This window comes from Pseudomonas sp. PARCl1 (assembly GCF_947311875.1).
Classification (GTDB): domain Bacteria; phylum Pseudomonadota; class Gammaproteobacteria; order Pseudomonadales; family Pseudomonadaceae; genus Aquipseudomonas; species Aquipseudomonas juntendi.
The window spans coordinates 1-57,671 of record NZ_CAMZMX010000009.1; the positions used below are offsets into that span (position 1 = coordinate 1).

The following is a 57,671-nucleotide window of genomic DNA, read 5'->3' on the forward strand; positions in this document are numbered from 1 at the left end:
CTTTATCGGCGCTTGGGTGAAAAGGGAGGAGGGGCGAGGTCTCCCACGGTCTGTACTGCGCTAACAGTCAGAAGCTGGCTTTGTCCCTCCTCCTCCCTTCAAGTCTAACCATACAAGCTGGCTTGCCGGCGATTGGGCTGCAAAGCAGCCCCGGCTATCTCAAGTTGGAATGAGTTCGATCAGGCAGCACCGCCCCTGCACATCCAGCTCCAGCAACGCTTCGTTGCCCTCCAGCCGCAGGCAGTCATACAACCCCAGCCGTTGCGCCTCACGCCCAGCCAAGGCCACCTCGACCTGATTACAGGCCGCAAACAGCAACACCGTCGACGCCGAGGTGTACATTCGCTGGGTACCGTCCAGCCACTGCAACCGCGCCCGGTAACGCTGCGGCGCATAGATCAGGTTGAAATCCCGAATCGCACCGCCCAGCAACCTGCAACTGACCTGGCTCTCGCCACTGAAGGCAAATGCATCGCAGGCCAGCAATGGCCGGCTGGCCTGGCCGTCCACCACCAGGCGCATGCCGTCGCCCTGCAGCACAGTGATGATCCGCTGGTAACCGGCAAACGTGGAAAAGCCGCCCGAGTCCTCGATATCGGCGATCGACAGGCGCCAGCCGAAGCCGTCCAGGCCTTCGCCGCTGTCGCGGGTGATTTCTTCAGTGAAACCGCCACCGTTCTTCCATGGCATGCGCGGGTAATCCTGCGCGCGCAACACCTGCAATTGGCTCATTTGCTGAAACGCCCCTCCAGGCGATGACGGGATCCGGGGTGGATCAACCGCGCGGCAGTCACCGGCTGGCGACCCGACCAGGTGCGGCGCCGAATCAGCAGGCAAGGCTCGCCCCGCTCGATCTGCAACAGCCGGCATTCCTCCGGCTCGGCGAGGATCGCCTCGACCACGTGCTCGCCTTCGGTCAAGGGCGCGACCTGGGACAGGTAGGCGTAGGGCGTCTGCCGGGTGAAATCCTGCTTGAGGTAGTCGGGGGCGATCGCCGCATTGACGTAACGGTCCTCGATCTGCACCGGCACGCCGTTCTCGAAATGCACGATCAGCGAATGAAACACCCGCTGGCCCTCGCGCATGTCCAGGGCCAGGGCGCGCTCGGAGCCGGCCGCTTCCTCGGTGAGCGTGATGACCTGACACGTATGCTTGTGGCCACGGGCGGCAATTTCGTCGGCGATGTTGTTGACCTCGAACAGCGCCGACCGGCCTTTGGGCTCAGCCACGAAAGTGCCCACCCCTTGCATGCGCACCAGCAGGCCTTCGGCCGTGAGTTCACGCAGGGCGCGGTTGATGGTCATGCGACTGAAGCCGAGCTCGTTGACCAGCTCGCTCTCCGAGGGGACCCGGTGATGCGGCGGCCAGCTGCCGTTGTCGATCTGCTGGACGATCATCTGTTTGACCCGCGCATACAGCGGCGCCGGGCCCTCGCCCATCTGGGCAACCAGCGCGGAGACAGGAGGTGTCGGCACGGCGTTGGATCCTTGTGCAAATGTAATGGGCGGTAGCTTGCCGCAGTTTACCCGGCAGGCAAACGCCTGTATATGTATATACAAGCTAACAATAACAGGATTCGCATTATGCCCGCCTACTTCGCCGAACGTGCCCTGCTGCCCAGCGGCTGGGCCCGCCATGTCCGCATCGAGGTCGCCGGCGATGGCTACGTGGCCAGTATCGAGCCAGGGGCTGCGCCCGAGGGTGCCGAACGGCTCGCCGGGCCCTTGCTGCCCGGCATGCCCAACCTGCACTCGCATGCCTTTCAGCGCGCCATGGCAGGGCTGGCCGAGGTTGCTGGCAACCCCAACGACAGCTTCTGGACCTGGCGCGACCTGATGTACCGGCTGGTCGGCCAGATCAGCCCAGAACAACTGCAGGTCATTGCCCGCCAGCTGTACATCGAGATGCTCAAGGCCGGCTACACCGCGGTCGCCGAGTTTCACTATGTGCACCATGACCAGGCCGGCAAGCCCTACGCCGACCCCGCCGAGTTATCCCGCCGCATCAGTGCGGCCGCCGCTGACAGTGGTATCGGCCTGACCTTGTTGCCGGTGCTGTACAGCCATGCCGGGTTCGGCGGCCTGGCACCGAACCACGGCCAGCGGCGCTTTATCAACACTACCGACCAATACCTGCAACTGCAGGCGCAACTGGCCCCCGCGCTGGCCACACAGCCCGCGCAGCGCCTGGGCCTGTGCTTCCACTCGCTACGGGCGGTGGCGCCGGCGCAGCTCGCCGAAGTGCTGGCGGCCAGTGACACGCAAGCACCGGTGCATATCCATATCGCCGAGCAGCAGAAGGAAGTCGACGACTGCCTGGCCTGGAGCGGCCTGCGGCCCCTGCAGTGGCTGTATGAGCATGTCGACGTCGACCGGCGCTGGTGCCTGGTACACGCCACCCACGCAGCACCCGACGAAGTGGCAGCCATGGCCCGCAGCGGCGCGGTGGCAGGCCTGTGCCTGACCACTGAAGCCAACCTGGGCGACGGGATTTTCCCGGCCGTGGAGTTCCTGGCCCAGGGCGGGCGCATGGGCATTGGTTCAGACAGCCATGTATCGCTGAGCGTGGTCGAGGAATTACGCTGGCTGGAATATGGCCAGCGGCTGCGTGACCAGCGCCGCAACCGCCTGTATCGGGGTGATCAGCCAATGGTCGGGCGCACCCTGTATGACGCCGCGCTGGCGGGCGGCGCCCAGGCGCTGGGGCAGCCAATCGGCGCGCTGGCCGTGGGCAAACGTGCCGACTGGCTGGTGCTCGACGGGCAGGACCCTTACCTGGCGATTGCCGAGGATGATGCCATCCTCAACCGCTGGCTGTTTGCCGGCGGCGATCGCCAGGTGCGCGATGTGATGGTGAATGGGCAGTGGGTAGTGCGCCAGGGGCGGCACGCCCAGGAGGAACAAAGCCGGGTGGCCTTTGCCGAGGTGCTGCGGCAGTTGCTGGGGTAATGCAGGGCCGTCACCAAGCTTGAGAACTGTGTAGTAGCCGCCGCATTTTCAGCGCCTGTGAGATTGAACGCCGCCCGCGCGGCGCATCGCGAGCTGCGCTCGCTCCTACGTTTTTTTCGGGCCAATTATGCCTGGGGGATTTGCGCGCGAACCCTTTGGCGCATGCCTCAATGTCGCGTCGTATGAACCAGGCGGTCGCGCGCGCATCTCAGAGGCCTCACTGGCCCGAAACAAACGTAGGAGCGAGCGCAGCTCGCGATGCGCCGCGCGGGCGGCGCTCGCTCTAACAGCCGCTGTATATCTTGTGACAAACACCTGTCGGCCCTGATGCAATCCCTGTGTGGCTTGCCGGCGATAAGGCCGGCAATGCTGCCATCAATGCATCTTGACGATCTGCTGGTCGGAAGCGCGCCAGATCAAGCGGCTGGTGTCATAGCCCTGCTGACGGGCCTTGGCCAGCAGGTTCTCGCGCTGCCAGGCCGGCAGGGTCGGCGTGCGTGACAGGATCCACAGGTACTTGCGGTCCGGGCTGCCGACGATGGCGGTGCGATAGTGTTCGTCAACGTACAGAATCCAGTATTCACCCCGCGCCACGCCCGGCACCAGCCTGGTGAACCAGTTATCGAACTCGACCCATAATTTATCGGTATGGCCCGGCTCCTGGATATTGGCATGCCCTTCGGCGCGCAGCCATTCGTCACCCATGGTGCGGCAACGGTTGAGCACTCCGTAGCTGCCATCGGGCTTGAGGTTGTAATGGGCCTCGGACTGTTCGCAGCCCTCCTGGAAGCGCATGGGCAGGCGTGCCAGCTCGTACCATTTGCCCTGGTAACGCTTGAGGTCTACATTGCCGGCGGTTTTCGGCGCCAGCGGGTCATGCACAGAGCCTGCGCAACCGCCCAGCAGCACCGCCAGGCATACCGCCATCAGCAGGTACACACGCCTCATTTGAGGCCCTGCCCTGAGTACATCAATACTTTGTCAGCCGCATACTGCACGCTGATGAAGCTCTTCTCGTCCCCCCAGGTGCAGCTGCTCATGCCCAACGCGCCGGAACATTCGGTCGGCGTGCCGAGCAGCTGCTCGACCTCGGCCTTGCTCATACCGGCCTTGATCTTGGAATAGTTTTCCTGGTTGATCTTGCTGCAGGCAGTCAGCACGACGCACAGCGACAACAGGGCGAGGGAACGCAACGACATTGAAGGACACTCCTGGGAAGATGAGACAGGCGAGTGGCCTGCAGTGACCTTCGACGTGAAAATCCCTCCTTTGTTCCCTTCCCTCCCCCCTATACCCCTACACCATTGGTCGGGTGGCCACTACTGTGCGATTAATCACAAAGCATTAGTTAACGGCCAATAAAAAAGCCGCCCCTTGTAGGGGCGGCCTTGTGTGGCGATGGCCTGCGCAGCAGGGCCCTGCAATCTCAGAACCTGGACCCGGGCTCCAGCAGGAAGTCCATCTCTTCGCTGGTGCTCGGGCGATCCAGCACCAGGTTGCGGTGCGGGAAGCGACCGAACCGGGCGATCACCCGCTGGTGCTGCTCGGCGTAGTCGAGGAAGCCTTCGAACAACCGGCGGCTGGCCTCGGGCTGTTCGCCCAGCAGCACCTGAAAGCGCTCGACGCACAGGTTTTGCCAGTCCAGCACCTCGGCGTGCTCCAGCACCACCAGCACGAATACCCGCTGGATCGGTAGCAGCTGGTAGTCCCAGCCCTTCTGCAGGCCCTGCATGGCCACCACCTGGGCACGCCGGTCACCCTCGAAGGCGCGCGGCGTGTCGCGGTAGATCATGCGTGGCAGCTGGTCGAGCAGCAGCAACAGGCCCAACCAGCCCTGCGGGCTTTGCTGCCACTCGTCGAGCCCGCCGGCCAGGGCCTGCTCCACCAGTTCACCGAACTGCGCATGGGCCTCGGCATCGTGGTGCTTGCCGAACCACAGCGTGCTCTTCTCGTCAGCCACGGCCTGGGCACTGGTGCCCCAACCGAACCACCATTCCAGCAACGGCTGCCAAGGTGCGAGCATGACTTACTCCTTGTGGTAGGCGGTAACGCGCTCGACCTCTTCTTTCGAGCCAAGAATGACCGACACACGCTGGTGCAGGCTCTCTGGCTTGATGTCGAGGATGCGATCGTAACCATTGGTAGAGGCGCCACCGGCCTGTTCGATGATGAACGACATCGGGTTGGCTTCGTACATCAGGCGCAGCTTGCCCGGCTTGCTTGGCTCGCGGGCGTCACGTGGGTACATGAACAGGCCGCCACGGGTCAGGATACGGTGCACGTCGGCCACCATCGAGGCGATCCAGCGCATGTTGTAGTTCTTTTTCAGCGGGCCGGTCTCGCCTGCCAGCAACTCGCCGACGTAGCGCTGCACCGGGGCTTCCCAGTGGCGCTGGTTGGACATGTTGATGGCGAACTCGGCGGTGGTTTCCGGCACGCGGATGTTCTCGTGGGTAAGCACGAAGCTGCCCAGCTCGCGGTCCAGGGTGAAACCCTTCACGCCGTTGCCCAGAGTGAGGATGAGCATGGTCTGCGGGCCGTAGATGGCGTAGCCGGCAGCCACCTGCTGGGTGCCTGGCTGCAGGAAGGCGTTTTCGTTCAGGGTTTCGTTCTGGCTCAGGTACTCGTTAGGGCAACGCAGTACCGAGAAGATGGTGCCGACCGACACGTTGACGTCGATGTTCGACGAACCGTCCAGCGGGTCGAAGACCAGCAGGTAGGCGCCTTTGGGGTACTTGCCCGGAATCTGGTAGGCGTTGTCCATTTCTTCCGAGGCCATGCCGGCCAGGTGGCCGCCCCACTCGTTGGCCTCCAGCAGGATATCGTTGGAAATCACGTCCAGTTTCTTCTGGACTTCGCCCTGCACGTTTTCCGTGCCCATGCTGCCCAGCACACCGCCGAGGGCGCCCTTGGACACGTGATGGCTGATTTCCTTGCACGCACGCGCCACCACTTCGATCAGGAAGCGCAGATCGGCAGGGGTATTGTTGCTGCGGGTCTGCTCAATCAGATAGCGACTCAGGGTAACGCGGGACATGTATGGCTCCGAAAGGATGGGGGAGATGAAAAACCCCCGCAGTTTACAGGGAGAGTTGCAGGCTAGCGAGTGATGAGACTCGCCACGGCACTCTGACGGCACAATAGGTCGGTAGTTCAGCGTGTGCCAGGCCGGTGGTCGGCGCCCGCCTTCTTCACGAGCGAGCCCGTGAAGAAGGCGGTGCAGGCACCTTCAATCCAGCGCCTTCCAGATCTGCGTAGCATATTCGCGAATGGTCCGGTCCGACGAGAACCAGCCCATCCGCGCCGTGTTCAGCACCGCCATGCGCCACCATTGCTCCGGCGTGTGCCACAAGTCCTCGACGCGCTGCTGGGCATCCCAGTAGGCATCGAAATCGGCACATACCAAGAAGCGGTCATAGGCCACCAGCCCATCGATCAAGCCGGTGTAGCGCGAAGGGTCGTCCGGCGAGAACACACCGCTGCGAATCGCCTGCAGTACGTCGTTGAGGCGGTTGGACGCAGCAATCGCCGCCGTGGCGCCAAAATCACCCGCCCGCTTGCGCGCCTCGACCTGCTGGGCGGTCAGGCCGAATATGAACATGTTGTCGGCACCGACCTGCTCGCACATTTCCACGTTGGCCCCATCCAGGGTACCGATGGTCAGTGCGCCGTTCAGGCCGAACTTCATGTTGCTGGTACCCGACGCTTCGTAACCGGCCGTGGAAATCTGTTCGGAGAGGTCCGCAGCCGGAATGATGCTCTCCGCCAGGCTGACGTTGTAGTTGGGCAGGAACACCACCTTCAACTGGCCACGCACGGTCGGGTCGTTGTTCACCACCCGGGCGATGTCGTTGGTCAGCTTGATGATCAGCTTGGCCTGGTGGTAGCTGGCCGCCGCCTTGCCGGCGAAAATCTTCACCCGCGGCACCCAATTGGTGCCAGGGTCGTTGCGCATGGCCTGGTACAGGGCCACGGTATGCAGCAGGTTGAGCAACTGGCGCTTGTACTCGTGAATACGCTTGACCTGCACGTCGAACAGCGCTTCGGGGTTGACCGTGACGCCAACGCGGTCCTGGATGATGCTGGCCAGGGCACGCTTGCTGTGCAGGCGCTGAGCCGCGAACTGCTTGCGGAAACCCGCCTTGTCGGCGAACGGCACCAAACCGGCCAGGCGCCCCTCCGGGTCGTCCTTGAGCTCCGGCCCCAGCGCCTCCACCAGCATGTCGGTGAGTTGCGGGTTGGACTGGTACAACCAGCGGCGGAAGGTAATGCCGTTGGTCTTGTTGTTGATACGCTGCGGATACAACTTGTGCAGCTCGGCGAACACCGTGCTCTTCATCAGCTGGCTGTGCAACGCCGAAACGCCGTTGACGCTGTGCGAGCCGAGGAATGCCAGGTTGCCCATGCGAACTCGGCGGCCGTTGTCTTCCTCGATCAGCGACACCGCCCGCAGCACGTCGAAGTCGTGCAGGCCTTTGGCACGCAGGCTGTCGATATGGTACGCGTTGATCAGGTAGATGATCTGCATGTGCCGCGGCAGCATGCGCTCCATCAACGCCACCGGCCAGGTTTCCAGCGCTTCGGGCAACAGGGTGTGGTTGGTGTAGGCCAAGGTGCCGACGGTCAGCTCCCAGGCCTTGTCCCATGGGATTTCGTGCTGGTCCACCAGCAAGCGCATCAGCTCCGCCACGGCAATGGACGGGTGCGTGTCGTTGAGCTGGATGGCGGCCGCATCGGGCAGGTTGAGCAGCGAGTCATGCTGGTTCAGGTGGCGGCGCAGCAAGTCCTGCAGTGACGCCGATACGAAGAAATACTCCTGGCGCAGGCGCAGCTCCTGCCCGGCCTCGGTACTGTCCGCCGGGTACAGGACCCGCGAAATGCTCTCGGCACGTGCCACCTCGGCCACTGCGCCCAGGTGGTCACCGGCGTTGAAGCGCTCCAGGTGCAGCTCTTCCAGCGCCCGTGCCCGCCACAGGCGCAGGGTGTTGACGCTCGAACCCCGCCAGCCGACCACCGGCGTGTCGTACGCTACCGCACGCACGGTCTCGCCAGGTGACCACACCTGGCGTTGATTGCCATGGTTGTCGTGCACCGTTTCGACGCTACCGCCAAAGCTGATCGGGTAAATCACTTCGGCACGCTCGAACTCCCACGGGTTGCCGAAGTCCAGCCAGTTCTCGGTCTGCTCCTGCTGCCAACCATCGACCAGTGCCTGGCGGAACAAGCCATGCTCGTAGCGGATACCGTAGCCATGGGCGGCAATGCCCAGGGTCGACATGCTTTCCATGAAGCAGGCGGCCAGACGCCCCAGGCCACCGTTGCCCAGTGCGGCATCGGGCTCCAGCAGGCGGATGCGCTCCAGGTCCACGTTCAGGTCTTGCAGGGCCTCTCGGGCGATGTCCAGCAAGCCCAGGTTGCTCAGGCTGTCGTAGAGCAGGCGGCCAATCAGAAACTCCAGGGAAAGGTAGTAGACCCGTTTCTGGCTACGCCGGTAGGCCTGTCGGGTGTGGTCCATCCAGTGGTCGACCATGTGATCGCGCGCGGCCAGGGCGATGGCTTCGAACCAGTCATGGTCGAAGGCGTGCTCCGGGTCCTTGCCAACCGCATAGGTCAGCTTGTTCAGTACGGCAGCGCGAAAATCCGCGACTTCGGCGTCACGAGCTTCAGGTTCCTGGGACATGGGGCATCCTCGGGCAAGTTGACGAAAGCGGAGGGAGAGTGTTCAGACTAGACCCTTCGACAGGGAGAGACAGTTACGGTTCGCAGTTTTCATGCCGACTTGGTGATTCCGGCAAAAGGTTGTTCATAAATTGAACAATTCCGGTATCATCGCGCGCCCCAAGACCGTGATCCGCCCCTTATAAAGATGAAAACGACCCTGATCGCCGCAGCCGAAGTCGACCGCCTGGAGACCTGGCAGCGCTACACCAGCAACATGTGCCATGGCTGCCATTCGACCTGCTGCACCCTGCCGGTGGAGGTGAAGATCAAGGATCTGATCCGCATCGGCGTAGTCGATGAATTCGAGAAAGACGAACCGCCGAAGAACGTGGCCAAGCGTTTGCAGAAAGAAGGCATCATCGAGCGCTTCAACCAGAAGTCAGGCATCTTCACCCTGACCCGGATGAGCAACGACGACTGCATGTATCTGGATCGCAAAAGCCGCCTGTGCACCATTTATGACAAGCGCCCGGACACCTGCCGCAACCACCCCAAGGTTGGGCCGCGGCCGGGTTATTGTGCGTACAAGCCCAAGGTGGTCGGGCGCTAAGCGTTAGCCATCAAGGGCCTCTTCGCGGGCTTGCCCGCTCCCACAGGATCTGCGCGATCCTCAAGGCCTGTGCAGTACCTGTGGGAGCGGGCAAGCCCGCGAAAAGGGCCAACGCAAATTCTGCAAGCATAAAAAAACGCCCCCGGCCTTTCGACCGGGGGCGCTTTCATTCAGCCTGAGCTAACTCAGTTCTTGGCTTTCTTGGCGGCGCGGGTACGCTCGCCTTCGTCCAGGATCTTCTTGCGCAGACGGATCGACTTAGGCGTGACTTCGCACAGCTCGTCGTCCTGGATGAATTCCAGGGCCTGTTCCAGGGTGTGGCGAACTGGCGGTACCAGGGCGATGACTTCGTCTTTGCCCGAAGCACGCATGTTGTCCAGCTTCTTGCCCTTGGTCGGGTTCACGCCCAGGTCGTTGTCACGGCTGTTCAGGCCGATGATCTGACCGTTGTAGATCTCCTGGCCGTGCTCAACGAACAGCTTGCCGCGAGCCTGCAGGGTTTCCAGCGAGTAGGTCAGTGCCTTGCCGGTTTCGACCGACACCAGAACACCGTTCAGGCGGCCAGACATCTGGCCCGACTTCATGGTGTCGTAGCGGTCGAAGATCGAGGTCAAGATGCCTGCACCGTTGGTCAGGGTCAGGAACTGGTTACGGAAGCCGATCAGACCACGGGCTGGAATGTTGTATTCCAGGCGAACACGGCCCTTGCCATCCGGCACCATGTTGGTCAGGTCACCCTTACGCAGGCCCATCTCTTCCATGACCTTGCCCTGGGATTCTTCAGGGATGTCGATGGTGACGTTCTCGAACGGTTCCTGCTTCACGCCGTCGACTTCGCGGATGATCACTTCAGGGCGGCCAACAGCCATCTCGAAGCCTTCACGACGCATGGTTTCGATCAGTACCGACAGGTGCAGCTCGCCACGGCCCGATACCTTGAACTTGTCAGGGGAATCGGTTTCCTGAACGCGCAGGGCCACGTTGTACAGCAGCTCCTTGTCCAGACGGTCCTTGATGTTGCGGCTGGTAACGAACTTGCCTTCTTTACCGCAGAATGGCGAGTCGTTGACCTGGAAGGTCATCGAAACGGTTGGCTCGTCAACGGTCAGCGGCTTCATCGCCTCTACCGCGTCCGGGGCGCACAGGGTGTCGGAGATGAACAGCTCGTCGAAACCGCTGATGCAAACGATGTCGCCAGCCTGGGCTTCTTCGACGTCGACGCGGTGCAGGCCGTGGTGGCCCATCAGTTTCAGGATACGGCCGTTACGCTTCTTGCCGTTGGTGTCGATGGCGACAACCGGGGTGTTCGGCTTGACGCGACCACGGGCGATACGGCCAACGCCGATAACACCGAGGAAGCTGTTGTAGTCCAGTGCGGAGATCTGCATCTGGAACGGGCCGTCACGGTCAACAGACGGTGCTGGTACGTTGTCGACGATCGACTGGTACAGCGCAGTCATGTCTTCGCCCATGGCGGTGTGGTCCAGACCGGCAATGCCGTTCAGGGCCGAGGCGTAGACGACTTTGAAGTCCAGCTGTTCATCGGTGGCACCGAGGTTGTCGAACAGGTCGAAGATCTGGTCCAGAACCCAGTCCGGACGCGCGCCCGGGCGGTCGACCTTGTTGATCACGACGATTGGCTTCAGGCCGGCTTCGAAGGCTTTCTTGGTCACGAAGCGGGTTTGCGGCATCGGGCCGTCCTGGGCGTCGACCAGCAGCAGCACCGAGTCGACCATCGACATTACACGCTCGACCTCGCCACCGAAGTCGGCGTGGCCGGGGGTGTCGACGATGTTGATGTGGTAGCCGTTCCAGTTGATGGCGGTGTTCTTCGCCAGAATGGTAATACCGCGCTCTTTTTCCTGGTCGTTGGAGTCCATGACGCGCTCGTCGTTGAGCTCGTTACGCTCCAGGGTGCCGGACTGACGCAGGAGTTTGTCGACCAGGGTGGTTTTACCATGGTCAACGTGGGCGATGATGGCGATGTTACGCAGATTTTCGATCACAAGTGTATCTCGATCAGAGGATTCGGTTGCCGCCCAGTGTAGGCGGCGAATATGTACTGTTTAAGGCTCAGCGGGCCCGGCGGTCGGGAGGGCGATGGCGGATACTGCCGCCATACAGCCCCGGCGTCTTATGTCGGACGATAAACACGCACATTGGCATGTCCCTCACTGAGCAGGTGGTGTGCGTGCAAACGGCTCATCACACCCTTATCGCAATACAGCAAGTACTGGCGCGTGGGGTCCAGGTGCTTGAACTTGCTGTTGATGGCATAGAACGGCATGGCCTGCACCTCGATACCTTCCAGTACCAGAGGCTGATCTTCCTGGGCGTCGGGGTGACGAATGTCGATGACGATCTGGCCTGGCAGCGCCTCGGCCACTTCCTCGATTTCGATGTCCTTGCCCAATTCATCGATCACGTGGTCGATGGAAATGAACTTGGCGCGCTCCAGGGCGCGCTCCAGCACGGCCATGTCGAACTGCTTTTCTTCGTGCTCCATGCGGTGGCGCTTGGCATGGGTGGTCGGGTTCACCGAGATCACGCCACAGTATTCCGGCATGTGCTTGGCGAAGTCGGCGGTGCCGATTTCGGTGGCCTGGTCGATGATGTCCTGCTTGTGCGTGGCCAGCAGCGGGCGCAGCACCAGCTTGTCGGTGGCCGAGTCGATGATCGACAGGTTCGGCAAGGTCTGGCTCGATACCTGGGAAATCGCCTCGCCGGTCACCAATGCGTCGATCTGCAGGCGGTCGGCCATATGCGCGGCGCCGCGCAGCATCATGCGCTTGAGGGTCACGCCCATGTAGCTGTTGTCGACCTTGTTGAGGATTTCGCCAACCACTTCCTCGAACGGCACGCTGATGAACAGCACGCGCTGGCTGCTGCCGTACTTCTTCCACAGGTAGTGGGCCACTTCCATCACGCCCAGCTCGTGGGCACGGCCGCCGAGGTTGAAGAAGCAGAAGTGGGTCATCAGACCACGGCGCATCATCTGGTAGGCCGCCACGGTAGAGTCGAAGCCACCGGACATCAGCACCAGGGTCTGCTCCAGCGCACCGAGCGGGTAACCGCCAATGCCATTGTGCTGGTTGTGGATCACGTACAGGCGCTGGTTGCGGATCTCGATGCGCACCATCACCTCGGGGTTCTTCAGTGCGATACCGGCAGCGCCGCACTGCTGGCGCAGCTGGCTGCCGACGTAACGGTCGACGTCCATCGAGGTGAAATCATGGTGACCACCGCGCTTGCAGCGCACGGCGAAGTGCTTGCCGGCCAGCAGGTGGCCAAAATGGTGCTTGCACTTGGCGACGATATCGTCGAAGTCACCCAGCGGGTATTCCTCTACCTGCAGGAAATGGGTAATACCCGGGGTGCAGGTGAGGCGCTCGATCATCTCGCGCTGGACTTTCTCGTCTTCGACGCGGGTAACCACTTCGAGGTTATCCCACACACCATCCACCGCAAGCTCAGGGTCGAGGTCCTTGAGCACGTTGCGGATATTCTTGCCGAGCTGGCGGATGAAGCGCTTGCGCACCGGCCGGCTCTTGATGGTGATTTCTGGGAAGACTTTGACGATGAGTTTCATTGGTTAACAGCGCGCGCAGGGCCTGCCGAAAATGAGGGGCGCGAATTATATCGGAAATTGCTCAGGATTTGACCAACTTTTGATCAGAAGCTTTGAGATAAATGTCAGCGCAGGATTTTTTGGTGCCCGTGAGACCGAGCGCCGCCCGCGCGGCGCATCGCGAGCTGCGCTCGCTCCTACGTTTGTTTCGGGCCAGTAACCCCTGTGCCAGGTGCGCGCGACCGCCTTGTTTGTACCGCGCGATAATGAGGCATGCGCCAAGGCGTTCGCGCACAAATCCCACAGGCATAATTGGCCCGAAACAAACGTAGGAGCGAGCGCAGCTCGCGATGCGCCGCGCGGGCGGCGCTCGATCTCACAGGCGATGAAGCCCTCAAAGAAAGCACACCCTCCAGGTCGTGCACCATACCGGTGCACCAATACCAAAATCCGCATCTAAAAAGTGCACATTCCAAGCCCAGCCCCCCGCAAAATGCCTGCAAACGCCCCCTTTTATCCCGCCCTCGCCATTTTCGGGCACTGGCATGCAATTTGCTCCCTTGTGAGGCAGGTAAGCTTGGCCGACTATCCGCGCCCGGCAACACCCTTTTTCCAGGGCAGCGGCCCACCGCGCTCTAGACCATCCGGAGGACAACATGTCGAAGTCGGTTCAACTCATCAAAGATCATGACGTCAAGTGGATTGATCTGCGTTTCACGGACACCAAAGGTACTCAGCACCACGTGACCATGCCGGCGCGCGATGCGCTGGACGAAGACTTCTTCGAAGTCGGCAAGATGTTCGACGGTTCCTCCATCGCTGGCTGGAAAGGCATCGAAGCTTCCGACATGATCCTGATGCCGGTTGACGAAACCGCCGTGCTGGACCCGTTCACCGAAGAACCAACCCTGATCATCACCTGCGACATCGTCGACCCGTCGAGCATGCAGGGCTACGACCGCGACCCACGTGCCATCGCCAAGCGTGCCGAAGAGTACCTGAAGAGCACCGGCATCGGTGACACTGTCTTCGCCGGCCCGGAGCCAGAGTTCTTCATCTTCGACGAAGTCAAGTTCCAGTCGGACATCTCCGGCTCGATGTTCAAGATCTTCTCCGAGCAAGGCTCGTGGATGACCGGCGCTGACGTGGAAGGCGGCAACAAAGGCCACCGCCCAGGCGTGAAAGGCGGCTACTTCCCGGTTCCGCCGTTCGACCACGACCACGAAATCCGTACTGCCATGTGCAACGCACTGGAAGAAATGGGCCAGACCGTCGAAGTTCACCACCACGAAGTGGCAACTGCCGGCCAGAACGAAATCGGCGTCAAGTTCAACACCCTGGTGAAGAAGGCTGACGAAGTCCAGGCGCTGAAATACGTTGTGCACAACGTTGCCGACGCCTACGGCCGTACCGCTACCTTCATGCCGAAGCCACTGTACGGCGACAACGGTTCGGGCATGCACGTGCACATGTCGATCTGGAAAGACGGCAAGAACACCTTCTCCGGCGAAGGCTATGCCGGCCTGTCCGACACCGCCCTGTACTTCATCGGCGGTATCATCAAGCACGGTAAGGCCCTGAACGGCTTCACCAACCCGTCGACCAACTCGTACAAGCGCCTGGTTCCAGGTTTCGAAGCCCCGGTGATGCTGGCCTACTCGGCGCGCAACCGTTCCGCTTCGATCCGCATTCCTTACGTCGGCAGCCCTAAAGCCCGCCGTATCGAAGCCCGCTTCCCGGACCCATCGGCCAACCCGTACCTGGCCTTCGCAGCGCTGCTGATGGCTGGCCTGGACGGTATCCAGAACAAGATCCACCCAGGCGACGCGGCCGACAAGAACCTGTACGACCTGCCGCCAGAAGAAGCCAAGAACATCCCGCAAGTGTGCGGCAGCCTGAAAGAAGCTCTGGAAGAGCTGGATAAAGGCCGTGCGTTCCTGACCAAGGGCGGCGTGTTCTCCGACGACTTCATCGACGCCTTCATCGAGCTCAAGAGCGAAGAAGAAATCAAGGTCCGCACCTTCGTGCACCCGCTGGAATACGAGCTGTACTACAGCTGCTGATCTGATCGGCGCCCGGCGCCGGTGAGCTGATCAAACGGCCTCCCTCGGGAGGCCGTTTTCGTTTCTGCCGTCACTATTTTCGGAAGCGTCCTACCCCCGAGGATCAGCCAACACCGCCACACTCGGGCCTTCACCCTATGCTCTGGAGGTCTGTCATGCGTCATTTCCCCTTCGCCGCAGTGGCTGTATTGGCCCTGACCGGTTGCACTGCAGAAGCCCCGCCGGATACGGCGCTGTCCGCCCTGCTCGACAACATCGAACGGCGCCTGGCCCTGGCTGAAGCCGTGGCGCTGCACAAGTGGGACACTGGCCAGCCCGTGCAGGCAACGCTGCGCGAGCAACAAGTGCTGGCCAATGTCCGTGCTGCCGCACCTGGCCACGGCCTGGCACCACAACGCGCCGAGGCGTTTTTCGCCGACCAGATGGAAGCCAACAAGTTGCTGCAATACACCCTGCTGTCCGACTGGCACCGCGAGGGCGCGGCGCCGCACACGCAACGCCGCGACTTGCAGACTGACATCCGCCCGCAACTGGATGACCTGCAGGGCACACTCCTGCAAAGGCTGGCAGCCTTCGACCGTGAGCCCGGGGCAGGCTGCAGCACACGGCTGGCCAAGGAACTGGCCGGCCGGTCCGCGCCCCAACCACTGCACCAGGCCTTGGTTCGCGCCACCGGTCAATTGTGCGATAAATCCTGAAAGCTCTATGCTCCTTATTGGTGCATTCTTGCGGGCGACGCCCTTGAATGCACCCCAAAAAAGGTCACAAGAAACGTTAAACCAGAACATTCTGGTGCGAATCTGCGCGATTTCGGGTGCTGATCGGACAATTCCGCTTCTTTTCGGAGCTTTGGTTTGTTTCTTGCATTTTATGCACTGAAACTGGAATCAGCGGATTCACTGCGCTCCGGGTTCTGGCTGTACCCTGCCAGACAAGCGCCAAAAGAGGTCAACGACGCCTTATGACCATCAGCGATGCACAGCACCGTCTGCTTCTGGACAACCTGACCACCGCCACGCTATTGCTCAACGGTGAGCTGCGCCTGGAGTACATGAACCCAGCTGCAGAAATGTTGCTGGCGGTCAGTGGCCAGCGCAGTCACGGGCAGTTCATCAGCGAACTGTTCACTGAATCGACCGAGGCGCTCAGCTCATTGCGCCAGGCGGTGGAACAGGCGCACCCGTTTACCAAACGCGAAGCACAACTGACGTCCCTGACCGGGCAGACGATCACGGTCGACTACGCGGTAACGCCAATCCTGCACCAGGGCCAGACCCTGCTGCTGCTGGAGGTGCACCCGCGCGACCGGCTGCTGCGCATCACCAAGGAAGAGGCGCAACTGAGCAAACAGGAAACCACCAAGATGCTGGTGCGGGGCCTGGCTCACGAAATCAAGAACCCCCTCGGGGGCATCCGCGGCGCCGCCCAGCTGCTGGCCCGCGAGCTGCCCGAGGACGGCCTGCGCGACTACACCAATGTGATCATCGAAGAGGCCGACCGCCTGCGCAACCTGGTCGACCGCATGCTCGGCTCGAACAAGCTGCCCTCGCTGGCCATGACCAACATCCATGAAGTACTGGAGCGGGTCTGCAGCCTGGTCGAAGCCGAAAGCCAGGGTTGCATCACATTGGTGCGCGACTACGACCCAAGCCTGCCGGATGTCCTGATCGACCGCGAACAGATGATCCAGGCCCTGCTCAATATCGTGCGCAACGCCATGCAGGCGATCAGTTCGCAGAACGAACTGCGCCTGGGCCGCATCACCTTGCGCAGCCGCGCCTTGCGCCAGTTCACCATCGGCCACGTGCGCCATCGCCTGGTGGCCCGGGTGGAGATCATCGACAACGGCCCGGGCATCCCGCTGGAACTGCAAGACACCCTCTTCTATCCCATGGTCAGCGGTCGCCCGGACGGTACCGGGCTCGGCCTGGCCATTACCCAGAACATCATCAGCCAGCACCAGGGCCTGATCGAGTGTGAAAGCCACGCAGGCCATACCGCCTTCTCGATCTACCTGCCTCTGGAACAAGGAGCCACCGCCTCATGAGCCGAAGTGAAACCGTATGGATCGTCGACGATGATCGCTCCATCCGCTGGGTCCTGGAAAAAGCCCTGCAACAGGAAGGCATGACCACCCAGAGCTTCGATAGCGCAGACGGTGTCATGGGCCGCCTGGCCCGCCAGCAGCCGGACGTGATCATTTCCGACATCCGCATGCCGGGGGCCAGCGGCCTCGACCTGCTGGCGCAGATTCGCGAGCAGCACCCACGCCTGCCGGTCATCATCATGACCGCCCATTCCGACCTGGACAGCGCCGTGGCATCGTACCAAGGCGGCGCTTTCGAGTATCTGCCCAAGCCGTTCGACGTGGACGAGGCGGTTTCGCTGGTCAAGCGGGCCAACCAGCACGCCCAGGAGCAGCAAGGGCTGGACGTGCCACAAAGCCTGGCGCGCACGCCGGAGATCATCGGTGAAGCCCCGGCGATGCAGGAGGTGTTCCGCGCCATTGGCCGCCTCAGCCACTCCAACATCACCGTGCTGATCAATGGCGAGTCCGGTACCGGCAAAGAACTGGTAGCCCACGCCCTGCACCGCCACAGCCCGCGCGCAGCGGCACCGTTCATTGCCCTGAACATGGCCGCCATCCCCAAGGACCTGATGGAGTCCGAGCTGTTCGGCCACGAAAAAGGCGCTTTCACTGGCGCCGCCAACCTGCGCAGGGGACGCTTCGAGCAGGCCGATGGCGGCACCCTGTTCCTCGACGAGATCGGCGACATGCCCGCCGAAACCCAGACCCGCCTGCTGCGGGTGCTGGCAGATGGCGAGTTCTACCGGGTCGGCGGCCACGTGCCGGTCAAGGTAGACGTGCGTATCATCGCCGCTACTCACCAGAACCTTGAGTCACTGGTGCAGGCTGGCAAGTTCCGCGAAGACTTGTTCCACCGCCTGAACGTGATTCGCATCCATATCCCGAGGTTGGCTGACCGGCGCGAAGACATCCCCGCACTCGCCCGCCATTTCCTTGCCCGTGCCGCCCAAGAGCTGGCGGTCGAGCCGAAGGTGCTCAAGCCGGAAACCGAGGAGTTCATCCGCAACCTGCCATGGCCGGGCAACGTGCGGCAGATGGAGAACACCTGCCGCTGGATCACCGTCATGGCCTCCAGCCGCGAGGTACTTATTGGTGACTTGCCGCCGGAGCTGCTGAACCTGCCCCAGGACGCTGCCCCCGTGACCAACTGGGAGCAGGCGCTGCGCCAGTGGGCTGACCAGGCATTGGCGCGTGGGCAATCCAACCTGCTGGACAGCGCGGTGCCAAGCTTTGAGCGGATCATGATCGAGACCGCCCTCAAGCACACCGCCGGCCGGCGCCGCGATGCGGCGCTGTTGCTAGGCTGGGGCCGCAACACCCTGACCCGCAAGATCAAGGAACTGGGGATGAATGTGGCGGGTGGCGATGATGAGGAAGGTGACGAGCACTGAGCGCTAGGTTAACCCTCGAGATCTTTGGGGCTGCTGCGCAGCCCTTTCGCGACACAAGGCCGCTCCTACACGGACCATCTGTGCCTCCGGGCTGATGGGTTACCTGTAGGAGCGGGTTCACCCGCGAAAGGGCCGGGCCTGCGGGCCAGTTTCTGCCAGGCAATGTGCATTGCCGGTACTACCGTATTCGCGGGTGAACCCGCTCCTACATCGATTGATGATGCCGGCCCGGCTCCGCAGGACTGCCGGCCACCCCCGCCCATTGTAAGCGGCCTTGTGCCGCGACAGGGCCGCAAAGTGGCCCCAGCTGTTTCAGCCTTCCGATGCACCGTTCCTGTGCCCGCTGCACCTCGCCAAGGCACAAACCCCCTCAAAAACCGGCCGAATCCCCCTCAAAGCCCAGTATTTCCGGGTTTTGCAAAACTGGCACGCCCCCTGCAATAGCTAATACATACCCAGTTTCGGGGGCCCTGGTACAGGCAGGCCGGGTGAACCCCTCTTTTATTAGCAACACCGCCGTTTTTTGGGGACCTCGGTACAGGCAGGCCGGGCCATCCCCCCTTTACACGCAGTACGCCGTAGCCCTTTTGGGGACCCTGGTACAGGCAGGCCGGGATATCCCCTCTTTTATTCCTGCAGGCTCACCTGCAGCCGCCAGCGCCCAGCGTCTTCTGCACCGGCCCATTGGCCGTGCAGGGGGCGCGCGGCCACCACCGTCAGCAACAACCCCTCCTGGCTGTTCTGCAGCCGCCAGCTTACCGGTTTGCCGTTCAGGCTCAACTGGCCCTGCCGGGCCGTGCCCTGGGCCTGGAACAGCACAGCCACTGTGCCTTGGACGTTCTCGGCATGCAGCTTGGGTTCTTCGTTGAACCACAGCGCCAGCCCATCCGGCAACACCTCTACCTGCTGCAACTGACGCTCTACAGGGGCGGTCAGGCGGCCGATCATCAGCCCCACCATCACCCCGACGATCGCCAGCGACAGCAGCATGCGCGGCAACGCCTTCGAACGCACATCCGGTTCGGGGGTAGAATGCCCGTCATCCTCTTGCTTGGAGCCGTGCATGTTTCACGTCATCCTTTTTCAACCAGAAATTCCGCCGAATACCGGCAATATCATTCGCCTGTGCGCCAACAGCGGCTGCCACCTGCACCTGATCGAACCCATCAGCTTCGAACTGGATGACAAGCGCCTGCGCCGCGCGGGGCTGGATTACCACGAGTATGCCACGCTCAAGCGCCACCAGAGCCTGGCCGAATGCCTGGAAAGCCTGGGCAACCCACGGCTGTTCGCCTTTACCACCAAGGGCTCGCACCCGTTCCACGAGGTCGCGTACCAGCCGGGTGACGCGTTCCTGTTCGGGCCGGAGAGCCGCGGGCTGCCGGCAGAAGTCCTCGACAGCCTGCCCGCCGAGCAACGCCTGCGCCTGCCCATGCGCCCAGGCTGTCGCAGCCTGAACCTGTCCAATACAGTGGCGGTGACGGTGTATGAGGCCTGGCGGCAGAACGGGTTTGCCGGGAGCTGATGTGTAAGCCTGCACTGGCCCTATCGCCGGCAAGCCGGCTCCCACAGGGACCACGTGCGGCTTCCCACACAGCCAACAAAAAAGCGCCCCTAGAGGCGCTTTTCCGATACCGGCAGCAGTTACTGAACGGTTGGCGCTTCGCCGGCTTCCTGCATGCGCTGCATTTCCTGCGCGTACAGGGCGTCGAAGTTGACCGGCGACAGCATCAGCGCCGGGAACGAACCACGGGTCACCAGGCTGTCCAGGGTCTCGCGGGCATACGGGAACAGAATGTTCGGGCAGAACGCACCCAGCGTGTGGCTCATCGAAGCCGCATCGAGGTTGGCGATGAGGAAGATACCCGCCTGCTGCACTTCAGCGATGAACGCGACTTCGTCGCCGTTCTTCACGGTGACCGACAGGGTCAGCACCACCTCATGGAAGTCGCCTTCCAGGGCCTTTTGCTTGGTGTTCAGGTCCAGGGCAACGCTTGGCTCCCAGGTCTGACGGAAGATCTGCGGGCTTTTCGGGGCCTCGAACGACAGGTCGCGCACATAGATGCGCTGCAGGGAGAACTGAGGGCTGTTGTCTTCAGCAGCAGCGCCGTTGGTCTGTTGGTCAGTCATGGCAGATCCTTATCCTAATGTTTTCGAATGCAGTGCAAATCAGGCCGCCAGCAACGCGTCGAGCTTGCCGGCGCGTTCCAGGGCATAGAGGTCATCGCATCCACCGACATGGGTACTGCCGATCCAGATCTGCGGCACCGACGTGCGGCCGGCTTTCTGGGCCATCTCGGCGCGCAGTTGCGGTTTGCCGTCGACCTTGATTTCCTCGAATGCCACGCCCTTGCTCTCGAGCAGGTACTTGGCACGCATGCAGTAGGGGCAGTAGTCGCTGGAATAAACGATGACGGGCTTCATATCACTTCACCAGGGGCAGGTTATCGGCTTTCCAGCTGGAAACGCCACCGCTCAGCTTGGCGGCGTTGTAACCGGCCTTGAGCAGATCGCGGCAAATGCTGCCGGACTGCTGGCCCATCGCGTCGACGACGATCAGGGTCTTCTCTTTGTGCTTGTCCAGCTCGGCCATGCGGTTGGCCAGCTTGTCCTGCGGAATGTTCACCGCACCCACGATGTGACCGGCGGAATACTCCTTGGCCGGGCGGATATCGATCACCAGCGCCTTGTCGGCATTGACCAGGGCAGTCAGCTGACCGTTGCTCAGGCTCTGCCCGCCACGGCGGATTTCATTGATGAGCAGCAGGACCAGCAGAATGAAGAAGATCGCAACCAGGATGTAGTGATCTGTCGCGAATTGAATCAGGTGAGCAACCATCAGCGGTGTTCCAGGCGATTGAAAATGCCGGCCAGTATACACAGCCCCTTGGTACCACCAAAGCCCGACGGGCCGGCCATCAGACCAGTTTCATGGTGCCATTGCGCGCGCGCCGGTCGGGGGATGGGACGATTATTCGCCGCACGTGGCGTATTTGCCCTAAAATGCGTTTCTTTATCATCTTTGAACAACCGTGAGTTTGATTGATGACGAGTACGCCCAAACCCCTGGTCCTGATCATCCTGGATGGCTTCGGCCACAGCGAAAGCCCTGAATACAACGCCATCTACGCCGCTAACACGCCGGTCTACGACCGCCTGCGCGCCAGCCAGCCGCATGGCCTCATTTCCGGCTCGGGCATGGATGTCGGCCTGCCGGACGGGCAGATGGGCAACTCCGAAGTCGGTCACATGAACCTGGGCGCGGGCCGCGTCGTCTATCAGGACTTCACCCGGGTGACCAAGGCCATCCGCGACGGTGAGTTCTTCCAAAACCCGGTGCTCACCGGTGCGGTGGACAAGGCTGCCGGTGCCGGCAAGGCCGTGCACATCCTTGGCCTGCTGTCCGATGGTGGCGTGCACAGCCACCAGGACCACATCGTTGCCATGGCCGAACTGGCCGCGCAGCGCGGCGCGGAAAAAATCTATCTGCACGCCTTCCTCGATGGCCGTGACACCCCGCCACGTAGCGCGCAGTCGTCCATCGAGCTGCTCGACGCCACCTTCGCCAAGCTGGGCAAGGGCCGCATCGCCAGCCTGATCGGCCGCTACTACGCCATGGACCGCGACAACCGCTGGGACCGCGTCAGCGCCGCCTATAACCTGATCGTCGACAGCAGCGCCGAATACACCGCTGACACCGCCGTGGCAGGCCTGCAAGCGGCCTACGCCCGTGACGAGAGCGACGAGTTCGTCAAGGCCACGCGCATTGGCGCAGCAGTCAAGGTCGAAGACGGCGATGCCGTGATCTTCATGAACTTCCGCGCCGACCGCGCTCGCGAGTTGTCGCGCGCCTTCGTCGAGCCCGATTTCACCGAATTCGCCCGTGCACGCCTGCCAAAAATGGCGGCCTACATCGGCCTGACCCAGTATTCGGCGAAAATCCCGGCACCCGCTGCCTTTGCCCCGTCCAGCCTGAACAATGTACTGGGCGAGTACCTGGCAAAGCACGGCAAGACCCAACTGCGTATCGCCGAAACCGAAAAATACGCCCACGTCACCTTCTTCTTCTCCGGTGGCCGCGAAGAGCCATTCGAAGGCGAAGAGCGCATCCTGATCCCATCGCCGAAGGTCGCCACCTACGACCTGCAGCCGGAAATGAGCGCACCGCAAGTGACCGACCGCATTGTCGAAGCCATCGAGCAACAGCGCTTCGACGTGATCGTGGTCAACTACGCCAACGGTGACATGGTCGGCCACACCGGCGTGTTCGAAGCGGCAGTCAAGGCTGTCGAAGCGCTGGACAACTGCGTTGGCCGCATTGTCGAGGCGCTGGACAAGGTCGGTGGCGAAGCGCTGATCACCGCCGACCACGGGAACGTCGAGCAGATGGAAGACGAGTCCACCGGCCAGGCCCACACCGCACACACCACCGAGCCGGTGCCGTTCATCTATGTCGGCAAGCGCAACGTGAAAGTGCGTGATGGCGGCGTGCTGGCCGATGTTGCGCCGACCATGTTGAAGCTGCTGGGGCTGGAAAAGCCTGCCGAAATGACCGGCACTTCGATTCTGGTAGACGCCTGACGGCTGCAAGCTGCAAGCTGCAAGCTGCAAGCGAGAGGTGGCGCGCTTTTTCTTGCCGCTTGTAGCTTCACGCTTGCAGCTGATTCAATTTGCCCGCCCAGGCGGGCATACTAGGCCAGTCTCCATCCTTGGTACGCCAAACCCCATGCTTCGCGCCCTGATCCTCCTAGCCTTGTCATGCCTGCTCAGCCCGGCCTTCGCCGATGAGCGCGCACAGACCCAGCAGCAACTGGACGCCACCCGCCAGGACATTGCCGAGCTCAAGAAAACACTGGGCAAGCTCCAGGAAGAAAAAGCCGGTGTGCAAAAGGACCTGAAAGCCACCGAGACCGATATCGGCAACCTCGAAAAGCAGGTGGAGGCACTGCAGCAAGCGCTAAAAAAGACCGAGGGCGAGCTGGAGCGCCTTGAAACCGAGAAAAAAAAACTCCAGACCGCCCGCGTTGAACAGCAACGGCTGATCGCCATTCAGGCCCGCTCGGCCTACCAGAACAACGGTCGCGAGGAATACCTCAAGCTGCTGCTCAACCAGCAGAACCCAGAGAAATTCGCCCGCACCCTGACCTACTACGACTACATGAGCAAGGCGCGCCTGGAGCAGCTGCGCACCTTCAACGAAACCCTCCGCCAGCTGGCCAGTGTCGAGCAGCAAATGTCTGCCCAGCAGCAGCAGTTGCTGGCCCAGCGTGCCGACCTCGACAGCCGCCGCCAGGCCCTGGAGAGCGAACGCGGCAAGCGCCAGCAGGTATTGGCCAAGCTCAACAGCGACATGAAAGACCGCGACCAGAAGCTCCAGGCCCGTCAGCAGGACCAGGCCGACCTGGCCAAAGTCCTCAAGACCATCGAGGAAACCCTGGCACGCCAGGCCCGCGAGGCTGAAGAGGCACGCAAGAAAGCCTTGCTGGCGCAGCAGGAAGCGGAAAAACGCCGGCAGCAAGAGGCCCTGGCCGCCGCTGCGCGCAACCAGGCGCGCGAGCCTGAAGCGCCGGCAGAGCCGCCGAAAAAGGCCCGTACCACCCTCGGGCCGATGGTTTCCAGCGACGGCGCCAACTACGGCGGTGCATTTTCTGCAGCACGGGGCAAACTTCCTTGGCCAGTCAATGGTCGATTGCTGGCACGCTTCGGCGATGCACGCGGCAACGATGCCCGGGCCAAATGGGACGGCGTGATGATCAGCGCCAACCCCGGCACACAAGTGCGCGCCGTGCACGGCGGGCGTGTGGTGTTCGCCGACTGGTTGCGCGGCGCCGGGCTTCTGGTCATTCTCGATCATGGCAACGGTTACCTGAGCCTGTACGGCCATAACCAGAGCCTGCTGAAAAGTGCCGGTGACATCGTCAAGGCCGGTGAAGCCATATCCACCGTCGGCGACAGCGGTGGCCAGGACGCGGCAGGCTTGTACTTCGCCATCCGCCAGCAGGGCCGGCCTACCGACCCTTCGCAGTGGTGCCGGGGTTAGTCAACTTTCTACGGCGCGGCCCAAACGCTGCACCGATGCTCCGCAGGGAGCGCTTACAGGATCAGGAGTCCGTTCGACATGCTGCACTCGCCTCGTCTCACCCAGTTGGCCCTGTCCATCGCCCTGGCGGTCGGCGCGCCCCTGGCCACTGCCGCGGAGCCGGCCAAGGCGGCAGCTGTGCCGGCCACCGAGGTCACTGCCAAGGCGCCACTGCCACTGGAAGAGCTGCGCACCTTCGCCGAAGTCATGGACCGCATCAAGGCGGCCTATGTCGAGCCGGTAGACGACAAGACCCTGCTGGAGAATGCCATCAAGGGCATGCTCAGCAACCTCGACCCACACTCGGCCTACCTGGGCCCCGAGGACTTCCAGGAACTGCAGGAAAGCACCAGCGGCGAGTTCGGTGGGCTGGGTATCGAAGTGGGCCAGGAAGACGGCTTCATCAAGGTGGTCTCGCCGATCGATGACACCCCGGCCTCGCGTGCAGGCGTCCAGGCCGGCGACCTGATCGTCAAGATCAACGGCGCCCCGACCCGCGGCCAGACCATGACCGAAGCGGTGGACAAGATGCGCGGCAAGGTCGGCGACAAAATCACCCTGACCCTGGTCCGCGACGGCGGTAACCCCTTCGACGTGACCCTGGCCCGCGCGGTGATCCAGGTCAAGAGCGTGAAGAGCCAGCTGCTGGAAAACGACTACGGCTATATCCGCATCACCCAGTTCCAGGTCAAGACCGGCGACGAGGTGGGCAAAGCCCTGGCCAAGCTGCGCAAGGACAACGGCAAGAAACTGCGCGGGGTGGTGCTCGACCTGCGCAACAACCCGGGTGGCGTGCTGCAATCGGCCGTGGAAGTGGCCGACCACTTCCTCACCAAGGGCCTGATCGTCTACACCAAGGGCCGCATCGCCAATTCCGAGCTGCGCTTCTCGGCCGACCCGGCCGACGCCAGCGAAGGGGTGCCACTGGTGGTGCTGATCAACGGCGGCAGCGCATCGGCTTCGGAAATTGTGGCGGGCGCACTGCAAGACCAGAAGCGCGCCGTGCTGATGGGCACCGACAGTTTCGGCAAAGGCTCGGTACAAACCGTGCTGCCATTGGCCAATGACCGCGCCCTGAAGCTGACCACCGCACTGTACTTCACCCCCAATGGCCGTTCGATCCAGGCCCAGGGTATCGTCCCCGACATCGAAGTACGTCAGGCCAAGCTCACTGCCGAGGTCGACACCGACAACTTCAAGGAAGCCGACCTGCAGGGCCACCTGGGCAACGGTAACGGCGGCGCCGACCGCCCGACCGGCAGCAGCAAGCGCAAGGAGCGCCCACAGGACGACGACTTCCAACTGAGCCAGGCACTGAGCCTGCTCAAAGGCCTCAACATCACCTCGGGCAAATGATCCAGCCCGTGCGGTACCTGCTGTGCCTGGTGTTCTGCCTGTTGGCCGGGGTCGCGCAAGCGGCGCCGGCCGGCAAAGCCTACATGAGCATCATCATCGACGACCTTGGCCAGAGCCCCGAGCGGGACAGCCGCACCTTGGCCCTACCCGGCCCGGTGACCATGGCCATCATGCCCGACACCCCGCATGCAACCGACTTCGCCCGCCAAGCGCACAGGGCTGGCAAAACGGTGATCCTGCACATGCCCATGGACCCGGCCACCGGGCCCTATGCCTGGCACCCCGGCATCGCCGGCGAAGAGCTGGCCCGGCGCCTGGACAGCGCGCTGCTCAAGGTGCCTTACGCGGCCGGCATCAACAACCACATGGGCAGCCGCATGACGGCCCAGCGCGAACCCATGGCCTGGCTGATGGGCGAATTGCAGCGCCGCCACCTGTTCTTCGTCGACAGCCGTACCAGTGCCGCCACCGTCGCGGCTGCAGAAGCACAGGCGCAAGGCCTGGCGCATGTCTCGCGGGATGTGTTTCTCGATGACGTGCGCACCACCGAAGCCATTGCCGGGCAGTTGCAACAAGGCGTGGCCCTGGCGCACAAGCAAGGCTCGGCAGTGCTGATCGGCCACCCTTACCCGCAAACGCTGGAGGTGCTGGCCCGCGAACTGCCCCGCCTGAAAAGCCAGGGCATCACGCTGCTGGGTCTGCCACAGATGATTGCCGAGCGGAGCAACCAGGCCATGCCGGCGCATGGCCGGCACGGCCGCTACAGCAACCGATGAACCTGGGTTCGGCCAGAAGCAAGCCGCCCCGAACCTACTGTGCTGTTGGACGATCGAAAGGAATGATCCCCGTGGCTTGCTGTAGTGTCAGCTTGCCGCGGTAAAGCTGCTGCCCTGTATCCCTGGCAACCTGGCTGCTCAGGTAACGCTGGGCCCACACCTTCAGGTGCCCCGAAGTAAAATCCCGGGCGTAGGCAGCCTGCGACCGCAAATGGAAATGCACAGCCCAGAGTTTACGGTTGTTTGACAAGAGCTGGACCAGGTACTCATCGAAAGCGCTACCGTCCGCCATGACATGCCGCTTGAGGTATACGACCTTGATCGCCTTCAAATCGTGAAGAAAGCGCAGGGCTTCGGCAGTGGGGCGGCGGGTGCGGGTGTACAGGGTGGTAAGTTGCACCTCCTTCTCTGTACGCAGCGCATCCACTTCCTGTTCCAAGGTCCTGATCAGCGCATCGTCGCCACCGGCATCGCGCACTACGCTCACTGCCTCGGTCAGTTTGTTCAGTTGAAGATCGTATATCCTGGCCACCAGCGACCCGCTGATATCGATCTCGACATAGGCCTTGGCTGAGGCTCGATGGTCATTGCTCTTATTCAGTAGAGACTGCACCCAACTAGCGAGATCGGCTAGGGGGGCTTCGTCGGACAACGATGGCTGCTGGACCTCGCGCCACTCGCCATCTACTTGTTCAAAGGTGGCCAATACCTTATCGCTTATCTTCTCACGCACCTCGAGCAAGGGTTGCCCTTCGATAACGTTGCCGATCATCAGTTGGCCCTGGCCGTTACGCACCAACCGCTGCGGCACGCGGGACGCCGGATAAGGCCTACGCCCGGTCGGTAGAAGGGGGTGATCCTGCTCATCATACGCTATGCCCAGACGTACGTTCACATCGAGCTTGAGCTTGCTGATGTGCTCCCGATAGCGCTTGATCATGGCCGGTTCGATCAACGCCCCACCCTCTCGGCAAACGCGATCGCTGTTGACCAGTGCAGCACTGTATTCGTCCCAGGCTTCGTGGAGGATGACGATCCTGTCCTGCGCCGGCAGGTTGGAGAAGGCCAACTCGCCGTGGGCTTCGGCCGCGTTGCGCAGGCTTGAGCTGGCCAGGGCAGCTTTGTAGCCTGCAAGTACGTCTGGCCGGTCGCTTTCCAGGTGCAGCGCCAGCTCGGCCAGATTCACCACCTGGTGTAAACGCAGTTGAACTGTACTGACGCGGCGCTTGGCAATTATGTCTGCGACGGTGCGTTTGGCGTTGCCCCCCCAATCCTGTACCTCGAAATCTTCCGGCGTTTCGGTCAACAATTGATCCAGCTGCTCACTCCCGACCAACATGCGATCCTGCACGTCGATCACGACTTGCTGTTTGACGCGCAACTTCTCATACAAATCCGCGAATTCACGGACTGGCCGCCCATCCAGCGCGTTTTGCATCTCCACAAGTTCGGGGTAATTCGCAAGGCTCCAGAGCTCGGTGAAAATAATCTCGGCATCGTTGATAGCGCTGTTGCGAACAACTTTATCGTGCTCGGCAAGCACCCCGTCCCAGCCCCCCTTTTCCCGCTCACGGGCAAATTTGTCTTCTCGCATGGTCGCGTGCAGCGCCAGTATTTCAATATCGGCGCCGACCGCAGCTTCCAGCTCCTTCAGCATCAGGTTGATCTGTGTGAAGTGGTCCTGCTCGAACGTAATCTTGCGCTCATCGTAAAGCGCGAGCGTTGTGCGCAACTGCGACTTCCCCGCCTCGTCTTCGGCGGGCAACGCGGCCAGCCTTTCGGATGCGTTGGCCCGAAGTTCCCTGAGTTTCAGCAGTTTTTCGCGCAATTCCTGCGCAGCTCTGGCAAAAGGCCCGGCTTGCTCTCTGGCCTCCCGGGCGCGGTTGTCAAGGCGACTTATCTTTTGGTGCAAGTCGCGAAACCGAGCACCCAGCCTCTCTTGAGTAAATTTTGGCCCCATGCCACCCCGCAGACCAAGCGCCGTGTCCACACGCCACGCGCAGTCGACGAAACGCAGCCAGGGCCCCGCGGCTCCGCCACCATCGACCACCCGTACACCCTCTGGCAACCGCTCCACGCGGTAGGTATCACTGGCCAGGGCTACATAATGATCGCCGTCGATCAGGTACAAGCCCGTCGCCGTACCTTGGTTCAAGGGCTGCACGCCCGCAAGCGAGACCGGTGCACGCATGGCCCTGAGTGCTTCGCGCTGTTCGCGCGGCAACCAATTGAAGCCACTCTGACCTCGCCATGAAAAATCGAGCCAGCGGCTCGGCAGCGCGTGGCCAGGCGCAGGCGTTTCCTCGATAGGCGCGATTGCAATTTCGGCAAATGCGCCGCGCTGCGCCTCAGGCCCCTCGACCTCCGCCGCACCGGGCAATGCATAGGCGGGAAAGGCTTTGGCGGGTTGCCTGGCATGCAGCAACACCATGCCCAGGTTCAATATCAGGTCAACCGTTGCCGCCGACCGATCAAACTCATTGCCACGCTCCAAGGCCTCCATGTCTTGCTGCAACGCGTTGAGCAATTGCACCAACCAGGCCACCGAGGCCACAGGCCCCCGAAGCGCCAAGGTCACGACATCGAACAACAGCCATGCCCCCTCGCACAAGGTCTGCCAGCGGCTCTCGGCGTTGGACACAGACTGTTCATCAGCGAGCGTCAGCAGCAGGTCCCGATTGGCTGTATAAAGTTTCTCGTCAATGTTGCTACGCCAGAATTCGATCGCCAGCCTGGCAGGTTCCGGACGCTCAGGCAGCGCATAGGGGTCGATGCCGATGACGCTGATGTGCGGTTCGCGGAAACCACCATGGTCGTAGACAGGCCTGACGCTGGGCTGCATCCAGTCGAGAATACTCTCCTGCAAAATCTCCGATTCACGCACGTGTTCGAGCAAAGCCGAGAGGCTGGCATATTCACGCAGCGTGTCTTTGGCGAACAAGGGCCGGTACAGCAACACCAGCGAGGGTTCAGCGCAGAACAGGATGTACATGCAGCGTACCGGGTCCGTGACCCTGGACGCTGCGCTACGCCTGAACGCCAGCGGAAACAGGATCATGCGCGGCGCCTCGGGGTCGACGTGCCCCGCACAATAGTCGACCACGCATTGCAGGCCTGGCTCTTTGATCTTGCCGTCCATCTTGGCAGTGAGTGCAGCGGCCAGCAGTGCTGCACGCCATTCCCGCCCCAGGCGCGTGACCCGGTCCGCGCGCTTGGCCGGATCGTCCAGTTGCGCCGCGACATAGGCAGGATAATGGCTACCGATATCCACTTTGGTCACGAGGGCTCTGGCGGCGTCGGCATCGAGCCATGCCGGTGCCTCACCCCCGCCACGCAGGTAAATACGCTCGATTGCCGCCCCCTTGAGCGACGCGAGGTTGCCAATGGCAAATTCGGTGAGCGTCTTGCTCCCGGCGAAGGCCAATGGCTCGCCGCCGCCGGTGCCTGTGCCCGCCCCACCAGGGATCCCACGGGCCAGGTAAAGGTCGAATACAAGATCGTCCGGCGAGTTGTCTGCCCCGTGATCCTCGCGGATCTGCGTGGTCAGCCGTTGACGGGCGTAATCGGTCAGCGACTGAACGCCATCCAGTGCTGAGACCCCACCCGAGTCGAGCTGGTAAAGCGCGAGCTGCAGCAAGGCAGCGCTGCAGGCAAAACTGTCCTGCGCACTGGCCATCAACCCAGGGGGAGGTTGCACTGCCGGGGTTTCATCCGGGTACCCCACGAACCACGAAGAAGGGTCGCCAAGCTGGTCAAAACGCTGCTCAAGGGCCGGAACATCCTGGATATCGGCATAACGCGCAAGCTCGACCCTGGCGAGCACCGTATCGAGCAGCAGCGAGACCTGCTGGGCAAACACATTGCCAGTGGCGGGATAGCGTTGCCAACTCATCCGTTCGAAGGCGTAGCGTTGCGCCAGTTCGTCACGCAAGGCCAGGCCAAACGCGTGCAACGACTTGAAACTGCGTACTATCCCCGAAGGTGCGCACCACAGGATGACCTCACGCTCATCCCACTCGGCGGCAATCAGCATCTGGCATTGCAGTTGATCGTATTGCATGGAGGCACTGGTCAGCCGGGTCTGCACGAAGTACACCGCGGGCTGCTCATCACCGCCGTGCAGCAGGCCGCGGATACAGGCCTGCTCCTGCGGGTCCAGTCCCTGCCAGGGCAAGCTGCGCAGTAGCGCGAGCTTGAGCAGCAACTGCAACCATTCGTCGCGACTCACCCCGGCGCTGCCCTTGCCTCGCCAGAACTCGAGCTGGGCCTCGCAGAAGTGTCGTGGCAAGTCCTCAACCAGCTGGCTCAGGGCAGCTGACAAGTCAGGCAACTGCCGGGTGTCGAACTCGCTCGACGAGCCGGCAAAACGATGGCTGCCGGTGAGCCCGAGGTTGTAATGGCGCCCATCCGCCAGTGGCGCCAGGCTCAACGCCTGGGGGTCGAGCAAGGCTTCCAGAACCCGGTCCACAAAAGGTGTGGTGGTCCAATACGCAGTAGCGGGGTCTGGGCTGTCCAGCATCAGTGGGTCAGCATTTGTCAGGGCTGGCGTGGTGTTGGCCAACCATGGCAGGTGCGGCAGCAGCACGCGCAGTAGCTGCGCACTGGCGACCTGGCGCAGGGTCGGCCGGCCGTCGAACTGCCCGGCCACGGCCTGGCGGAAATCGAAGGGGGGTATCTTGTAACTCGTCATGCTGGGTGCCTCCGCTGAAAAAACGCAGGCTGCGGTATTCAGGTGCGATACCCGCGCTACATATTGCTCAAAAAAAAGGCCTTGCACGGTGGGCAAGGCCTTTTCTTCATTGCAGCAGCGTCAGCTGTACACTCGCCCCAGCAACTGGCGATGGCTTTCGAACTGGTCCAGCACGTCACGCACGATCTGCTCGGGCGCAAAGCCCATCAGGTCGTACTCCTGGCTGCCGTCGTGCAGGTACACCTCGGCACGGTAGAAGCGTTGACGGACTTCCGGCTCGCCTTCCACCGGCGCCTCGCTGGGTGCCGCCAGGTAGCCGTCCAGGCTCACTTCGTAGACGAACGGGTTACCTTCTTCCATCATCACCCGCAGGCCCATCATGTCGCGCGCCTGGCCGACACGGGACTCCACGTCGAAGCCCAGGGTCTGCAACTGCGCAGCAGCCTCTTTCAGGGCCGGGCTGACCTGCTTGTCCATGAAGCGCTGCACCACGGCCTGGGTCGGCTGCAGCTCCAGCTGGGTCAGCCGCTCACTGAACCCACGTCGGCCACGGGCAGCCAGTTCGGCGCGCTCCTGCTCTACCGCCACGTCCTGTTTCATGGCCTTGTACAGGCCGAACATGAACAGCACCAGCACCACCGAGAATGGCAAGCCCGCCAGCACGACCATGGTTTGCATGGCCTCGAAATTACCGGCGAACAGCAAACCGATGGTCACCAGGGTGATCACCACCGACCAGAACACCACCATCCAGTGCGGGGCATCCTCGTCGACCTTGCCGCCTTTGCAGGACAGGTTGGCCATCATCACCGCACCGGAATCGGCCGGGGTCAGGAACAGCACGAAGCCAACGAACACCGCCACCCCGATCACGAGCTTGGCTGCCGGGAAGTATTCCAGCAGTTGGTAGATCGACATCGAGGGTTGTTCCAGCGCAGTCTTGCCCAGCTCGACCGCGCCCTGGTTGATCACCAGGTCCAGCGCCGTGTTACCGAAAATCGACAACCAGGCCAAGGTGAAGCCCAGCGGGATCAGCAGCACACCCATGACCAGCTGGCGCACGGTGCGGCCTTTGGAAATACGGGCGATGAACATGCCTACGAACGGGCCCCAGGAGATCCACCAGGCCCAGTAGAACACGGTCCACAGGCCCAACCAGCGTTCGGACTAGCCAGCCTCGCCCTCATACACGTACAGGTCGAAGGTTTTCAGCACGATACCGTTGAGGTAATCGCCTACGTTCTGCACGAAGCCGTTCAGCAGGTGCAGGGTTTCGCCGCCCAGCAGGACGAAGATCAGCAAGCCGCTGAACAGCATGATGTTCAGGTTGGACAGGCGGCGAATGCCGTTTTCCACACCCGAAACCGCCGCCACGGTAGCCACGCCAGCCATCACCAGGATCACCACCAGCAGGTTGGTCTTGCTGTGGTCCATGCCGAACAGGTACTCCAGCCCGGACGACACCTGCATGGCACCGATGCCCAGGTTGGTGACCAGGCCCAACAGGGTGACGAACATGCCGAAGATGTCCACGGCATTGCCGGCGGCACCCTTGACCCAACGTTCGCCGACCAGGGGGTACAACGCCGAGCGCAGCGCCAGCGGCTGGTTATGCCGGTAGGCAAAGTAGCCCACGGCCAGGCCGACCAGCGCATAGATCGCCCAGCCATGCAGGCCCCAGTGCAGGAAGGTCAGCTGCAGGCCCTGGCGCGCAGCTTCGAGGCTTGCCGGGGTGCCCTCCGGTGGGTTGAAGTAGTGGTCCAGGGGCTCGGAGGCGCCAAAATACAGCAGCGAAATACCGATGCCCGAGGAGAACAGCATGCCGGCCCAGGCGCCATAGCTGAAGTCGGGCTGGTCGTCCTTGCCGCCGAGCTTGAGGCTGCCGTAATCGGAGAAGGCCAGGTAGACGACGAACAGCAGGTAACCGCAGATCACCAGCATGTAGTACCAGCCAAAGGTGCGCGTCAGCCACTTCTGGGCCACGCCCAGCACCTGGCCGGCAGTTTCGGGTACAGCGATCAGCAAGGCAGTCAGAACAAGGATCATCAGCGCCGAGGTGAAGAACACCACGCGGTTGACCCGTACCCTCTCGGCGGGGGGCTTGGTAAGTGAGGCAGAACTCATTGCACGAATGCTCCGGGCAGTGCGGCTGTGGAGGCTAATCATTCTTTCCCGAGCAATTGGTGGAATATCCCCACTGCATCAGGTGTTATAAAAGCACCCTGGAAACCGTGATCCCGAATCGATACGTTGCAAAAAACAGACAGGTGGTCTGCTGCAAATGCCACGCTTTACCCGCTGGGTGCGCGCATTTGTCACAGATCACCCCGCCCGCTCCAAGGGCCCGCCGCAGGGCCGGGGCCACGTGGCAGAATCTGCATTTCGCATCGCTGATGCCCGTCAACGCCTTGTATTACGGGGGTTACGCGATTTCCTGGGGTGTCAATTCGTGCCTGCTCGACGACCTGAAAGACTGTCAATGGCACAAATTGTCGCAGAGCTTATTCTTTATTGATTGAACGTTCAATCAAAACAAAATAGACTGGTCTTCGCCGAGTCAGCCGCCTGTCGCCTGCTCGCAGGCCTGAGGAGATAGCAAGATGCCCAAGGTCGGTATGCAACCCATCCGCCGCCAGCAGTTGATCGAAGCCACGTTGCAGGCTGTCGACCAGGTCGGCCTGGGGGACGCCAGCATTGCGCTGATTGCCCGTTTGGCCGGGGTGTCGAACGGCATCATCAGTCACTACTTTCGGGACAAGAACGGCCTGATAGCAGCGACGATGGGTTACATCATGAATATGCTCAACGAAGGCGTTCGAGCACGTCGCCAGGCCCTGACGGACGACAGCCCGCGCGCTCACCTGAAAGTGATCATCGAGGGCAACTTCGATGCCAGCCAGGTGAACGGCCCGGCGATGAAAACCTGGTTGGCCTTTTGGGCTTCCAGCATGCACCAGCCCGATTTGCACAGGTTGCAACGGATCAACGACCACCGTTTGTACTCTAACCTGTGTTGCCAGTTTCGCCGTGCCTTGCCGCTTTACCATGCGCGCAAGGCCGCCCGTGGCCTGGCAGCCCTGATCGACGGTCTGTGGCTGCGCGGTGCCTTGTCGGGTGATGCATTCGACACTGGCCAGGCAGTACGGATTGCTTACGAATACATGGATCTACAACTGGCTAAGCAGCACACCCTGGGCACCAACGACCCGGCTGCTGAACAAGCGCGCACGGCCCTTGCCCACCCGGCAGGAGCGTGACGCAAAGCCAAACCACACACTGCACTTGCGAGGACACTATGGCCCGTTTCGGAACGCAAAAACTCTACATCGATGGCGCTTACGTCGACGCTGGCAGCGATGCCACTTTCGAAGCCATCAACCCGGCTACCGGCGAAGTCCTTGCCCACGTGCAGCGTGCGACCGAGGCTGACGTCGAGAAAGCCGTCGAAAGCGCCGAGCGTGGCCAGAAAGTCTGGGCTGCGATGACCGCCATGCAGCGCTCGCGCATCCTGCGCCGCGCCGTCGACATCCTGCGTGAGCGCAACGACGAGCTGGCCATGCTGGAAACCCTGGACACCGGCAAGTCGTACTCGGAAACCCGCTATGTCGACATCGTCACCGGCGCCGATGTGCTGGAGTACTACGCAGGCCTGGTGCCGGCCATCGAGGGCGAGCAGATCCCGCTGCGTGAGTCGTCCTTCGTCTACACCCGCCGCGAGCCGCTGGGCGTGACCGTAGGTATCGGTGCCTGGAACTACCCGATCCAGATCGCCCTGTGGAAATCCGCCCCGGCCCTGGCCGCTGGCAACGCGATGATCTTCAAGCCATCGGAAGTCACGTCGCTGACCACCCTCAAACTGGCCGAGATCTACACCGAAGCCGGCCTGCCCAATGGCGTGTTCAACGTGCTGACCGGCAGCGGCCGTGAAGTCGGTACCTGGCTGACCGAGCACCCCCGCATCGAAAAGGTCTCCTTCACCGGCGGCACCACCACCGGCAAGAAGGTCATGGCCAGCGCCTCGAGCTCGTCGCTCAAGGAAGTCACCATGGAACTGGGCGGCAAGTCGCCGCTGATCATCTGCGCCGATGCCGACCTGGACAAGGCCGCCGACATCGCCATGATGGCCAACTTCTACAGCTCGGGCCAGGTATGCACCAACGGTACCCGCGTGTTCATCCCGGCTGAAATGAAAGCTGCCTTCGAAGCCAAGATCGCCGAGCGCGTTGCGCGCATCCGCGTCGGCAACCCGGAAGACGAAAACACCAACTTCGGCCCGCTGGTCAGCTTCCAGCACATGGAAAGCGTGCTGGGCTACATCGCCAAGGGCAAAGAGGAAGGTGCCCGCCTGCTGTGCGGCGGCGAGCGTCTGACCACCGGTGAGTTCGCCAAAGGCGCCTTCGTGGCCCCGACCGTGTTCACCGACTGCAGCGACGACATGACCATCGTCAAGGAAGAGATCTTCGGCCCGGTGATGAGCATCCTCACCTATGAAACCGAGGAAGAAGTGATCCGCCGCGCCAACGACACCGACTACGGCCTGGCCGCCGGTGTCTGCACCAACGACATCACCCGCGCCCACCGCATCATCCACAAGCTCGAAGCCGGTATCTGCTGGATCAACGCCTGGGGTGAATCGCCGGCCGAGATGCCGGTCGGTGGCTACAAGCAGTCGGGCGTAGGCCGTGAAAACGGCGTCAGCTCGCTGGCCCAATACACCCGTATCAAGTCGGTTCAGGTCGAACTGGGCGGCTACAACTCGGTCTTCTGACCGACAGTTGCAAGCCGCAAGCTTCAAGCTGCAAGAAAGAGCCGGTCGGCGTCAGACCGCCGGCCCTTGCAGATACCATCCATTCGCAAGCGTCGCCCAGCTGCTTTTTCTTGCAGCTTGTAGCTAGAAGCTTGCCGCTGCATTTCGGAGAAATGCCATGGAATACGATTACATCATCGTCGGTGCCGGCTCCGCCGGTAACACACTGGCCACCCGCCTGACCGAAGATGCCGGCGTCACCGTACTGCTGCTGGAAGCCGGCGGCCCCGACTACCGCTTCGACTTCCGCACCCAGATGCCAGCAGCCCTGGCCTTCCCGCTGCAAGGCCGCCGCTACAACTGGGCCTACGAGACCGACCCGGAGCCGTTCATGGACGGCCGCCGCATGGAGTGTGGCCGCGGCAAGGGCCTGGGTGGTTCGTCGCTGATCAACGGCATGTGCTACATCCGCGGCAACGCCATGGACTTCGACGGTTGGGCAGAACTGCCAGGCCTGGAAGACTGGACCTACCTCGACTGCCTGCCGTACTTCCGCAAGGCCGAAACCCGCGACATCGGCCCCAACGACTACCACGGCGGTGACGGCCCGCTCAGCGTCGCCACGCCCAAAGCAGGCAACAACCCGCTGTTCAACGCAATGGTCGAAGCCGGTGTACAGGCCGGTTACCCGCGTACCGAAGACCTCAACGGCTACCAGCAGGAAGGCTTTGGCCCGATGGACCGTTCGGTGACCAAGAACGGCCGCCGCTCCAGCACCGCCCGTGGCTACCTGGACCAGGCCAAGAAACGCCCGAACCTGACCATCGTGACCCACGCCCTCAGCGACCGTGTGCTGTTCGAAGGCAAGCGCGCGGTTGGCGTCACCTACCTGGTGGGCGACAGCGAAGAACGCGTAGAAGCCCGTGCCCGCAAGGAAGTGATCGTCAGCTCCGGCGCCATCGCTTCGCCGCAGCTGCTGCAGCGCTCCGGTGTTGGCCCGCGTGCCCTGCTGGAAAGCCTCGACATTCCGGTGGTGCACGACCTGCCGGGCGTGGGTGAAAACCTGCAGGACCACCTGGAGCTTTACCTGCAGTACGCCTGCACCCAGCCGGTGTCGCTGTACCCGTCGCTGCTGTGGTGGAACCAGCCGGCCATTGGTGCCGAGTGGCTGTTCAACGGCACCGGCATCGGCGCCAGCAACCAGTTCGAGGCTGGCGGTTTCATTCGCAGCCGCCCTGAATTCAAGTGGCCGAACATCCAGTACCACTTCCTGCCGGTGGCGATCAATTACAACGGTTCCAATGGCGTGAAGGAGCATGGCTTCCAGGCGCACATGGGTTCGATGCGCTCCCCGTCCCGCGGCCGCATCCAGACCAAGTCGAAAGACCCGCGCCAGCACCCGAGCATCCTGTTCAACTACATGTCCTCCGAGCAGGACTGGCAGGAATTCCGTGACGGCATCCGCCTGACCCGCGAAATCATGGCCCAGCCGGCACTGGACCCGTACCGCGGCCGCGAAATCAGCCCCGGCGCGCATGTGCAAACCGATGAAGAGCTGGACAAGTTCATCCGCGAGCACGCCGAAACCGCCTTCCACCCGTCCTGCTCGTGCAAGATGGGCACCGACGACATGGCGGTGGTCGATGGCGAAGGCCGTGTGCACGGCATGCAGGGCCTGCGCGTAGTGGATGCCTCGATCATGCCGTTGATCATCACCGGCAACCTCAACGCCACCACGATCATGATTGCCGAGAAAATCTCGGACAAGATCCGTGGTCGCAAGCCGTTGCCACGCAGCACCGCCAAGTACTACGTGGCTGGTGATGCCCCGGTCAAAGGCAAGCCGATGCGTGAAGTGAAGCAGGCGTAAGCCTGCACCGGCAGCATGACAAAAGGCACCCACCGCGGTGCCTTTTGCACATCTGCAGAAACGCTTTACATGCTGCCAATTCATCAGGTTAGAATCGATTGGCACGCGACTTGCCAGTCATTCCCCTTTCCAGCGTTATCCCGGAGTACCTGCCTTTGGATGCCAGCACCATCAACAGCCTGTTCCTGATCGGCGCATTACTGGTGGGCGCGAGTATTCTGGTCAGTTCGCTGTCGTCGCGCCTGGGCATCCCTATTCTGGTCATCATTCTCGCCGTGGGCATGGTCGCCGGTGTCGATGGTGGCGGCATCATCTTCAACAACTACCCGACCGCCTACCTGGTGGGCAACCTCGCCCTGGCGGTGATCCTGCTCGACGGCGGCCTGCGCACACGGGTGGCGAGCTTTCGCGTAGCGCTATGGCCGGCACTGTCGCTGGCCACGGTCGGGGTCATGATCACCACCGCCCTGACCGGCCTTGTTGCTGCCTGGCTGTTCAACCTGAGCCTGATCCAGGGCTTGCTGATCGGCGCCATCGTCGGCTCCACCGACGCCGCAGCGGTGTTTTCGCTGCTGGGCGGCAAGGGCCTGAACGAACGGGTTACCGCCACCCTGGAGATCGAGTCGGGCAGCAACGACCCGATGGCGGTCTTCCTGACAGTTACGCTGATCGACATGATTGCCAGCGGCCAGACCGGCCTGCACTGGAGCCTACTCACCCACCTGCTGCGCGAGTTCGGCATCGGCGGGTTGCTGGGCCTGGGCGGCGGCTGGCTGATGCTGCAAATGGTCAACCGGATCAACCTGGCCGGTGGCCTCTACCCCATTCTGGTGGTGGCCGGTGGCCTGGTGGTGTTCTCGCTGACCAACGCCCTGCACGGCAGCGGCTTCCTGGCTGTGTACCTGTGCGGCCTGGTGCTGGGCAACAAGCCGATTCGCAGCCGCCATGGCATCCTGCACATGCTCGACGGCATGGCCTGGCTGGCGCAGATCGGCATGTTCCTGGTACTGGGGCTGCTGGTGACACCGCACGACCTGCTGCCCATTGCCCTGCCGGCACTGGGCCTGGCGTTGTGGATGATCCTGGTGGCGCGGCCTCTGTCGGTGGTGGCGGCATTGCTGCCGTTCAAGGCCTTCCACGGCCGCGAAAAAGGCTTCATCTCGTGGGTTGGCCTGCGCGGCGCGGTGCCGATCATTCTCGCGGTGTTCCCGCTGATGGCCGGCCTGCCGGACGCCCAGCTGTTCTTCAACCTGGCTTTCTTCATCGTGCTGGTGTCGCTGCTGGTGCAAGGCACCAGCCTGCCGTGGATGGCCAAGCTGCTGAAGGTGACGGTACCACCGGATCCGGCGCCCATCTCCCGCTCTGCGCTGGAGGTGCACATCACCAGCGAGTGGGAAATGTTCGTCTACCGCCTGGGCAAGGAGAAGTGGTGCATCGGCGCCGCCCTGCGCGAGCTGAAGATGCCGGAAGGCACACGCATCGCCGCCCTGTTCCGCGGCGAGCAGTTGCTGCACCCCTCTGGCAGCACCGTGCTGGAGGTCGACGACATGCTCTGCGTGATCGGCCACGAACACAACCTGCCGGCGCTGGGCAAACTGTTCAGCCAGGCGCCGCAGCGTGGCCTGGACCTGCGCTTCTTCGGCGACTTCGTTCTTGAAGGCGATGCCGAACTGGGTGCGGTGGCCGCACTGTATGGCCTGAAACTCGATGGCCTGGACGCGAAAATGCCGCTGGCGCAGTTCATCCGACAGAAGGTCGGAGGCGCTCCAGTAGTAGGTGACCAGGTGGAATGGCACGGCACGATCTGGACCGTGGCGACCATGGTCGGGAACAAGATCCAGAAAGTGGGCGTCAGATTCCCCGAAGGAACGCGACCCGGACCAGGATTGTTCCTCTAAACTTCGTTTCTGCCGGATCCACAAGTAGTCTGCCTATGTCCCTGCGCGCATACCTTCGCCCAGCCCTGCTCGGGCTGTGCCTGTCCCTTTCCTTCGCGGCCACCGCGGCAGAGCCGCCAACGGCTGCCAGCATTCAGAACAGCCTCGACAAGATTGCCGAGCGCAAGCTGCCCGAGGCCGACCAGAAGGCCTTGCAGCAGGTGCTGGAACAGACCCTGAGCCTGCTGGCCAGCAAGGACGACAACGAGAAGAAGCTGGCCGCCCTCAAGCAGCAACTCAGTGCCGCACCCAAGGAAACCGACGACAGCCAGAAAGAGCTGGCCCGGCTCAAGCAAACCAAGGTTCAGCCGGTTGCCCAGCGCTATGCCAACCTCAACGTGCAGCAGCTCGAACAGATGCTCAGCGAGCGCAACACCCAGCAGGGCGAGCTGCAGAAGTCGCTGTCCGACGCCAACAGCCTGATCATCAACTCGCAGACCCGCCCCGAACGTGCCCAGGCCGAAATCAGCAGCAACCAGACCCGCGCCCAGCAGATCAACAGCATCCTCAAGACCGGCAAGGACGGTGGCAAGTCGATCAACGCCGACCAGCGCAACCAGCTGAACGCAGAACTGGCTTCGCTCAACGCGCTGACCCTGCTGCGCCGCCAGGAACTGGCCGGCAACAGCGTGCTGCAGGACCTTGGCAACGCCCGCCATGACCTGCTGATCGAGCGTGCCGCGCGTCTGGAGCAGGAAATCCAGGACCTGCAGACGCTGATCAACGACAAGCGCCTGGCCCAGTCCCAGGAAACGGTCACCCAGCAATCGATCGAGGCGCAGAAGGCGGGCGGCAGCAGCCTGCTGGCCACCGAAAGCGCAGCTAACCTGAAGCTGTCCGACTACCTGCTCAAAAGCACCGACCGCCTCAATGAGCTGACCCAGCAGAACCTGCGCACCAAGCAGCAACTGGACAGCCTGACCCAGGCCGACCAGGCGCTGGACGAGCAGATCAACGTGCTCAAGGGCAGCCTGCTGCTGTCCAAGATCCTCTACAAACAGAAACAGACCCTGCCACACCTGAAACTCGACCGTGACCTGGCCGACCAGATCGCCGACACCCGCCTGTACCAATTCGAGGTCAGCCAGCAGCGCGAGGTGATGAGCAACCCGGTGACCTATGTCGACAAGCTGCTGGCAGCCCAACCGCAGGAACAGGTTACCCCGCAGCTGCGCAAGGCCCTGCTGGAGCTGGCGATCACCCGCAGCGACCTGCTGGAGCGGCTGAACCGCGAGCTTTCGGCGCTGCTCAACGAATCGATCACCCTGCAGCTCAACCAGAAACAATTGCTGGGCACTGCCCAGAGCCTGCGCACCACCCTCGACGAGCAGATGTTCTGGATCCCCAGCAACAAGCCCCTGGACTGGGACTGGCTGCGCACCGTGCCGCAACGGCTGGCCGACCAGGTCGCCAACCTGCCGTGGGCCTCCAGCCTGAGCGAGCTGACCGACGGCCTCAGCCACCGGCCGCTGCTGTTCCTGCCGCTGTTGCTGGTGATCGGCGCTCTGTTGTGGCGGCGCAAGTACCTGTACCAACGGCTGGGCAAGGTGCACCAGGACATTGGCCATTTCCGCCGCGACAGCCAGTGGCATACGCCACAGGCGATTCTTATCAATATCCTGCTGGCGATGCCGGTCAGCCTTGTCCTGGCGTTGTGCAGCTACGCCCTGCAAATCGACGCCCGCGGGCAGAACGCCAACCTCGGCGCGGCCCTGTGGCAACTGGCCCAGGCGTGGCTGGTGTTCTATACCGCCTACCGCATCCTTGCACCCGGCGGCGTGGCGGAAGTGCATTTCCGCTGGTACAAACCGCAGGTCGAGTTCCTGCGGGGCTGGGTACGCCGCCTGGGCACCGTGGTGCTGGCCCTGGTCGGGGTAGTGGCGGTGGCCGAGCACCAGCCGTCGGCGCTGGCCGACGATGTACTGGGTATTGGCGTGGTGCTGGCCTGCTATGCGCTGATGGCCTGGCTGCTCAGCCGCCTGCTGCTCAGCAGCCCGGCGCACCGTGACACTTCGCTGTTCCGCAAGGCGGTCGGCGTGGCGTTCACTGCGCTGCCTATCGCCCTGTTCGTCGCGGTGTGCTTCGGCTACTACTACACCGCCCTGAAACTCACCGACCGGCTGATCTACACCCTCTACCTGCTGCTGTTCTGGCTGGTGATCGAGGCCGCCTTCGTGCGCGGCCTGTCGGTTGCGGCCCGCCGCCTGGCCTACCAACGGGCACTGAGCAAGCGCGCGGCGGCCAAGGAAGGGCTGGACGGCGAAGTGGTCGTCGAAGAGCCGACCCTGGACATCGAGCAGGTCAACCAGCAATCGCTGCGCCTGATTCGCCTGGCCCTGCTGGGCGGTTTCATCGCTGGCCTGTACTGGGTATGGGCCGACCTGCTCTCGGTGTTCGCCTACCTCAACAACTTCGTGCTGTACGAATACACCAGCGGCACCGGCGCCGCTGCCAGCATGGTGCCCATCAGCCTGGGCGACCTGTTGGGGGCACTGGTGATCGTCGGCATTACCTTCGCCCTGGCCGGCAACCTGCCAGGCCTGCTGGAGGTGCTGGTGCTGTCACGCCTGAACCTGGCCCAGGGCAGCGCCTACGCCACTACCACCCTGTTGTCGTACACCATCGTCGGCGTGGGTATCGTCAGCACCCTGTCGACCCTGGGGGTCAGCTGGGACAAGCTGCAATGGCTGGTGGCGGCGCTGTCGGTGGGCCTGGGCTTCGGCATGCAGGAAATCTTCGCCAACTTCATCTCCGGCATCATGATCCTGTTCGAGCGCCCGGTACGCATCGGCGACACCATCACCATCGGCAACCTGTCGGGCACGGTGAGCAAGATCCGTATCCGCGCCACCACCATCACCGACTTCGACCGCAAGGACATCATCGTCCCCAACAAGACCTTCATCACCGGCCAACTGATCAACTGGTCGCTGACCGACACGGTCACCCGGGTCACGCTGAAGCTGGGCATCGACTATGGCTCCGACCTCGACCTGGTGCGCGAGCTGCTGCTCAAGGGCGCGCATGAAAACCCACGGGTGCTCAAGGACCCGGAACCGATCGTGTACTTCCTCAACTTCGGCGAGAGCTCGCTGGACCACGAACTGCGCATGCACGTGCGCGACCTGGGTGACCGCAACCCGACGCTGGATGAACTCAACCGCTTCATCAGCCGCGAGTTCAAGGCGCACGACATCAAGATCTCGGTACGCCAGGTCGAGGTGTTCCTGATGGACGCAGCCGGCGGCAAGCAGCAGCTGATACCGATGGAGCAGCCCAAACCCGATGGCACCCAACCTGTGTGAGTGGACGCCATAGGGCATGAACGCCCAGAATGCCTGCGAGGGCTTGGCCCTTGATCGCCGGCAAGCCAGCCCCCACAGCTGGGCCCCGCAAAGCGGCCCCAATGGCACCGACTTCCAGGAGCAGCCCGTGAAAGCCCTCGACCAACTCACTTTCGACAACCGCTTCGCCCGCCTGGGCGATGCGTTTTCTACCCAGGTGCTGCCCGAGCCCCTCGCCGAGCCCCGCCTGGTGGTGGCGAGCGAGTCGGCCATGGCGCTGCTGGACCTCGACCCGGCCCAGGCCGAACTGCCTCTGTTCGCCGAACTGTTCAGCGGCCACAAGCTGTGGGACCAGGCCGACCCAAGGGCGATGGTGTACTCCGGCCACCAATTCGGCTCGTACAACCCGCGCCTGGGCGATGGCCGCGGCCTGTTGCTGGCCGAGGTCCTGAACGAAGCCAATCAGCACTGGGACCTGCACCTCAAGGGGGCCGGCCAGACGCCGTACTCGCGCATGGGCGACGGCCGCGCCGTGCTGCGCTCATCGATCCGCGAGTTCCTCGCCTCCGAAGCCCTGCACGCCCTGCACATTCCCACTAGCCGCGCGCTGTGCGTCATCGGCTCGAGCACCCCGGTATGGCGCGAAACACGGGAAAGCGCGGCCATGCTCACCCGCGTGGCGCAGAGCCACGTACGCTTCGGTCATTTCGAGTATTTCTACTACACCAAGCAGCCTGAGCAGCAACGGGTGCTGCTCGACCACGTCTTGCAACAGCACTACGCCGAGTGCGGCACCGCCGAGCAACCTTACCTGGCGATGTTCCGCACCATCGTCGAGCGCAACGCCGACCTGATCGCCCGCTGGCAGGCCTATGGCTTCTGCCACGGGGTCATGAATACCGACAACATGTCGATCCTCGGCATTACCTTCGACTTCGGCCCGTACGCCTTCCTCGACGACTTCGACGCCAATTTCATCTGCAACCACTCCGACGACCGTGGTCGTTACAGCTACGCCAACCAGGTGCCCATCGCCCACTGGAACCTCAGCGCGCTGGCCCAGGCGCTGACCACGGTGGTCGAGGTGGAGCCGTTGAAGCAGGCGTTGAGCCTGTTCCTGCCACTGTACCAGGCCCATTACCTGGACCTGATGCGCAGGCGCCTGGGCCTGACCACGGCTGAGGATGACGACATGGCGCTGGTCGAGCGCCTGCTGCAGTGCATGCAGCGCGGTGGTGTGGACTACAACCTGTTCTTCCGCCGGCTGGGCGAGCAACCGGTGGCCGAAGCGTTGAAGGTGGTGCGCAATGACTTCATCGACCTGGCCGGCTTCGATGCCTGGGGCGCCGATTACCTGGCCCGATGCGAGCGTGAAGCCGGCAATGCCGAGGGGCGCCGCGAACGCATGCATGCAGTGAACCCGTTGTACGTGCTGCGCAACTACCTGGCGCAGAAAGCCATCGAGGCAGCTGAAGCGGGGGATTACAGTGAAGTGCGGCGGCTGCACCAGGTACTGAGCAACCCCTTCGAGGAGCAACCCGGGATGCAGGCCTACGCCGAGCGCCCACCGGAATGGGGCAAGCACCTGGAAATCAGCTGCTCTTCCTGATTGGCGCTTCCCCCCTGTGGGAGCGGCCTTGTGTCGCGATGGGCTGCAAAGCAGCCCCAATAATCTCGAGGAACCAACATGTCCGAACCACTGGTCATCCCCTGCCCCCACTGCAACGGCCTCAACCGCTTGCCTGCCGAGCGCCTGGGCGACGCGCCGAAATGCGGCCGCTGCAAACAGCAGGTCCTGCTGAGCGCCCCTTTCGAACTCACCGAAGCCAGCTACGCCAGCCAAATCAAAGGCGACCTACCGCTGTTGGTGGATGTCTGGGCCGACTGGTGCGGCCCGTGCAAATCGTTCGCCCCCACCTTCGAACAAGCCGCCCGCCAACTGGCCGGCCGCTGCCGCCTGGCCAAGCTCGACAGCGAAGCCAACCGCAACCTGGCCGGGCAACTGGGCATCCGCTCGATCCCCAGCCTGCTGCTGTTCAAGAACGGCCGCGAAGTCAGCCGCCAGGCCGGGGCGTTTCCACTCCAGGCGTTGTTGGAGTGGGTGCGCAGCCAGGGGGTTTAGTTTTCAAGCGCTTGCCAGCAGCGACTCATAGGGAATGCGAAGGCCATCATGCAGGCGCTTGATCATGGAAAGGCTCAGCCCGCGCTTCCCGCTCAGTACTTCCGAAACTCGCCCGCTTGGACCGATGTACGGTTCAAGATCTCTTGGCGTGAGCCCCTGCTGATCCATACAAAACTTGATAGCCTCGATGGGATTGGCGGGGTGAATGGGATAGTGCCTGTTCTCGTACACTTCGATCAGTGTCACAAGCACTTCCATTTCATCAGCCTCAGGCGTGCCGCTTCAGACTGAAAAATGGCTTCGAGGCGCTGGAATGCTGCTCGGGGATCGTCCTCGTTACTAATCGGCTTAGTATTCACAGATTGTCTCCACGTCAATCTCGTCATAGCGCTTGTGCGTACCGACGAACTTCACCCAGGCGATACCGGCGCGGTACTGCATCTCAACCACAAGCCGGTACTTGTTACCCCCAATAAGGAAGCGGGCTAGATACCTACTCGCTGCGCTCCAGCAAATCATGCAACTCGACAAACTGCTGTGTCAGCTTGTGCCTGGGCTCCAGGTGAATCAGCGGCAGGCTGGCGTGGTGCGATTCACGCATCTTCACCGAGCTGCCAAGGTACACCGGCAGCACCGGCAGCCCTTCGGCCAGCAGTTCGTCGAGCATCTGCTGCGGCAGGCTGGCACGCGACTGGAACTGGTTGACCACGATGCCTTCGACTACGAGGTCTTCGTTATGGTCTTCCTTGAGGTCTTCAATTTCGGCCAGCAGGCCATACAGGGCCTGGCGCGAAAAGCTGTCGCAGTCGAAGGGAATCAGCACACGGTCAGCCGCGATCAGCGCCGAAACTGCATAAAAATTAAGCGCCGGCGGGGTGTCGATATAGATCCGCTCGTAATCCTCGTCTAGCTCATCGAGCAGCTTACGCAGCTTGTTGATCTTGTGCTTGGCCTCGAGCTTGGGCTGCAGGTCGGCCAGTTCAGGCGTTGCAGTCACCACATGCAGGTTGTCGAACGGGGTTTCATAGATATCCACCTTGTTCTTCTTGCTGAATGGCCCGCTGGACAGGCTCTGCTTGAAGAAATCGGCGATACCCATGGGGATATCCTCACCCGTCAGCCCGGTGAGGTACTGTGTCGAGTTGGCCTGGGCATCCAGGTCGACCAGCAGGGTCCGGTAGCCTTCATTGGCACTGACCGCCGCCAGGTTGCAGGCGATGCTCGACTTGCCCACGCCACCTTTCTGATTGAACACCACGCGCCGCATGGTTGACCTCCGTGTTTCAACGAATGCCCGAGTATGTGGCGGTGTCGCCGCCATGGCCAGTGCTATTCGCCTGAAGCAGCTGCGCAAACGCCTTGGCCATGGCCGACCCGCCGCCTTCGCGCTGCACCAGCCACACCGCGGTCATCGCCCCCTCGTCGAGCAAGGTGCGGTACACCACCCCTTCGATACGCATGCGCTGGAACGAGGCCGGCAGCACCGACACCCCCAACCCCGCCGACACCAGGCCGATGATGGTCATCGCCTCCCCTGCCTCCTGGGCAAAATGCGGGCTGAACCCGGCCTGCCGCGCCAGGCTCAGCAACTGCGCATGCAAGCCGCTGCCATAGCTGCGCGGGAAGAACACGAACGGCTCATGGGCCAGCGCCGCCATGTGCACGCCTTGCCCGCTGGCTTCGGCCAGCGGGTGTGAGGCATTGATCACCGCCACCAGTGGCTCGCGGAACAGCTCGGTGGCCAGCAACCCTTCCGGCAGCGGCATTGGCCGCATCAGGCCGATTTCGATGGACTCATCGAACACCCCTTCGGCAACATCGCGGCTGCTCATTTCCTTGAGGTTCAGGTGCACTGCGGGGAAGCGCTGGCGAAAGGCATGAATGGCCTTGGGGATCTTCGATGTGAACGGGGCCGAGGAGGTAAAGCCGATCTTCATCTCGCCCAATTCACCCAGTTGTGCACGCCGCGCCACATCCGCCGCCTTCTCCACCTGCGCCAGCACCTGACGCGCCTCGCCCAGGAACAGCCGGCCTGCCTCGCTCAGCTCGACCCGGCGGTTGGTGCGCTCGAACAAGCGCGCCCCCAGCTCCTGTTCCAGCGCCTGGATCTGCTGGCTCAGCGGCGGTTGCGAAATGCCCAGTTGCTGGGCGGCGCGGCCGAAGTGCAGCTCTTCTGCCACGGCAATGAAATAACGCAGATGGCGCAGTTCCATGGTTCGCTCCAAACAAGTCGCACAACGTCTTAAATAGGTCGAACAATATATTGGATCTAATCATTAGCCAGCTATATGCTTTTTTCATTGCACCAGAGGTACCCGCCGTGAAAACTGCTGTAGCCGCGCAGCCCATCCAACTCGAACCTGCCACCTTGACCGACATGTGGATCGAAAAAGGCACCCCCGCCTTCATGAAGACCGTGCTGGCCCTGTTCAGCGGCGGCTTCGCTACCTTCGCCCTGCTGTATTGCGTACAGCCGATGATGCCGTTGCTGTCTAAAGAATTCGCCATCAACGCCGCACAGAGCAGCCTGGTGCTGTCGGTGTCGACCGCGATGTTGGCGTTCGGCCTGCTTGTAACCGGTCCGATCTCGGACCGCATCGGCCGTAAGCCGGTGATGGTGTTCGCCCTGGTGTGCGCCGCGCTCTCCACCCTGGCCAGCGCGGTGATGCCGAGCTGGGAACTGGTGCTGGCCACCCGCGCGCTGGTCGGCCTGTCGCTGAGCGGCCTGGCAGCAGTGGCCATGACCTACCTGAGCGAAGAGATCCACCCCCAGCACATTGGCCTGGCCATGGGCCTGTACATCGGCGGCAACGCCATTGGCGGCATGAGCGGGCGGCTGATCACTGGCGTGTTGATCGACTTCGTCAGCTGGCACACAGCCATGCTGACCATCGGTGGCCTGGCCCTGGGCGCCGCCGTGGTGTTCTGGAAGGTGCTGCCGGAGTCACGCAATTTCCGCCCGCAAACGATGAGCCCGCGCAGCCTCCTGGACGGGTTCGTCATGCATTTCAAGGATGCCGGCCTGCCCTGGCTGTTCCTGGAGGCCTTCCTGCTGATGGGTGCCTTCGTCACCCTGTTCAACTACATCGGCTACCGCCTGCTGGCCGAGCCCTACCACATGAACCAGGCACTGGTCGGCTTGCTGTCGGTGGTGTACCTGTCCGGCATCTACAGCTCGGCGCAGGTCGGCGCCTTGGCGGACAAGCTGGGCCGACGCAAGGTGTTCTGGGCCAGCATCGTGGTCATGGCGTGTGGTTTGCTGATGACCCTGGCCAGCCCACTGGCCATGGTGATCGTGGGCATGCTGGTGTTCACCTTCGGCTTCTTTGGCGCGCACTCGGTGGCCAGTAGCTGGATCGGCCGGCGGGCGCTGAAGGCCAAAGGGCAGGCGTCGTCGCTGTACCTGTTCAGCTATTACGCCGGCTCGAGCGTGGCCGGTACGGCGGGCGGGGTGTTCTGGCACCAATGGGGCTGGAATGGCATCGGCCTGTTCATAGGCAGCTTGCTGGCAGTGGCGTTGCTGGTGGCGCTACACCTGAGCAAGTTACCACCTAAGTCGGCGTGAGGCATTCGCGGGCACGCCCGCGACCTGGCCCGGGAATCAGTTGATGATTTCGACGATATCCACATCCACTTCACGGCTCATCAGGTGTTTCTCCACCTCACCGGTCAGCTTGACCTTAGTCTTGTCGTTGAATGGCGTCGGTGGCAGGTCTTCATCATCGATTTCCACGGTGATGGTGCCGGTGTTGTCCTTGAATTCGTATTTGTCGTCGTTGTTGATCTTCTTGGTGACGAAGCCCTGCAGCACCACCGGCGTGTCATCGGCGGCATCGTTCGCAGCGGCCACGGTGGTTACCGCTTGTGCACCCGGGCCGGTATAGCCGGCAGCCAGGGCAGCAGTGCTGAACAGCGGGGCGAGGATCAGGGCAAGGTAACGGGTTTTCATGGAGGCAGGTCCTGTTTCGGTTTGGATGGGAACAGCCTACCGAAGCTGGCTGAATCCAATCTTAATCGCCCCAGGCTTCGTCCAGTTCCAGCGCCAGCTGCACCTGCAACTGCGCGCCAGTCACCTGTAGCTGCACACTGCGCAGCTGTGCGCCGTCACGTTCCAGCGTGTGCAGCCAGCTCAGCACTGCCGTGGGCTGGCCTTCGAGGCTGACGTCGAGCTGCGTGGCCCGAGCCTGCAGCGCGACAACGCGCAAACCGGCGGCCAAGGCACGCTCATTGAGCGCGGCGGGCGTCAGTGCCCGCACCGCTTTGCGCCCCCCGACCGGCGCTGACGCCACCTGCTGCAACTGCCCGGCCAGCTCCAGCGCCTGCCCACGGGCAAGCTCGGCCTGCAGCAAGCGCTGCTTGCCAGGCACCCAGGCCAGTTGCCAGAGCACCAGCATGGCCACACCCCATAGCGTGACCCTGATCAGTGCCCGGCGAGTGGCAGGTAGCGTTTGCCATTGGCGAGCAAGGGCCTGCTCAAACCTGCGCTTCATCGAGTCCCGCTCCAGGTCAGGGTTGCCCGCACCCCTTGGGCGGTCTGCCGGGCCTGGTCCATCAGCACGGCAGGGGCCAGCAGGCGCAAGCGCTCGAGGTCATCGAACCCTAGGGCCAGCACATCCATTCGCCACCCTTGCGCCGGGCTGAACGCGGCCCGCTCGAGGGTGATGTTGCCGGTTTCCACCAGCGGCTGCGCGACGGCCGCCAGGCCTTCCATGCGGGTGGTCGCACGAGGGCCGGCCTGCAACGCCCTGACGCGCACCGCCAGGTCACCGGTGACGGGCTGCCCAGGCGCCCACCGCTGGAATGCCTGAACGTTTTCGGCATGTTGTTGAGCCACGCGCTGCAACAGCCCCTCGACACGCCAATGATCGGCCACGCACAGCATGGCGAAGCCCAGCAGCCCTGCGCCCGCCAACGCCGACCAGGGTAACGCCAGGCGCTGACGGCGGAATGGCCCCTGGCGCAGGTCCAGCGCCTTGGCTCGCCCTTGCAGCAAGGTCTGGAAGGCATTGTCGACCCTGTGGTTGACCAGCGGTTGCCCGCCATCGGCAGCGGCCGCCTGCCAGGCCATCGGCGGCAATTGCCGTGCCACGATTTCGGCTGCCTGGGGCGTAGCGACCAGCCACGGCCCACCTCGACCGCCCACCAGCCAGCGCCCGTCAAGCCACAGTGCACTGGGCTGCTCGCCACCCAGCAGGTCGGCGTCGACATGGACCGCGGCCGGGTCGATACCCAGGGTTTGCAACAAGGCCAAGACATTGCGCAGCACCTGACGCTCTATCACCAGCGCACGGCGGTGCCCTTGCATATCCGCTGCGGCAAAAACCAGGTGCACCGATTCCAGCGCCGCTGCCAACTGCTCTTCGGCGGCGTAGGCCAATGCTTCAGGCTTCGGCCGCTTGCCTGGCACGGGGCCGATTTCGCAACTGCCGAGCATTTCCATCGGCAAGACAAGGATCACAGGGCCGGCCAGGGTCGCCCCGAGCGCGTCCAGACGCGTCTTGCGCACGCTGCCGTCGGCTGCTCGCAGCCACACCGGCCACTGCGCATCGGCCGCCGCAACGCCCGCGGGCAATAGGTACAGCCAGGTTTCACTCATCTGCTCTTCGCTCCCGCATTGCAGTAAACACACGCCGCACCACACGAACCTGGTGCGTGTTCAAGTCGATCTCCAGGTCGCTGTACAGGTACATGCGCCTCCCTGCCTGCTGTGCCTGCACCTCCAGGCGAAACCAGCGGCTGGTCACGGCAAGCCCGCGCCTGTTCACGCCCACGCCTTCCAATTGCGCAGAGGCCAGAAAACGCTCCACCGTCGGGTAGCCCGCCTTGGGGCGTTGCCGTACCAGGTCGGCGGCCACCGCTGGCGACAACTCCGCCAGTGCTGCCAACAGGCGTGCCGGGGCCGTGTTGATGTTGAGCCGCGCCTCCTTGGGCAACACCACTACCCAAGGCTGCAAACGCGCCATCACCTCGGCAGTGACGCCCGGCAGGGCCCGCAACTGGGTAGGGTCCAGCAGCGGCTGGCCCGCCAGCGCCTCCAAGGCCGCCGGCGCCACCTGCAGTGCATGGCACAGGCGCTGCCAACGCTCGAGCAGCAAGGGGTCGGGGGTTTTACCTGCGGTCAGGGCGCCGAGGTTGAAGCGCCCTGCAAGGTCCTCCAGCTGTAGTTGCACCCGGCCTTCGCCCAAGGTCAACACACGGGGTTGGCCCCAGCCCTGCCGCCCGTGGGTCACCTGCAGGATCTCCCCTACCTCACCCCGCAGGCTCGCAAGCGCCTGTTGTTCGCCGGCTTGCGCCAGGCGCAACAGGCGCGTGGCTTCGAGCTGCTGGGCAACACCGCCAAGCAGCAGGCGATGGCTGTGCAACATGCCGGCTACCAATAACGTCAGCAGCGCCATCACCAGCAGCACGGTAATCAGCGCCAGCCCCTTCTGCCGTTGACGCTTCACTGGCTGGCCCCGCCAAGCGGCAGTACCCGCCGAATCTGCGCCAAGCGCCGGGTGGACAGGGTCACCTCCAGCGCCTGCGGTGGCAGGGCCCGGCGCTGGGCCATTGGCCAATGCGCCTGCCAGCCGCTACCGGGTACATGCAGGCGCCACTGCAGTTCGCCCACACCTTCGAGCAAACGCTGCGGGCGCGGCTGGCCCTGCCCCTGGGTGCGCCGCTGGCGCCACAGCACGCCGTCGGCGAGCCAGTATTCGACCACCCTCAGTTCGCTGCGCTTGAGCGCCTGGTGGTCGGGTTCGCGGGTCAGCCAATGGGCCCGGTCGCCGTTCAACAGGATGCCGTAACCGCCCTTGCCCAGGCGCGCCGGCAGATACCCTTGCAAGGCATCGCGCTGGATCAGGCTCATGGCCCTGCCCAACGCATGCAACTGCTCGGCCTGGGCCTGGCGCGCACGCTCGGCCCGCATGACCACATCCAGCACACGCGCACTGCCCACCGCCAACAAGGCAAAGAGGGCCATGGCCAGCAGCAGTTCGATCAAGGTGAAACCGCGCTGGCGGGGCCTAGCGTGAAGCATCGCTGCCCCCCTGCCACCCGGTGGCCTGGTGCAACACCTGGCGATCGGCCGCAAGGCCCACGCGCACCTCGACCTCCAGCAGGCCAGCCCCGCCCAGCCGTCGGCGGCTTTCCTGCAGCGTCCAGCGACGCTGGCCGAACATCACCTCCACACTGCGCTGGCCGGGCGCCAGGGCCGGTTGCAGGCGCATTTCCAGCAGGTGGTTGTCGGCGACCCAGCTGGCAAAAAGACGCTCCTGCAACCCCTGCGACTGCACCAGTATGCGCTGGCTGGCCGTGCTCACCGCCACGGCCAGCACCGCGAAGATCGCCAGCGCCACCAACACCTCGAGCAGGGTGAAGCCGCGTTCAGGGCTGGAACTGCGGGGCATTGAGGCCATCGCTCGACAGGGAGACCAGGCGCACGGTGTCGGCCTCGAAATACAGGGAAAACGGCGTGTGCTCGTCATTGCCGTACATCACCAGTTGCGGCGCCTTGCCAGGCACGGCGGGTGGCACTGGCAGCCCATCGATCTGCAGGCGCAGGTCCAGGCCAATATCGCGCTGCTGGCCCGCGGGCTCCCAGCTGTCACCGCGGGCCTTCAGCAGCTGATAGCCTTGCGGGTCGATTCGGATACCCAGCGCCACGCCCTCCAGCACAGCCTGTTGCCGTGCGTGTTGCACCAGTTGCAGGAACAGGTTGGCCTCCTGGCTGGCCAGGCGCTGCGGGTCGCGCCCGATACCGAGCCCCGCCATGCCCATGACGATGCTCAGCAGCAGCAGGACCAGCAACAGTTCCAGCAGTGTGAAGCCTTGCGCGCGGGGCCGTTTCATTCAGACCAGTTGCCGATATCGGCATCCATCTGTTCGCCGCCCGGCTGCCCGTCGGCACCCAGCGAGTAAAGGTCATACCCCTGGTTCGAACGGCTGCCCGGGTTCACGTACTGGTAAGGCGAGCCCCAAGGGTCGGTAGGCGTACGCTTCAGATAGCCCTGGGCACTCCAGTTGCGCGGCAATGGCGCCACGCTGGGGCGTGTGACCAAGGCGTCCAGGCCCTGCGCGGACGTTGGATAACGGCCGTTGTCCAGCCGATAGATTTCCAGCGCGGTGGCGATCGACTGCAGGTCGGTGCGGGCCGCGGTCAGCTTGGCATGGTCGGGACGGCTCATCACGTTGGGCAGTACCAGCGCGCCAAGCACGCCCAGGATGATGACCACCACCATGATTTCGATGAGTGTGAAGCCACGTTGCGCGTGGCGTGTAGCACGAAGGGACATGTCAGTTGACCAGTTGGTTGAGGTTGAGGATCGGCAGCAGGATGGCCAGCACGATGAACAGCACGATGCCCCCCATCACCAGCAGCATCAGGGGTTCGCAGAGGCTCACCAGCAGCGCGATACGCCCTGCCAGTTGCCTGGCCTGGAGGTCTGCGGCACGTTCAAGCATGGTGTCCAGTTCACCGGCGCGTTCGCCGCTGGCGATCATGTGCAGCATGAGCGGTGGCAGGGTGTCGCTGCGTGTCAGGCAACTGGCCAAGGCGCTGCCCTCGGCCAGCTCGCGGGCGGCCTGCAGCAGACGCTCGCGCAGGGTGAGGTTGCCGATCACCGCCGTAGCGATGTTCATCGCTTCTACCAAGGCCACGCCGCTGCGCCCCAGGATCGCCAAGGTGCTGATGAACCGCGCCGCCTCGCTGGCCCGCGCGAATTCGCCATAACCTGGCAGGCGCAGTGCCAAGGCATGCCACCGGCTACGCCATGGCGGTTGTTGCAGGGCCCACGCGCCCAGAGCAATGCCGGCCAGCAGCAGCGTGAGCGCTGCCAGGCCGTACTGGTTGGCGGCATCGCTCAGGGCAATCAGCACTTGCGTGGCCAACGGCAGGCGCGCCTGGTCGCGGGAGAATGCCTGCACCACATCAGGCACGACATAGCCCAGCAGAAACCCCACCACCAGCAACGAGACGGCCAGCAGAATCACCGGGTAGACCATGGCCAGCTGCACTTTCTGCCGCAAGGCTTGCTCGTCCTCGCCATGCGCGGCCAAACGTTCGAGCACGTCCGCCAAGCGCCCGGAGCGCTCCGCAGCGGCCACGGTGGCCCGGTAGATGACCGGGAACGCCCGCGGGTAATGGGCCAGCGCCTGGGCCAGGGCATGGCCTTCGGCAACCCGCTCTGCCACGCCGCGCAACACCTGCCGCTCCTGGCGCCGGGTGCCTTGCTCGGCAACCGCCTGCAAGGCTTCGGTCAACGGCAGCCCGGCCTGCAGCAGGGTCGCCAGCTGGCGGGTCAGCAGCGAGCGCCGGGTCAGGCTCAAACCGCTACGGTTCAGCACGCCCGCCAGCAGTGACCGCGGCACGGGGCGCAGTTTCAGCACCTGCCAGCCTTGCTCGCGCAAGGTTTGCCGAGCCTGACGCGCCCCTGGGGCTTCCAGCGTACCGCGCTGGCGGGCGCCCTTGGCATCCTGGGCCTGATAGCGAAACAGCTGCATGTCAGTCCTGCCCGGTCACGCGCAGCAGTTCTGCCAAGCTGGTCTGCCCTTGGCAGACACGCTGAACACCGTGCTGGAACAGGCTCGGCGTGTCCTGGCGAATCAGTTCATGCATGGCGGCCTGGGATGCCTGGGTGTGGATCGCCTGAGCCAGTGCAGGCTTGACCACCACCATCTCGTGCAAGGCCAGGCGCCCACTGTAGCCCGCCTGGCATTCATTGCAGCCCTGCGCCTGGTAAAGCTGCGCGGGCAGCCCGGCAGGGTTGCCCAAGGCGCTGGCCATGGCCTGGTCCACCTCGCAGGCCACCTTGCAGTGCGGGCAGAGCCGGCGTACCAGGCGCTGGGCCATCACCCCGGCCAGCGACGAAGCCAGCAGGCAAGTATCGATGCCCATGTCGGCAAGCCGCGTGATTGCGCCCAGCGCGCTGTTGGTGTGCAGGGTGGAAAGTACCAGGTGGCCCGTCAGCGACGCCTGCACCGCGATGTTGGCGGTTTCCTTGTCGCGGATTTCGCCCACCATGACCACGTCCGGGTCCTGACGCAGAATGGCGCGCAGGCCACGGGCGAAGGTCATGTCGACCTTGGGGTTGACCTGGGTTTGCCCGATGCCGGCCAGGTGGTACTCGATCGGGTCCTCCACGGTGAGGATATTGCGCGACTCCTGGTTCAGGTACGCAAGCGCGGTGTACAAGGTGGTGGTCTTGCCCGAGCCGGTTGGGCCGGTGACCAGGAAAATGCCGTGTGGCTTTTCCAGCATGCTCATGAAGCCAGCACGCACAGCCGCCGGCATCTGCATGTGGTCGATGTCCAGGCGCACGGCCTGCTTGTCCAGCAACCGCAGCACCACCCGCTCGCCATGGGTGGCAGGCAGGGTCGAAACGCGCACGTCGACTTCATGGCCAGCCAGGCGCAGGCTGATACGACCGTCCTGGGGCACGCGCTTCTCGGCGATGTCCAGGCGCGCCATGACCTTGATACGCGAAACCAGCAGGGCAGAAAGCTCCCGTGGGGGTGACAGCACTTCGCGCATGACGCCGTCGATGCGCATGCGCACGCGCAGCTGATGCTCGAAAGTTTCCAGGTGGATATCCGAGGCCCGCGAGCGCACCGCTTCGCTGAACAGGGCATTGAGCAGGCGGATGATCGGCGCATCGTCTTGCTGTTCGAGCAGGTCGCTGGTTTGCGGCAAGGCCTCGGCCAGCCGTGGCAGGTCGATTTCCTGGTCCAGGCCCTGGACGATCGATTGCGCGGCATCCCCACCCAGGCCGTAGCAACTGGCCAGGCGCTCGGCGAAGTCGGCTTCGCTCACCTGGCGCAGCGGCCAGGTATTGCCCAGCAAGCGGCAGGCTTCGGCCAGGGCGGCCAGGGACGCGCCTTCTCGCATCATCAGCACCGGCTCGGGCGCCTGGCGGTCGAGCAGGATCCCGTGACGCCGGGCAAAGCCGAATGGCAGCTCAGGGCTCATGGCTGTGGCACTTGCGCGCTTGGCAAGCGACGTGGCTCGAACAGGCGCTGAGCATCAGCCGGCAAGGGCGAATCATCGGCTGCGCGCACCCCGTCGTAGGCCCTGCGCCCTACCTCGACCCGCTCCGCCTGGCTACGCAAAATGGTCGGGCGCAGGAAGACCATCAGGTTGGTTTTCTCCTGAATGTCGCTGCGCCAGCGGAACAGACCGCCAAGCCACGGAATGCGGCTGAGCAACGGTACCCCACGCTCGACCTTGCGCATGCTGTCCTTGATCAGGCCGCCAATCACGATGATCTCGCCGTCGGCGGCCAGGATGGTGCTCTTGAGCGTACGCTTGTTGGTGACCAGGTCGTTCTCGGCCGTGCTCGGCGCGATTTCGGAGCTTTCCTGCTCGACCTCCAGGCGCAGGCTTTGCCCCTCATTGATGTGCGGGCGCACCTTCAGGCTGATACCGATATCCTTGCGTTCGACCGTGGTGAACGGGTTCTCCGAACCACTGCCGGGGGTAACGTAGGAGCCGGTCTTGAAGGCGACGTTCTGCCCCACCAGGATATGCGCCTCCTGGTTGTCCAGGGTCAACAGGCTTGGCGTGGACAACAGGTTGCTGCGGCTGCTGCTGGCCAAGGCCGATATCAGCGCGGCAAAACGGTCCGTGCCAATGGCCAGGGCAGCGCCACCCGGCAGCTTGGCCTCCTTGCCCAGCAGGTCGGCCAGCCCGGTGCCACTTTCGCTGAACGTGACCCCGCCGTTGAGCCCGCCGGTGCCCACGCCCCACTGCACACCCAACGCTTCATCGATGCTGCCGCTGACTTCGACGATTGCCGCATGGATGAGGACCTGTGCCCGTGGCTGGTCCAATTGCTGGATGATCTGCTCGACGCTGTCCAGTGTCTGCGGCTCGCCCAGCAGCACCAGCGCATTCTGGTCGGCATCGGCCTTGACCACGGCGTCGCCAGTGAGGTTGGCGCCCAAGTCACGGGTGCCCGGCGCGCCATCCAGGCGCTTGCCCACCTCACCCAGCACGTCGGCAAGCTGCTCGGCGTTACTGTGCTGCAAGCGCACCACACGCCAGTTCTGCGCGGTGGCGGGTGCCGCCACATCCAGCGAACGGGTCAGTTGTGCCAGGCGCTGCCTGGACTTGGCCGGGCCGAGGATCAGCAGGCGGCTACCGTTGGCGTCGGCCACCACCTGCACACCGCTGTCCGGCCCCCCGGCCGCCGCTTCGACCACGGCGAACACGGCCTCGGTCTGGGCGTTATGCAGGGTCACCAGCTCATAGTCGTGCCGCTGGCCGCTGTCCAGCTGCAAGACCAGGCTCTCCAAGCGTTCAAGGTTGGCTGCAGAGTCGGTCACCACCAAGGCGTTGGCCGAGCTGGAGGGGCCAATGTAGCCGCTGCTGGACACCAACGGCCGCAACAGGCCGGCCAGGTCGGCAGCGACGCTGCCCGACAAGGTAAAGACGCGCGTGGTGAACGCGGCCGGTATGGCCTCCACCTGTTGGTTGGCCCAGGCCTTGGCTTCGCTGGCCGG

General features: G+C 63.2%; 47 protein-coding genes and 2 pseudogenes (1 of these 49 running past the window's edge). 19 read left to right on the forward strand and 30 right to left on the reverse strand.

The annotated features are described in order from the left end of the window. Positions 1-159: 159 nt before the first annotated feature. A complete protein-coding gene (locus tag QME24_RS07255; RefSeq protein WP_009683255.1) occupies positions 160-732 on the reverse strand; it encodes a HutD family protein in 573 nt (190 codons plus the stop codon). Further along, a complete protein-coding gene (gene hutC, locus QME24_RS07260) occupies positions 729-1,439 on the reverse strand; it encodes a histidine utilization repressor (protein ID WP_154211989.1) in 711 nt (236 codons plus the stop codon). Before hutC ends, QME24_RS07255 begins: the two co-directional genes overlap by 4 nt. A 144-nt stretch (positions 1,440-1,583) precedes the next feature. On the opposite strand from hutC, the gene QME24_RS07265 reads away from it, so the two are divergent. Further along, a complete protein-coding gene (locus QME24_RS07265; protein WP_192441205.1) occupies positions 1,584-2,948 on the forward strand; it encodes a formimidoylglutamate deiminase in 1,365 nt (454 codons plus the stop codon). 375 nt (positions 2,949-3,323) lie between these two features. Here the strand turns inward: QME24_RS07265 and QME24_RS07270 are convergent, their stop codons facing one another. From QME24_RS07270 to QME24_RS07290, 5 genes are all read right to left on the reverse strand, one after another. Further along, positions 3,324-3,896 (reverse strand): lipocalin family protein, encoded by a 573-nt coding sequence (locus tag QME24_RS07270; RefSeq protein ID WP_054906161.1) that lies wholly within the window; start codon positions 3,894-3,896, stop codon positions 3,324-3,326. Further along, positions 3,893-4,147, reverse strand: a complete 255-nt coding sequence (gene bamE, locus QME24_RS07275) for an outer membrane protein assembly factor BamE (RefSeq protein WP_009681214.1) — start codon at positions 4,145-4,147, stop codon at positions 3,893-3,895. The genes QME24_RS07270 and bamE overlap by 4 nt, the downstream gene beginning before the upstream one ends. Positions 4,148-4,374: 227 nt before the next feature. Continuing rightward, the gene (locus QME24_RS07280; RefSeq protein WP_054906162.1) at positions 4,375-4,971 is read right to left on the reverse strand and encodes a DUF924 family protein; all 597 of its coding nucleotides are present in this window, start codon (positions 4,969-4,971) and stop codon (positions 4,375-4,377) included. Positions 4,972-4,974: 3 nt separating this feature from the next. After that, the gene (locus QME24_RS07285) at positions 4,975-5,985 is read right to left on the reverse strand and encodes a class 1 fructose-bisphosphatase (protein WP_009681216.1); all 1,011 of its coding nucleotides are present in this window, start codon (positions 5,983-5,985) and stop codon (positions 4,975-4,977) included. A 192-nt stretch (positions 5,986-6,177) separates the two neighbouring features. Beyond that, positions 6,178-8,628 (reverse strand): glycogen/starch/alpha-glucan phosphorylase, encoded by a 2,451-nt coding sequence (locus tag QME24_RS07290; protein ID WP_054906163.1) that lies wholly within the window; start codon positions 8,626-8,628, stop codon positions 6,178-6,180. A 186-nt stretch (positions 8,629-8,814) separates the two neighbouring features. Between QME24_RS07290 and QME24_RS07295 the strand changes: the two genes are divergently transcribed. After that, positions 8,815-9,219 (forward strand): YkgJ family cysteine cluster protein, encoded by a 405-nt coding sequence (locus tag QME24_RS07295; protein WP_003249225.1) that lies wholly within the window; start codon positions 8,815-8,817, stop codon positions 9,217-9,219. A 185-nt stretch (positions 9,220-9,404) separates the two neighbouring features. On the opposite strand, the gene typA is transcribed toward QME24_RS07295, so the two are convergent. Both typA and thiI read right to left on the reverse strand, forming a co-directional pair. Next, entirely contained in the window at positions 9,405-11,225 is a 1,821-nt protein-coding gene (typA, locus tag QME24_RS07300) for a translational GTPase TypA (RefSeq protein WP_009681218.1), read from the reverse strand. A gap of 128 nt (positions 11,226-11,353) precedes the next feature. Next, the gene (gene thiI / locus QME24_RS07305) at positions 11,354-12,808 is read right to left on the reverse strand and encodes a tRNA uracil 4-sulfurtransferase ThiI (RefSeq protein ID WP_009681219.1); all 1,455 of its coding nucleotides are present in this window, start codon (positions 12,806-12,808) and stop codon (positions 11,354-11,356) included. Positions 12,809-13,443: 635 nt separating this feature from the next. Between thiI and glnA the strand changes: the two genes are divergently transcribed. From glnA to ntrC, 4 genes are all read left to right on the forward strand, one after another. Then, a complete protein-coding gene (gene glnA / locus QME24_RS07310) occupies positions 13,444-14,850 on the forward strand; it encodes a type I glutamate--ammonia ligase (RefSeq protein ID WP_009685006.1) in 1,407 nt (468 codons plus the stop codon). A 155-nt stretch (positions 14,851-15,005) separates the two neighbouring features. Then, complete coding sequence (locus QME24_RS07315; protein ID WP_182389455.1) at positions 15,006-15,548, forward strand: chorismate mutase; 543 nt, start codon at positions 15,006-15,008, stop codon at positions 15,546-15,548. Between the two features lie 263 nt (positions 15,549-15,811). Continuing rightward, positions 15,812-16,897: a nitrogen regulation protein NR(II) gene (gene glnL / locus QME24_RS07320; protein ID WP_054905873.1), complete on the forward strand. Its 1,086-nt coding sequence runs from the start codon at positions 15,812-15,814 to the stop codon at positions 16,895-16,897. Continuing rightward, complete coding sequence (ntrC, locus tag QME24_RS07325; RefSeq protein WP_009685003.1) at positions 16,894-18,330, forward strand: nitrogen regulation protein NR(I); 1,437 nt, start codon at positions 16,894-16,896, stop codon at positions 18,328-18,330. The genes glnL and ntrC overlap by 4 nt, the downstream gene beginning before the upstream one ends. Before the next feature lie 627 nt (positions 18,331-18,957). Here the strand turns inward: ntrC and QME24_RS07330 are convergent. Continuing rightward, complete coding sequence (locus QME24_RS07330) at positions 18,958-19,395, reverse strand: hypothetical protein (protein ID WP_054905874.1); 438 nt, start codon at positions 19,393-19,395, stop codon at positions 18,958-18,960. Between QME24_RS07330 and trmL the strand changes: the two genes are divergently transcribed. After that, on the forward strand, positions 19,394-19,855 hold the full coding sequence (trmL, locus tag QME24_RS07335; RefSeq protein ID WP_009685001.1) for a tRNA (uridine(34)/cytosine(34)/5-carboxymethylaminomethyluridine(34)-2'-O)-methyltransferase TrmL: 462 nt from the start codon (positions 19,394-19,396) through the stop codon (positions 19,853-19,855). The two genes, QME24_RS07330 and trmL, sit on opposite strands and share 2 nt — an antisense overlap. Before the next feature lie 119 nt (positions 19,856-19,974). On the opposite strand, the gene secB is transcribed toward trmL, so the two are convergent. Genes secB through QME24_RS07350 form a run of 3 tightly spaced genes read right to left on the reverse strand, consistent with a single transcriptional unit; the run spans position 19,975 to position 21,169 of the window. Continuing rightward, positions 19,975-20,460 carry a protein-export chaperone SecB gene (gene secB / locus QME24_RS07340; protein WP_009685000.1) on the reverse strand — a complete coding sequence of 162 codons (486 nt, stop codon included), beginning with the start codon at positions 20,458-20,460 and terminating at the stop codon, positions 19,975-19,977. Positions 20,461-20,499: 39 nt separating this feature from the next. After that, on the reverse strand, positions 20,500-20,754 hold the full coding sequence (gene grxC, locus QME24_RS07345; RefSeq protein WP_029886544.1) for a glutaredoxin 3: 255 nt from the start codon (positions 20,752-20,754) through the stop codon (positions 20,500-20,502). Between the two features lies 1 nt (position 20,755). Continuing rightward, positions 20,756-21,169 carry a rhodanese-like domain-containing protein gene (locus QME24_RS07350; RefSeq protein ID WP_054905875.1) on the reverse strand — a complete coding sequence of 138 codons (414 nt, stop codon included), beginning with the start codon at positions 21,167-21,169 and terminating at the stop codon, positions 20,756-20,758. Positions 21,170-21,375: 206 nt separating this feature from the next. Between QME24_RS07350 and gpmM the strand changes: the two genes are divergently transcribed. From gpmM to QME24_RS07370, 4 genes are all read left to right on the forward strand, one after another. Beyond that, positions 21,376-22,911, forward strand: a complete 1,536-nt coding sequence (gene gpmM, locus QME24_RS07355; protein WP_054905876.1) for a 2,3-bisphosphoglycerate-independent phosphoglycerate mutase — start codon at positions 21,376-21,378, stop codon at positions 22,909-22,911. 145 nt (positions 22,912-23,056) lie between these two features. Continuing rightward, a complete protein-coding gene (locus QME24_RS07360) occupies positions 23,057-24,370 on the forward strand; it encodes a murein hydrolase activator EnvC (RefSeq protein WP_029886546.1) in 1,314 nt (437 codons plus the stop codon). A gap of 78 nt (positions 24,371-24,448) precedes the next feature. Continuing rightward, positions 24,449-25,765: a S41 family peptidase gene (locus tag QME24_RS07365; RefSeq protein ID WP_009684994.1), complete on the forward strand. Its 1,317-nt coding sequence runs from the start codon at positions 24,449-24,451 to the stop codon at positions 25,763-25,765. 8 nt (positions 25,766-25,773) lie between these two features. Then, positions 25,774-26,541: a divergent polysaccharide deacetylase family protein gene (locus tag QME24_RS07370; RefSeq protein ID WP_054905878.1), complete on the forward strand. Its 768-nt coding sequence runs from the start codon at positions 25,774-25,776 to the stop codon at positions 26,539-26,541. 34 nt (positions 26,542-26,575) lie between these two features. Here the strand turns inward: QME24_RS07370 and QME24_RS07375 are convergent, their stop codons facing one another. Further along, positions 26,576-31,231 carry a DUF6543 domain-containing protein gene (locus QME24_RS07375; protein ID WP_280091497.1) on the reverse strand — a complete coding sequence of 1,552 codons (4,656 nt, stop codon included), beginning with the start codon at positions 31,229-31,231 and terminating at the stop codon, positions 26,576-26,578. Positions 31,232-31,351: 120 nt separating this feature from the next. Next, a pseudogene (locus QME24_RS07380) lies at positions 31,352-33,298 on the reverse strand (BCCT family transporter). Positions 33,299-33,831: 533 nt separating this feature from the next. Here QME24_RS07380 and betI point away from each other — a divergent pair. The 7 genes from betI (at position 33,832) to trxC (ending at position 45,191) form a co-directional block, all read left to right on the forward strand. Beyond that, entirely contained in the window at positions 33,832-34,488 is a 657-nt protein-coding gene (betI, locus tag QME24_RS07385) for a transcriptional regulator BetI (RefSeq protein WP_009684989.1), read from the forward strand. Between the two features lie 38 nt (positions 34,489-34,526). Continuing rightward, complete coding sequence (betB, locus tag QME24_RS07390) at positions 34,527-35,999, forward strand: betaine-aldehyde dehydrogenase (protein WP_009684988.1); 1,473 nt, start codon at positions 34,527-34,529, stop codon at positions 35,997-35,999. 157 nt (positions 36,000-36,156) lie between these two features. After that, complete coding sequence (gene betA / locus QME24_RS07395; RefSeq protein ID WP_280091496.1) at positions 36,157-37,848, forward strand: choline dehydrogenase; 1,692 nt, start codon at positions 36,157-36,159, stop codon at positions 37,846-37,848. Positions 37,849-38,003: 155 nt separating this feature from the next. Beyond that, complete coding sequence (locus QME24_RS07400; protein WP_047149596.1) at positions 38,004-39,746, forward strand: potassium/proton antiporter; 1,743 nt, start codon at positions 38,004-38,006, stop codon at positions 39,744-39,746. Positions 39,747-39,781: 35 nt separating this feature from the next. Further along, positions 39,782-43,090, forward strand: coding sequence for a mechanosensitive channel MscK (gene mscK / locus QME24_RS07405; protein ID WP_054906261.1), 3,309 nt, complete (start codon positions 39,782-39,784; stop codon positions 43,088-43,090). Positions 43,091-43,217: 127 nt separating this feature from the next. Next, positions 43,218-44,678, forward strand: coding sequence for a protein adenylyltransferase SelO (gene selO / locus QME24_RS07410; RefSeq protein WP_054906262.1), 1,461 nt, complete (start codon positions 43,218-43,220; stop codon positions 44,676-44,678). Between the two features lie 78 nt (positions 44,679-44,756). After that, positions 44,757-45,191, forward strand: coding sequence for a thioredoxin TrxC (gene trxC, locus QME24_RS07415; RefSeq protein WP_054904607.1), 435 nt, complete (start codon positions 44,757-44,759; stop codon positions 45,189-45,191). Positions 45,192-45,194: 3 nt separating this feature from the next. On the opposite strand, the pseudogene QME24_RS07420 reads toward trxC, so the two are convergent. The 4 genes and pseudogenes from QME24_RS07420 to QME24_RS07435 all read right to left on the reverse strand — a co-directional run bounded on the left by QME24_RS07420 (position 45,195) and on the right by QME24_RS07435 (position 47,404). Continuing rightward, positions 45,195-45,550, reverse strand: a pseudogene (locus tag QME24_RS07420) (transcriptional regulator). Then, entirely contained in the window at positions 45,540-45,710 is a 171-nt protein-coding gene (locus QME24_RS07425) for a type II toxin-antitoxin system HigB family toxin (protein WP_009684981.1), read from the reverse strand. Before QME24_RS07425 ends, QME24_RS07420 begins: the two are co-directional and overlap by 11 nt. Then, a complete protein-coding gene (locus tag QME24_RS07430) occupies positions 45,685-46,458 on the reverse strand; it encodes a ParA family protein (protein ID WP_009684980.1) in 774 nt (257 codons plus the stop codon). Before QME24_RS07430 ends, QME24_RS07425 begins: the two co-directional genes overlap by 26 nt. Before the next feature lie 16 nt (positions 46,459-46,474). After that, entirely contained in the window at positions 46,475-47,404 is a 930-nt protein-coding gene (locus QME24_RS07435; RefSeq protein WP_047149597.1) for a LysR family transcriptional regulator, read from the reverse strand. 164 nt (positions 47,405-47,568) lie between these two features. Between QME24_RS07435 and QME24_RS07440 the strand changes: the two genes are divergently transcribed. After that, on the forward strand, positions 47,569-48,756 hold the full coding sequence (locus tag QME24_RS07440; RefSeq protein WP_280091498.1) for an MFS transporter: 1,188 nt from the start codon (positions 47,569-47,571) through the stop codon (positions 48,754-48,756). 36 nt (positions 48,757-48,792) lie between these two features. Here the strand turns inward: QME24_RS07440 and QME24_RS07445 are convergent, their stop codons facing one another. The 11 genes from QME24_RS07445 to gspD all read right to left on the reverse strand — a co-directional run. Next, complete coding sequence (locus tag QME24_RS07445) at positions 48,793-49,140, reverse strand: NirD/YgiW/YdeI family stress tolerance protein (RefSeq protein ID WP_047149598.1); 348 nt, start codon at positions 49,138-49,140, stop codon at positions 48,793-48,795. A 61-nt stretch (positions 49,141-49,201) separates the two neighbouring features. Then, a complete protein-coding gene (locus tag QME24_RS07450) occupies positions 49,202-49,681 on the reverse strand; it encodes a hypothetical protein (RefSeq protein ID WP_280091495.1) in 480 nt (159 codons plus the stop codon). Further along, a complete protein-coding gene (gspL, locus tag QME24_RS07455) occupies positions 49,678-50,787 on the reverse strand; it encodes a type II secretion system protein GspL (protein WP_232892339.1) in 1,110 nt (369 codons plus the stop codon). Before gspL ends, QME24_RS07450 begins: the two co-directional genes overlap by 4 nt. Further along, entirely contained in the window at positions 50,780-51,637 is an 858-nt protein-coding gene (locus QME24_RS07460) for a type II secretion system protein GspK (protein ID WP_232892340.1), read from the reverse strand. Before QME24_RS07460 ends, gspL begins: the two co-directional genes overlap by 8 nt. Beyond that, complete coding sequence (gene gspJ / locus QME24_RS07465; RefSeq protein ID WP_280091494.1) at positions 51,634-52,212, reverse strand: type II secretion system minor pseudopilin GspJ; 579 nt, start codon at positions 52,210-52,212, stop codon at positions 51,634-51,636. Before gspJ ends, QME24_RS07460 begins: the two co-directional genes overlap by 4 nt. Further along, positions 52,199-52,582 (reverse strand): type II secretion system minor pseudopilin GspI, encoded by a 384-nt coding sequence (gspI, locus tag QME24_RS07470; protein ID WP_192441218.1) that lies wholly within the window; start codon positions 52,580-52,582, stop codon positions 52,199-52,201. The genes gspJ and gspI overlap by 14 nt, the downstream gene beginning before the upstream one ends. Continuing rightward, positions 52,560-53,024: a type II secretion system minor pseudopilin GspH gene (gene gspH / locus QME24_RS07475; protein ID WP_054904614.1), complete on the reverse strand. Its 465-nt coding sequence runs from the start codon at positions 53,022-53,024 to the stop codon at positions 52,560-52,562. The genes gspI and gspH overlap by 23 nt, the downstream gene beginning before the upstream one ends. Next, on the reverse strand, positions 53,021-53,467 hold the full coding sequence (gspG, locus tag QME24_RS07480) for a type II secretion system major pseudopilin GspG (RefSeq protein WP_009684967.1): 447 nt from the start codon (positions 53,465-53,467) through the stop codon (positions 53,021-53,023). Before gspG ends, gspH begins: the two co-directional genes overlap by 4 nt. 1 nt (position 53,468) lies before the next feature. After that, positions 53,469-54,674 carry a type II secretion system inner membrane protein GspF gene (gene gspF / locus QME24_RS07485; RefSeq protein ID WP_281690799.1) on the reverse strand — a complete coding sequence of 402 codons (1,206 nt, stop codon included), beginning with the start codon at positions 54,672-54,674 and terminating at the stop codon, positions 53,469-53,471. A gap of 1 nt (position 54,675) precedes the next feature. Continuing rightward, positions 54,676-56,139, reverse strand: a complete 1,464-nt coding sequence (gene gspE, locus QME24_RS07490; RefSeq protein ID WP_154211592.1) for a type II secretion system ATPase GspE — start codon at positions 56,137-56,139, stop codon at positions 54,676-54,678. Beyond that, positions 56,136-57,671, reverse strand: partial view of a type II secretion system secretin GspD gene (gspD, locus tag QME24_RS07495; protein WP_280091492.1) — the 3' portion only. It continues 306 nt past the right edge of the window; only the last 1,536 of its 1,842 coding nucleotides appear in the window; the start codon falls outside the window, past its right edge; its stop codon occupies positions 56,136-56,138. Before gspD ends, gspE begins: the two co-directional genes overlap by 4 nt.

Coding starts and splice junctions, on each gene's coding strand:
- gspI (WP_192441218.1), bottom strand. CDS start 52,582: ATGCCCCGCAGTTCCAGCCCTGAACGCGGCTTCACCCTGCTCGAGGTG.
- gspG (WP_009684967.1), bottom strand. CDS start 53,467: ATGTCCCTTCGTGCTACACGCCACGCGCAACGTGGCTTCACACTCATC.
- QME24_RS07295 (WP_003249225.1), top strand. CDS start 8,815: ATGAAAACGACCCTGATCGCCGCAGCCGAAGTCGACCGCCTGGAGACC.
- glnA (WP_009685006.1), top strand. CDS start 13,444: ATGTCGAAGTCGGTTCAACTCATCAAAGATCATGACGTCAAGTGGATT.
- gspF (WP_281690799.1), bottom strand. CDS start 54,674: ATGCAGCTGTTTCGCTATCAGGCCCAGGATGCCAAGGGCGCCCGCCAG.
- QME24_RS07425 (WP_009684981.1), bottom strand. CDS start 45,710: ATGATTTGCTGGAGCGCAGCGAGTAGGTATCTAGCCCGCTTCCTTATT.
- QME24_RS07285 (WP_009681216.1), bottom strand. CDS start 5,985: ATGTCCCGCGTTACCCTGAGTCGCTATCTGATTGAGCAGACCCGCAGC.
- QME24_RS07315 (WP_182389455.1), top strand. CDS start 15,006: ATGCGTCATTTCCCCTTCGCCGCAGTGGCTGTATTGGCCCTGACCGGT.
- QME24_RS07255 (WP_009683255.1), bottom strand. CDS start 732: ATGAGCCAATTGCAGGTGTTGCGCGCGCAGGATTACCCGCGCATGCCA.
- gspJ (WP_280091494.1), bottom strand. CDS start 52,212: ATGCTTCACGCTAGGCCCCGCCAGCGCGGTTTCACCTTGATCGAACTG.
- bamE (WP_009681214.1), bottom strand. CDS start 4,147: ATGTCGTTGCGTTCCCTCGCCCTGTTGTCGCTGTGCGTCGTGCTGACT.
- gpmM (WP_054905876.1), top strand. CDS start 21,376: ATGACGAGTACGCCCAAACCCCTGGTCCTGATCATCCTGGATGGCTTC.
- QME24_RS07375 (WP_280091497.1), bottom strand. CDS start 31,231: ATGACGAGTTACAAGATACCCCCCTTCGATTTCCGCCAGGCCGTGGCC.
- QME24_RS07350 (WP_054905875.1), bottom strand. CDS start 21,169: ATGGTTGCTCACCTGATTCAATTCGCGACAGATCACTACATCCTGGTT.
- QME24_RS07280 (WP_054906162.1), bottom strand. CDS start 4,971: ATGCTCGCACCTTGGCAGCCGTTGCTGGAATGGTGGTTCGGTTGGGGC.
- QME24_RS07430 (WP_009684980.1), bottom strand. CDS start 46,458: ATGCGGCGCGTGGTGTTCAATCAGAAAGGTGGCGTGGGCAAGTCGAGC.
- betA (WP_280091496.1), top strand. CDS start 36,157: ATGGAATACGATTACATCATCGTCGGTGCCGGCTCCGCCGGTAACACA.
- QME24_RS07445 (WP_047149598.1), bottom strand. CDS start 49,140: ATGAAAACCCGTTACCTTGCCCTGATCCTCGCCCCGCTGTTCAGCACT.
- trmL (WP_009685001.1), top strand. CDS start 19,394: ATGTTTCACGTCATCCTTTTTCAACCAGAAATTCCGCCGAATACCGGC.
- QME24_RS07360 (WP_029886546.1), top strand. CDS start 23,057: ATGCTTCGCGCCCTGATCCTCCTAGCCTTGTCATGCCTGCTCAGCCCG.
- QME24_RS07330 (WP_054905874.1), bottom strand. CDS start 19,395: ATGCACGGCTCCAAGCAAGAGGATGACGGGCATTCTACCCCCGAACCG.
- QME24_RS07440 (WP_280091498.1), top strand. CDS start 47,569: ATGTGGATCGAAAAAGGCACCCCCGCCTTCATGAAGACCGTGCTGGCC.
- gspL (WP_232892339.1), bottom strand. CDS start 50,787: ATGAGTGAAACCTGGCTGTACCTATTGCCCGCGGGCGTTGCGGCGGCC.
- gspE (WP_154211592.1), bottom strand. CDS start 56,139: ATGAGCCCTGAGCTGCCATTCGGCTTTGCCCGGCGTCACGGGATCCTG.
- QME24_RS07265 (WP_192441205.1), top strand. CDS start 1,584: ATGCCCGCCTACTTCGCCGAACGTGCCCTGCTGCCCAGCGGCTGGGCC.
- ntrC (WP_009685003.1), top strand. CDS start 16,894: ATGAGCCGAAGTGAAACCGTATGGATCGTCGACGATGATCGCTCCATC.
- grxC (WP_029886544.1), bottom strand. CDS start 20,754: ATGAAGCCCGTCATCGTTTATTCCAGCGACTACTGCCCCTACTGCATG.
- QME24_RS07270 (WP_054906161.1), bottom strand. CDS start 3,896: ATGAGGCGTGTGTACCTGCTGATGGCGGTATGCCTGGCGGTGCTGCTG.
- QME24_RS07435 (WP_047149597.1), bottom strand. CDS start 47,404: ATGGAACTGCGCCATCTGCGTTATTTCATTGCCGTGGCAGAAGAGCTG.
- QME24_RS07365 (WP_009684994.1), top strand. CDS start 24,449: ATGCTGCACTCGCCTCGTCTCACCCAGTTGGCCCTGTCCATCGCCCTG.
- gspH (WP_054904614.1), bottom strand. CDS start 53,024: ATGAAACGGCCCCGCGCGCAAGGCTTCACACTGCTGGAACTGTTGCTG.
- mscK (WP_054906261.1), top strand. CDS start 39,782: ATGTCCCTGCGCGCATACCTTCGCCCAGCCCTGCTCGGGCTGTGCCTG.
- QME24_RS07290 (WP_054906163.1), bottom strand. CDS start 8,628: ATGTCCCAGGAACCTGAAGCTCGTGACGCCGAAGTCGCGGATTTTCGC.
- trxC (WP_054904607.1), top strand. CDS start 44,757: ATGTCCGAACCACTGGTCATCCCCTGCCCCCACTGCAACGGCCTCAAC.
- glnL (WP_054905873.1), top strand. CDS start 15,812: ATGACCATCAGCGATGCACAGCACCGTCTGCTTCTGGACAACCTGACC.
- betI (WP_009684989.1), top strand. CDS start 33,832: ATGCCCAAGGTCGGTATGCAACCCATCCGCCGCCAGCAGTTGATCGAA.
- thiI (WP_009681219.1), bottom strand. CDS start 12,808: ATGAAACTCATCGTCAAAGTCTTCCCAGAAATCACCATCAAGAGCCGG.
- QME24_RS07450 (WP_280091495.1), bottom strand. CDS start 49,681: ATGAAGCGCAGGTTTGAGCAGGCCCTTGCTCGCCAATGGCAAACGCTA.
- betB (WP_009684988.1), top strand. CDS start 34,527: ATGGCCCGTTTCGGAACGCAAAAACTCTACATCGATGGCGCTTACGTC.
- hutC (WP_154211989.1), bottom strand. CDS start 1,439: ATGGGCGAGGGCCCGGCGCCGCTGTATGCGCGGGTCAAACAGATGATC.
- secB (WP_009685000.1), bottom strand. CDS start 20,460: ATGACTGACCAACAGACCAACGGCGCTGCTGCTGAAGACAACAGCCCT.